The 56,891-nt window shown below is 64.2% G+C and carries 56 protein-coding genes and 1 riboswitch (2 of these 57 cut by a window edge); of the genes, 38 read left to right on the top strand and 18 right to left on the bottom strand.

What is annotated here, in order from left to right; all coding sequences use genetic code 11:
• The 8 genes in view from QQ658_RS08715 to QQ658_RS08680 are tightly spaced (at most 55 nt apart) and all read left to right on the top strand, a layout consistent with a single transcriptional unit that may run on beyond the window.
• On the top strand, positions 1-709 hold the 3' portion of the coding sequence (locus QQ658_RS08715; RefSeq protein WP_286024477.1) for a helix-turn-helix transcriptional regulator. It extends 11 nt beyond the left edge of the window; 709 of the gene's 720 nt are visible here — the last part of the coding sequence; its start codon lies off the left edge, out of view; the stop codon is at positions 707-709.
• A 29-nt stretch (positions 710-738) separates the two neighbouring features.
• The gene (gene sufB / locus QQ658_RS08710; protein WP_286027075.1) at positions 739-2,169 is read left to right on the top strand and encodes a Fe-S cluster assembly protein SufB; all 1,431 of its coding nucleotides are present in this window, start codon (positions 739-741) and stop codon (positions 2,167-2,169) included.
• Between the two features lie 55 nt (positions 2,170-2,224).
• Positions 2,225-3,409 (top strand): Fe-S cluster assembly protein SufD, encoded by a 1,185-nt coding sequence (gene sufD / locus QQ658_RS08705; protein WP_286027074.1) that lies wholly within the window; start codon positions 2,225-2,227, stop codon positions 3,407-3,409.
• On the top strand, positions 3,406-3,750 hold the full coding sequence (locus QQ658_RS08700; protein WP_286024476.1) for a non-heme iron oxygenase ferredoxin subunit: 345 nt from the start codon (positions 3,406-3,408) through the stop codon (positions 3,748-3,750). Before sufD ends, QQ658_RS08700 begins: the two co-directional genes overlap by 4 nt.
• A 7-nt stretch (positions 3,751-3,757) precedes the next feature.
• Entirely contained in the window at positions 3,758-4,519 is a 762-nt protein-coding gene (gene sufC / locus QQ658_RS08695) for a Fe-S cluster assembly ATPase SufC (RefSeq protein ID WP_286024475.1), read from the top strand.
• Positions 4,516-5,772: a cysteine desulfurase gene (locus QQ658_RS08690; RefSeq protein ID WP_502928958.1), complete on the top strand. Its 1,257-nt coding sequence runs from the start codon at positions 4,516-4,518 to the stop codon at positions 5,770-5,772. The genes sufC and QQ658_RS08690 overlap by 4 nt, the downstream gene beginning before the upstream one ends.
• Positions 5,762-6,226, top strand: coding sequence for a Fe-S cluster assembly sulfur transfer protein SufU (gene sufU / locus QQ658_RS08685; RefSeq protein WP_286024473.1), 465 nt, complete (start codon positions 5,762-5,764; stop codon positions 6,224-6,226). Before QQ658_RS08690 ends, sufU begins: the two co-directional genes overlap by 11 nt.
• A gap of 2 nt (positions 6,227-6,228) precedes the next feature.
• Complete coding sequence (locus QQ658_RS08680; RefSeq protein ID WP_286024472.1) at positions 6,229-6,624, top strand: metal-sulfur cluster assembly factor; 396 nt, start codon at positions 6,229-6,231, stop codon at positions 6,622-6,624.
• Between the two features lie 8 nt (positions 6,625-6,632).
• Here the strand turns inward: QQ658_RS08680 and thpR are convergent, their stop codons facing one another.
• Entirely contained in the window at positions 6,633-7,232 is a 600-nt protein-coding gene (thpR, locus tag QQ658_RS08675) for an RNA 2',3'-cyclic phosphodiesterase (RefSeq protein ID WP_286024471.1), read from the bottom strand.
• A gap of 91 nt (positions 7,233-7,323) precedes the next feature.
• On the opposite strand from thpR, the gene QQ658_RS08670 reads away from it, so the two are divergent.
• Both QQ658_RS08670 and QQ658_RS08665 read left to right on the top strand, forming a co-directional pair.
• Complete coding sequence (locus tag QQ658_RS08670) at positions 7,324-8,922, top strand: ABC-F family ATP-binding cassette domain-containing protein (protein ID WP_286024470.1); 1,599 nt, start codon at positions 7,324-7,326, stop codon at positions 8,920-8,922.
• A 253-nt stretch (positions 8,923-9,175) separates the two neighbouring features.
• Positions 9,176-9,412, top strand: a complete 237-nt coding sequence (locus QQ658_RS08665) for a helix-turn-helix domain-containing protein (protein ID WP_502928906.1) — start codon at positions 9,176-9,178, stop codon at positions 9,410-9,412.
• Positions 9,413-9,417: 5 nt separating this feature from the next.
• Here the strand turns inward: QQ658_RS08665 and QQ658_RS08660 are convergent, their stop codons facing one another.
• Positions 9,418-10,233, bottom strand: coding sequence for a putative RNA methyltransferase (locus tag QQ658_RS08660; protein ID WP_286024469.1), 816 nt, complete (start codon positions 10,231-10,233; stop codon positions 9,418-9,420).
• A gap of 103 nt (positions 10,234-10,336) precedes the next feature.
• On the opposite strand from QQ658_RS08660, the gene QQ658_RS08655 reads away from it, so the two are divergent.
• From QQ658_RS08655 to QQ658_RS08640, 4 genes are all read left to right on the top strand, one after another.
• A complete protein-coding gene (locus QQ658_RS08655) occupies positions 10,337-11,065 on the top strand; it encodes a beta-ketoacyl-ACP reductase (protein WP_286024468.1) in 729 nt (242 codons plus the stop codon).
• 1 nt (position 11,066) lies between these two features.
• Positions 11,067-11,840 (top strand): enoyl-ACP reductase FabI, encoded by a 774-nt coding sequence (gene fabI / locus QQ658_RS08650; RefSeq protein WP_286027073.1) that lies wholly within the window; start codon positions 11,067-11,069, stop codon positions 11,838-11,840.
• A gap of 238 nt (positions 11,841-12,078) precedes the next feature.
• On the top strand, positions 12,079-12,564 hold the full coding sequence (locus QQ658_RS08645) for a DUF456 domain-containing protein (RefSeq protein WP_286024467.1): 486 nt from the start codon (positions 12,079-12,081) through the stop codon (positions 12,562-12,564).
• Between the two features lie 263 nt (positions 12,565-12,827).
• Positions 12,828-13,610: an ABC transporter ATP-binding protein gene (locus QQ658_RS08640; protein ID WP_286024466.1), complete on the top strand. Its 783-nt coding sequence runs from the start codon at positions 12,828-12,830 to the stop codon at positions 13,608-13,610.
• A 214-nt stretch (positions 13,611-13,824) separates the two neighbouring features.
• On the opposite strand, the gene QQ658_RS08635 is transcribed toward QQ658_RS08640, so the two are convergent.
• Both QQ658_RS08635 and QQ658_RS08630 read right to left on the bottom strand, forming a co-directional pair.
• Positions 13,825-14,250 carry a type II toxin-antitoxin system VapC family toxin gene (locus QQ658_RS08635; RefSeq protein ID WP_286024465.1) on the bottom strand — a complete coding sequence of 142 codons (426 nt, stop codon included), beginning with the start codon at positions 14,248-14,250 and terminating at the stop codon, positions 13,825-13,827.
• Positions 14,240-14,509, bottom strand: coding sequence for a type II toxin-antitoxin system Phd/YefM family antitoxin (locus tag QQ658_RS08630; protein ID WP_286024464.1), 270 nt, complete (start codon positions 14,507-14,509; stop codon positions 14,240-14,242). The genes QQ658_RS08635 and QQ658_RS08630 overlap by 11 nt, the downstream gene beginning before the upstream one ends.
• Positions 14,510-14,512: 3 nt before the next feature.
• Here QQ658_RS08630 and QQ658_RS08625 point away from each other — a divergent pair, with 3 nt between their 5' ends.
• Entirely contained in the window at positions 14,513-14,689 is a 177-nt protein-coding gene (locus QQ658_RS08625) for a hypothetical protein (protein ID WP_286024463.1), read from the top strand.
• Positions 14,690-14,715: 26 nt separating this feature from the next.
• On the opposite strand, the gene QQ658_RS08620 is transcribed toward QQ658_RS08625, so the two are convergent.
• A complete protein-coding gene (locus QQ658_RS08620) occupies positions 14,716-15,666 on the bottom strand; it encodes a bile acid:sodium symporter family protein (protein ID WP_286027072.1) in 951 nt (316 codons plus the stop codon).
• Between the two features lie 257 nt (positions 15,667-15,923).
• Here QQ658_RS08620 and QQ658_RS08615 point away from each other — a divergent pair, with 257 nt between their 5' ends.
• Positions 15,924-16,751, top strand: coding sequence for a TrmH family RNA methyltransferase (locus QQ658_RS08615; RefSeq protein ID WP_286024462.1), 828 nt, complete (start codon positions 15,924-15,926; stop codon positions 16,749-16,751).
• An 89-nt stretch (positions 16,752-16,840) separates the two neighbouring features.
• Here the strand turns inward: QQ658_RS08615 and QQ658_RS08610 are convergent, their stop codons facing one another.
• Both QQ658_RS08610 and def read right to left on the bottom strand, forming a co-directional pair.
• Complete coding sequence (locus QQ658_RS08610) at positions 16,841-18,547, bottom strand: NAD-dependent malic enzyme (protein WP_286024461.1); 1,707 nt, start codon at positions 18,545-18,547, stop codon at positions 16,841-16,843.
• A 31-nt stretch (positions 18,548-18,578) separates the two neighbouring features.
• Positions 18,579-19,172, bottom strand: a complete 594-nt coding sequence (def, locus tag QQ658_RS08605) for a peptide deformylase (RefSeq protein ID WP_286024460.1) — start codon at positions 19,170-19,172, stop codon at positions 18,579-18,581.
• Between the two features lie 245 nt (positions 19,173-19,417).
• Here def and QQ658_RS08600 point away from each other — a divergent pair, with 245 nt between their 5' ends.
• Positions 19,418-20,422 (top strand): tyrosine recombinase XerC, encoded by a 1,005-nt coding sequence (locus QQ658_RS08600; RefSeq protein ID WP_286024459.1) that lies wholly within the window; start codon positions 19,418-19,420, stop codon positions 20,420-20,422.
• 134 nt (positions 20,423-20,556) lie between these two features.
• Here QQ658_RS08600 and QQ658_RS08595 read toward each other — a convergent pair whose 3' ends face one another.
• Positions 20,557-21,573: a peptidoglycan DD-metalloendopeptidase family protein gene (locus QQ658_RS08595; RefSeq protein WP_286024458.1), complete on the bottom strand. Its 1,017-nt coding sequence runs from the start codon at positions 21,571-21,573 to the stop codon at positions 20,557-20,559.
• 801 nt (positions 21,574-22,374) lie between these two features.
• Here QQ658_RS08595 and rpsB point away from each other — a divergent pair.
• The 7 genes from rpsB to QQ658_RS08560 all read left to right on the top strand — a co-directional run bounded on the left by rpsB (position 22,375) and on the right by QQ658_RS08560 (position 28,518).
• Entirely contained in the window at positions 22,375-23,337 is a 963-nt protein-coding gene (rpsB, locus tag QQ658_RS08590; protein ID WP_286024457.1) for a 30S ribosomal protein S2, read from the top strand.
• A 32-nt stretch (positions 23,338-23,369) separates the two neighbouring features.
• Complete coding sequence (gene tsf, locus QQ658_RS08585; protein ID WP_286024456.1) at positions 23,370-24,179, top strand: translation elongation factor Ts; 810 nt, start codon at positions 23,370-23,372, stop codon at positions 24,177-24,179.
• Positions 24,180-24,345: 166 nt separating this feature from the next.
• The gene (gene pyrH / locus QQ658_RS08580) at positions 24,346-25,062 is read left to right on the top strand and encodes a UMP kinase (RefSeq protein ID WP_286027071.1); all 717 of its coding nucleotides are present in this window, start codon (positions 24,346-24,348) and stop codon (positions 25,060-25,062) included.
• 63 nt (positions 25,063-25,125) lie between these two features.
• Positions 25,126-25,680 (top strand): ribosome recycling factor, encoded by a 555-nt coding sequence (gene frr / locus QQ658_RS08575; RefSeq protein ID WP_286027070.1) that lies wholly within the window; start codon positions 25,126-25,128, stop codon positions 25,678-25,680.
• A 2-nt stretch (positions 25,681-25,682) separates the two neighbouring features.
• The gene (locus QQ658_RS08570) at positions 25,683-26,582 is read left to right on the top strand and encodes a phosphatidate cytidylyltransferase (RefSeq protein WP_286024455.1); all 900 of its coding nucleotides are present in this window, start codon (positions 25,683-25,685) and stop codon (positions 26,580-26,582) included.
• A gap of 69 nt (positions 26,583-26,651) precedes the next feature.
• On the top strand, positions 26,652-27,800 hold the full coding sequence (gene rlmN, locus QQ658_RS08565; protein WP_286024454.1) for a dual-specificity RNA methyltransferase RlmN: 1,149 nt from the start codon (positions 26,652-26,654) through the stop codon (positions 27,798-27,800).
• An 82-nt stretch (positions 27,801-27,882) separates the two neighbouring features.
• Complete coding sequence (locus tag QQ658_RS08560) at positions 27,883-28,518, top strand: NAD(P)-dependent oxidoreductase (RefSeq protein WP_286024453.1); 636 nt, start codon at positions 27,883-27,885, stop codon at positions 28,516-28,518.
• Positions 28,519-28,635: 117 nt separating this feature from the next.
• Here the strand turns inward: QQ658_RS08560 and QQ658_RS08555 are convergent, their stop codons facing one another.
• Positions 28,636-29,781 carry an LOG family protein gene (locus tag QQ658_RS08555; protein WP_286024452.1) on the bottom strand — a complete coding sequence of 382 codons (1,146 nt, stop codon included), beginning with the start codon at positions 29,779-29,781 and terminating at the stop codon, positions 28,636-28,638.
• Between the two features lie 234 nt (positions 29,782-30,015).
• Here QQ658_RS08555 and ispG point away from each other — a divergent pair, with 234 nt between their 5' ends.
• Both ispG and QQ658_RS08545 read left to right on the top strand, forming a co-directional pair.
• The gene (ispG, locus tag QQ658_RS08550; RefSeq protein WP_286024451.1) at positions 30,016-31,158 is read left to right on the top strand and encodes a flavodoxin-dependent (E)-4-hydroxy-3-methylbut-2-enyl-diphosphate synthase; all 1,143 of its coding nucleotides are present in this window, start codon (positions 30,016-30,018) and stop codon (positions 31,156-31,158) included.
• Between the two features lie 13 nt (positions 31,159-31,171).
• Positions 31,172-32,032, top strand: coding sequence for a GNAT family N-acetyltransferase (locus QQ658_RS08545; protein ID WP_286024450.1), 861 nt, complete (start codon positions 31,172-31,174; stop codon positions 32,030-32,032).
• Between the two features lie 142 nt (positions 32,033-32,174).
• Here QQ658_RS08545 and cydC read toward each other — a convergent pair whose 3' ends face one another.
• Together cydC and QQ658_RS08535 are read right to left on the bottom strand one after the other, a co-directional pair.
• Entirely contained in the window at positions 32,175-33,890 is a 1,716-nt protein-coding gene (gene cydC, locus QQ658_RS08540; RefSeq protein ID WP_286024449.1) for a thiol reductant ABC exporter subunit CydC, read from the bottom strand.
• Positions 33,877-35,715, bottom strand: a complete 1,839-nt coding sequence (locus QQ658_RS08535; protein WP_286024448.1) for an ATP-binding cassette domain-containing protein — start codon at positions 35,713-35,715, stop codon at positions 33,877-33,879. Before QQ658_RS08535 ends, cydC begins: the two co-directional genes overlap by 14 nt.
• Positions 35,716-35,935: 220 nt before the next feature.
• Here QQ658_RS08535 and QQ658_RS08530 point away from each other — a divergent pair, with 220 nt between their 5' ends.
• On the top strand, positions 35,936-37,672 hold the full coding sequence (locus QQ658_RS08530; protein WP_286027069.1) for a proline--tRNA ligase: 1,737 nt from the start codon (positions 35,936-35,938) through the stop codon (positions 37,670-37,672).
• Between the two features lie 171 nt (positions 37,673-37,843).
• Here QQ658_RS08530 and QQ658_RS08525 read toward each other — a convergent pair whose 3' ends face one another.
• Positions 37,844-38,875 (bottom strand): DUF4439 domain-containing protein, encoded by a 1,032-nt coding sequence (locus QQ658_RS08525; RefSeq protein WP_286024447.1) that lies wholly within the window; start codon positions 38,873-38,875, stop codon positions 37,844-37,846.
• A 111-nt stretch (positions 38,876-38,986) separates the two neighbouring features.
• Here QQ658_RS08525 and rimP point away from each other — a divergent pair, with 111 nt between their 5' ends.
• From rimP to truB, 6 genes are all read left to right on the top strand, one after another.
• Positions 38,987-39,475: a ribosome maturation factor RimP gene (rimP, locus tag QQ658_RS08520; RefSeq protein ID WP_286024446.1), complete on the top strand. Its 489-nt coding sequence runs from the start codon at positions 38,987-38,989 to the stop codon at positions 39,473-39,475.
• 7 nt (positions 39,476-39,482) lie between these two features.
• Entirely contained in the window at positions 39,483-40,460 is a 978-nt protein-coding gene (gene nusA, locus QQ658_RS08515; RefSeq protein WP_286024445.1) for a transcription termination factor NusA, read from the top strand.
• Positions 40,453-40,680 carry a YlxR family protein gene (locus QQ658_RS08510; RefSeq protein ID WP_286024444.1) on the top strand — a complete coding sequence of 76 codons (228 nt, stop codon included), beginning with the start codon at positions 40,453-40,455 and terminating at the stop codon, positions 40,678-40,680. The genes nusA and QQ658_RS08510 overlap by 8 nt, the downstream gene beginning before the upstream one ends.
• Before the next feature lie 277 nt (positions 40,681-40,957).
• Positions 40,958-43,855, top strand: coding sequence for a translation initiation factor IF-2 (gene infB / locus QQ658_RS08505; protein ID WP_286024443.1), 2,898 nt, complete (start codon positions 40,958-40,960; stop codon positions 43,853-43,855).
• An 86-nt stretch (positions 43,856-43,941) separates the two neighbouring features.
• The gene (rbfA, locus tag QQ658_RS08500; RefSeq protein WP_286024442.1) at positions 43,942-44,403 is read left to right on the top strand and encodes a 30S ribosome-binding factor RbfA; all 462 of its coding nucleotides are present in this window, start codon (positions 43,942-43,944) and stop codon (positions 44,401-44,403) included.
• Positions 44,404-44,410: 7 nt separating this feature from the next.
• A complete protein-coding gene (gene truB, locus QQ658_RS08495; protein WP_286024441.1) occupies positions 44,411-45,286 on the top strand; it encodes a tRNA pseudouridine(55) synthase TruB in 876 nt (291 codons plus the stop codon).
• Positions 45,287-45,372: 86 nt separating this feature from the next.
• Here the strand turns inward: truB and QQ658_RS08490 are convergent, their stop codons facing one another.
• The gene (locus QQ658_RS08490; RefSeq protein WP_286024440.1) at positions 45,373-45,972 is read right to left on the bottom strand and encodes a MarC family protein; all 600 of its coding nucleotides are present in this window, start codon (positions 45,970-45,972) and stop codon (positions 45,373-45,375) included.
• A gap of 327 nt (positions 45,973-46,299) precedes the next feature.
• On the opposite strand from QQ658_RS08490, the gene QQ658_RS08485 reads away from it, so the two are divergent.
• The 5 genes from QQ658_RS08485 to QQ658_RS08465 all read left to right on the top strand — a co-directional run bounded on the left by QQ658_RS08485 (position 46,300) and on the right by QQ658_RS08465 (position 51,866).
• Positions 46,300-47,214, top strand: a complete 915-nt coding sequence (locus QQ658_RS08485) for a bifunctional riboflavin kinase/FAD synthetase (RefSeq protein WP_286024439.1) — start codon at positions 46,300-46,302, stop codon at positions 47,212-47,214.
• A 162-nt stretch (positions 47,215-47,376) separates the two neighbouring features.
• On the top strand, positions 47,377-47,640 hold the full coding sequence (rpsO, locus tag QQ658_RS08480; protein ID WP_286024438.1) for a 30S ribosomal protein S15: 264 nt from the start codon (positions 47,377-47,379) through the stop codon (positions 47,638-47,640).
• 316 nt (positions 47,641-47,956) lie between these two features.
• Entirely contained in the window at positions 47,957-50,173 is a 2,217-nt protein-coding gene (locus QQ658_RS08475; RefSeq protein ID WP_286024437.1) for a polyribonucleotide nucleotidyltransferase, read from the top strand.
• A gap of 244 nt (positions 50,174-50,417) precedes the next feature.
• Positions 50,418-51,158 (top strand): 4-hydroxy-tetrahydrodipicolinate reductase, encoded by a 741-nt coding sequence (gene dapB / locus QQ658_RS08470; protein ID WP_286024436.1) that lies wholly within the window; start codon positions 50,418-50,420, stop codon positions 51,156-51,158.
• A gap of 9 nt (positions 51,159-51,167) precedes the next feature.
• Positions 51,168-51,866 (top strand): LmeA family phospholipid-binding protein, encoded by a 699-nt coding sequence (locus QQ658_RS08465; protein ID WP_286024435.1) that lies wholly within the window; start codon positions 51,168-51,170, stop codon positions 51,864-51,866.
• Positions 51,867-52,005: 139 nt separating this feature from the next.
• Here the strand turns inward: QQ658_RS08465 and QQ658_RS08460 are convergent, their stop codons facing one another.
• The 5 genes from QQ658_RS08460 to QQ658_RS08440 all read right to left on the bottom strand — a co-directional run.
• Positions 52,006-52,545 (bottom strand): GNAT family N-acetyltransferase, encoded by a 540-nt coding sequence (locus QQ658_RS08460; RefSeq protein ID WP_286024434.1) that lies wholly within the window; start codon positions 52,543-52,545, stop codon positions 52,006-52,008.
• Between the two features lie 150 nt (positions 52,546-52,695).
• Complete coding sequence (locus QQ658_RS08455) at positions 52,696-53,475, bottom strand: ABC transporter ATP-binding protein (protein ID WP_286024433.1); 780 nt, start codon at positions 53,473-53,475, stop codon at positions 52,696-52,698.
• Positions 53,472-54,569, bottom strand: a complete 1,098-nt coding sequence (locus tag QQ658_RS08450) for a FecCD family ABC transporter permease (RefSeq protein WP_286024432.1) — start codon at positions 54,567-54,569, stop codon at positions 53,472-53,474. The genes QQ658_RS08455 and QQ658_RS08450 overlap by 4 nt, the downstream gene beginning before the upstream one ends.
• The gene (locus QQ658_RS08445) at positions 54,566-55,528 is read right to left on the bottom strand and encodes an ABC transporter substrate-binding protein (protein ID WP_286024431.1); all 963 of its coding nucleotides are present in this window, start codon (positions 55,526-55,528) and stop codon (positions 54,566-54,568) included. Before QQ658_RS08445 ends, QQ658_RS08450 begins: the two co-directional genes overlap by 4 nt.
• An 87-nt stretch (positions 55,529-55,615) precedes the next feature.
• A riboswitch (cobalamin riboswitch) is annotated at positions 55,616-55,732 on the bottom strand.
• A gap of 211 nt (positions 55,733-55,943) precedes the next feature.
• On the bottom strand, positions 55,944-56,891 hold the 3' portion of the coding sequence (locus QQ658_RS08440; RefSeq protein ID WP_286024430.1) for an ABC transporter substrate-binding protein. The gene runs 6 nt beyond the window's last position; only the last 948 of its 954 coding nucleotides appear in the window; the start codon falls outside the window, past its right edge; its stop codon occupies positions 55,944-55,946.

Below are 56,891 nucleotides of genomic sequence, written 5' to 3'. Positions count from 1 at the left end.
AAACCGTGCCGAGATGACCAGTTCAGCTGGAGACCAGGCAGCGGCCACTGATGCCTCCACTCGCCAGCGGGTGCTGGACCTGCTGCTTGAGCGCGGGACCATGACCGCCGCCGAACTAGCCGATGCCTTGGAGTTGACGCCGGCCGGAGTGCGCCGTCATCTTATTGGGCTCGTCGATGGCGGCCAGATCACCACCATCGAGCAGACGGGGCCTCGCGGCCGCGGTCGTCCGGCAAGTGTTTACCAGTTGACCGCTACCGGACGCAAGGGTTTCGGTCAGGCCTACGACGACCTCGCGTTGAGCGCACTCGCCGAACTCGTGGCTATTGCCGGTCCGGACGCGATCGACCGTTTTGCCGAGCGCAGGCTCACCGACCTGGAGGACGACTACCGTCGCCGCCGTACCACCGATCCCGAGAAGGACCCGATGGAGGTGCTCGCCGAGGCGTTGAGCGCCGCCGGCTACTTCGCGGAGACCGAAGGCAGCGCCGAGTTGTGCCAGCACCATTGCCCGGTGGTCGACGTGGCCACCGAATATCCCCAACTGTGTGACGCCGAGACGAGCGTGTTTGCGCGGCTGCTCGGCACCGACGTTTCCCGGTCGGCCACCATCGCCCATGGCGCGTTGGCCTGCCGGCTTCACGTAGGCGGTCCAACACCGCTACCCAATCCGGTTTCTGCATCCGCAGATCGAAAGGTGATTGCATGACGACCGATATCCAGCCTCGAACCGACCGCATGGCGACGAAGGCGGAAGTAGCCGAACAAGAAGTTGAACAGTTCAACTCCTTGGCCACCTATAAATACGGCTGGCACGACTCCGACGCCGCTGGAGCGATCGCTCAGCGGGGATTGAACGCAGACGTCGTCCGCGGCATCTCCGCTATCAAGAACGAGCCGGAGTGGATGCTCAAGCGCCGCCTCAAGGGTCTGCGGCTTTTCGATCGCAAACCGCTGCCAAAGTGGGGCGCCGACCTGTCGACGATCGACTTCGACTCGATCAAGTACTACGTGCGGTCCACCGAGAAGCAGGCACAGTCCTGGGAGGATCTGCCCGACGACATCAAGAACACCTACGACAAGCTCGGCATCCCGGAGGCCGAGAAGGCTCGCCTGGTTGCCGGTGTTGCGGCCCAGTACGAGTCCGAGGTGGTCTATCACAAGATCAATGAGGAGCTCGCCAAGCAGGGCGTGGTCTTCCTCGACACCGACACCGGCTTGAAGGAATACCCGGAGTTGTTCGAGGAGTACTTCGGCTCGGTGATCCCGGCCGGCGACAACAAATTCGCGGCGTTGAACACCGCGGTGTGGTCGGGCGGATCGTTCATCTACGTGCCCAAGGGCGTCAACGTGACGATCCCGTTGCAGGCCTACTTCCGGATGAACACCGAGAACCTCGGTCAGTTCGAGCGGACGCTGATCATCGCCGACGAGGGCTCGTACGTGCACTACGTTGAAGGCTGCACGGCCCCGATTTACAAGTCGGATTCGTTGCATGCGGCCATTGTCGAGATCGTGGTGAAGAAGGACGCGCGCGTCCGCTACACCACCATCCAGAACTGGTCGGGCAATGTGTACAACCTGGTGACCCAGCGCGCGACCGTCGAAGAGGGCGGCACCATGGAATGGATCGACGGCAACATCGGCTCCAAGACCAACATGAAGTACCCGGCCTGCTACCTGATGGGCCCGAATGCCAAGGGTGAGGCGCTGTCGATCGCTTTCGCCGGCAACGGGCAGCACCAGGACACCGGGGCGAAGATGGTGCATTGTGCGCCGAGCACCTCCAGCACGATCGTCTCGAAGTCGATCAGCCGTGATGGTGGACGCTCCTCCTACCGAGGCCTGGTCGAAGTGCAGCCCGGCGCCAGGCATTCGGCGTCCAATGTGAAATGTGACGCCCTGCTCGTCGATTCCATCTCGCGTACCGACACCTACCCCTACGTCGACGTGCGCGAGGAAGACGTCACGATGGCCCATGAGGCGACGGTCTCGAAGATCAGTCAGGACCAGCTGTTCTACCTGATGCAGCGCGGCCTGTCAGAAGACGAGTCGGCCGCAATGGTGGTGCGTGGGTTCGTCGAGCCGATCGCCCGCGAGCTCCCGATGGAATACGCGCTCGAACTGAACCGGCTCATCGAATTGCAGATGGAAGGGTCGGTGGGCTGAGCAGGGCTCGCCGCCAACCTTCACCATCACCTGACAGGAGAAATTATCCGTGACCATGACAACAAGCACGTCTGCCCCGGCGCGGGAGACCATCAAGTCGCATCTGCACCCGACGCCATCCTGGAACGTCGCAGATCATCCGCTGCCCACCGGGCTGGAGGAGACCTGGCGGTTCACGCCGGTCGAGCGCTTCAACTCGCTATTGCAGGCGGGCAGCGTCGATCATGCGCAGTGGCAGCTGAAGCTGCCCGGCGAGGTGACCACCCGGAAGGTGTCGCTTAACGAGGCCATGGCGTTCTCGTTCGATGCGCCGGTCGACCTGGTGGGCGCGCTCGCGGCCAAAGACGCGGGCGACGACGTGACGCTGATCTCGGTGCCGCCGGAGGCCGAACTGGCCGACCCGCTGGTGATCGACCTCGATGCCGAAGGCAAGGATCTTGCCGGGCATCTGCTGATCGACATCGGGCACCACGCGGTTGCCACCGTATTGCTGCGGCACACCGGAAAGGGCCGCTTCGCCGGCAAGGCCGAATTGCACGCCGGTGACGGCTCGCACGTCGACTTCGTCAGCGTCCAGGACTGGGACGAGGGCTCGGTACACGGCGGGCAGGTCTCGGTGCTGGTCGGACGCGACGCCAACGTGCGCACCATCCAGGCGACCGTCGGCAAGGGCGATGTGCGGCTGAACGAACGAGCCGAGTTCAACGGCACCGGAGGCAATCTGCAGCAGCTCGGCCTCTACTTCTCGCAGGCCAGCCAGCATGTGGAGCACCGCATGTTCATCGACCACAACGCCCCGAGCACCGAGAGCCATGTCGACTACCGCGGTGCGCTGCAGGGCAAGGGCTCACACTCGGTGTGGATCGGCGACGTGCTGATCAGGTCGAACGCTCTCGACATCGAGACCTACGAGACCAACAAGAATCTGATGCTCACCGAGGGCTGCCAGGCCGACTCCGTGCCGAACCTCGAGATCGAGACCGGCGAGATCCGTGGCGCCGGCCACGCGAGCTCGACCGGGCGTTTCGATGAGGAGCAGCTGTTCTATCTGCGCAGCCGTGGCATTCCCGAGCCGGACGCCCGCCGCTTGGTCGTCGAGGGGTTCTTCCTCGACATCATCCACCGCATCGGCATCGCCGATGTCGAGGAGCGGCTCGCAGCCGCGCTCAGCGTCCAGCTGTCCGCGATCGAAGGCATGTCGTCCGAATCCGTGCTGGCCAAGGCCGAGGCGGACGAATGAGCTTCGTGCCCGTCGCGGATGTCGACGACCTCGATGACCTGCCGCTCGGGGTCGAGGTTCCCGACAGCGACCTCGAGGTCGCACTGGTGCGTGTCGGAGACGAGATCTTCGCCATCCGGGACGAATGCAGCCACGGACATGTCCGCCTGTCAGAAGGCGACGTGGACGAAGACGACTGCAGCATCGAGTGCTATCTTCACGGTTCGATGTTCAGCCTTCGTACCGGCGCTGCACTGAATTTGCCGGCCACCCAGCCGGTGCCCGTTTATCCATGTTCTATCGAGGGCGATCAGATCGTCGTCGATGTCGACAATCCGATCCAACCTCATACGGAGGCCTGAAACACCCATGGCAGAACTAGTCATCAAAGATCTGTACGCAGACGTCGAGACCGAGTCCGGTCCCAAGCAGATCCTCAAGGGCGTCAACCTCACGATCCGCTCGGGCGAGATCCACGCGATCATGGGCCCCAACGGCTCGGGAAAGTCGACGCTGGCCTACTCGCTGGCCGGTCATCCGAAGTACACCATCACCTCCGGTTCGGCGACCCTGGACGGCGAGGAGCTGACCGAGTTGAGCGTTGACAAGCGCGCCAAGGCCGGCCTCTTCCTCGCCATGCAGTACCCGATCGAGGTTCCGGGCGTGTCGACCGCGAACTTCCTGCGTACCGCGAAGACCGCGCTGGATGGTGTGGCACCCAAGGTGCGCACCTGGCCGAAAGAGGTGACCGCGGCGCTCGAGCGGATGGACATGGATCCGAGTTTCTCGGGCCGCTCCATCAACGAGGGCTTCTCCGGTGGTGAGAAGAAGCGCGGTGAAATCGTCCAGCTCGACCTGCTGGACCCGAAGATCGCGATTCTCGACGAGATCGACTCCGGCCTCGACATCGACGCGGTGCGCACGGTCGCGGAGGGCATCAACCGGTATTCCGACCGGGGCGAGCACGGCGTGATGCTGATCACCCATTACCAGCGCATCCTGCGCTACGTCGAGCCCACCCACGTGCACGTCTTCGTGGACGGCCGGATCGTCGCCGAGGGCGGCAAGGAGCTGGCCGCCGAGCTCGAGGTCGAAGGCTACGACAAGTACCTGAAAGCCGTGCACGCCTGATGTGGGATTCCGCTGCTATCCGGGCCGACTTCCCGATCCTCGACCGGGAAGTCGATGGCCACCGGCTGGTCTACCTCGACTCGGCGAACACCTCGCAGAAACCTCGCGAGGTCGTCGAGGCGGTTGAGGCGCACTACCTGCGCCACAATGCGAACGTCGCCCGCGCCATGCACACCCTGGGTGCCGAAGCGACCGCAGCATTCGAGGGCGCCCGGGCGAAGGTAGCGGAGTTCATTCACGCGGCCCGGCCCGAAGAGGTCGTCTTCACCAAGAACGCCTCGGAGGCGCTGAACCTGGCGGCCTACACCCTGGGCAGCAGGCTGAAGCCCGGCGACGAGGTCGTCATCTCGGTGCTGGAACATCACTCGAACCTGGTGCCCTGGCAGTTGGCCTGCGAAGCGTCCGGGGCGACGCTTCGCTGGTTCGACGTGACCGATGAGGGCCGGCTGGATCTGGACAAGGCTCAGCGCGACGGGCTGATCAATGAGCACACCAAGGTCGTCTCGGTTGCCTGGGTGAGCAATGTGCTGGGCTCCATCACTCCGGTCCGCCAGATCGCCGATTGGGCGCATTCGGTCGGCGCCATCATGGTCGCCGATGGGTCGCAGGGCGTGCCGCAGCGTGCCACTGACGTGAATGCGCTGGGTGTCGACCTGATGGCGTTCACCGGGCACAAGCTGTGTGGGCCGACCGGCATCGGTGTGCTGTGGGGGCGCTTTGATCTGCTCGACTCGCTTCCGCCGTTCCTCGGCGGGGGCGAGATGATCGAGGTGGTGCGGATGGAGCGTTCGACCTATGCGCCGCCGCCGCATCGCTTCGAGGCCGGCACTCCGCCGATCGCGCAGGCGGTCGGTCTGGGTGCCGCTATCGACTACCTGAGCCGCATCGGTATGGAGGCCATTGCCGACCACGAAAACGAGATCACCGCCAAGATGCTGGCCGGGCTCGGTTCGCTGGAAGGCGTGCGCATCCTGGGGCCCACTGAGGCCGTCGACCGCGGCGGAGCCGTCTCGTTCACCGTGGAGGGCGTGCACCCGCACGATCTGATGCAGCTGCTTGACAGTCGCGGGGTCGCCGTCCGGGGCGGGCATCATTGCGCGGCGCCGCTGCATCAGCGGCTGGGTGTGCAGAGCTCGTCTCGGGCGTCCGGATACCTGTACACCACGCCCGAGGAAGTGGACGCGTTGATCGATGCCGTGGCGTGGGCCTATGACTTCTTCAACTCGCGCACCGGGAGAAGACATGAGCGTTGAACAGCTGTATCAAGACATCATCCTCGACCACTACCGCGAGAAGCACAATGCCGGCTTGCGGACCCCGTTCGGAGCCGAGGTTCATCATGTGAACCCCAGCTGTGGCGATGAGGTGACGCTTCGCGTCGCGGTCGACGGCGACACGATCGCCGACATCTCGTACGACGCCGAAGGCTGCTCGATCTCCCAGGCGTCCATCTCGATAATGACCGACCTGCTGATCGGACGAAACCTCGCCGACTCGATTGCTCTGTTCGAAGAGTTCCGTGAGCTGATGGAAGGCCAGGGCAAGATCGAACCGAACGAGGACCGGCTGGAGGACGCCATCGCGTTCGCCGGCGTCGCCCAATTTCCGGGCAGGGTGAAGTGCGCCATGCTCGGCTGGACCTCGTTGGAGGACGCCTTGATTCGCTCAGGTGTTGATGTTTCCGCACTCACACCGGGTAAGGAGTGACCATGACCAATCCATCTGACCTCGTCAAGGACGAATTGCCGGATACCACACCGAACCCGGGTGGTGGCACCTGGGGCGACGCGACTCCCGAGCAGAAGAAGTACGTCATTCTCGAAGCCCTCAAAGAGGTCGTCGACCCCGAGCTGATGGTCAACGTCGTCGATCTCGGCCTCGTCTACGACGTGGAAATCGACGACGACCTCAACGTCACCCTCGAGATGACGTTGACCAGCCCCGCCTGCCCCCTGACCGACCAGATCGAATGGGAGGCGCAGGCGGTACTCGGTCAGCTGGCACGCTCGGTGACCATCACCTGGGTGTGGATGCCGCCGTGGTCCCTCGAGATGATCACCGACGACGGACGTGAGCAACTGCAAGCCCTGGGCTTCATGATCTGAGCTGTGCTTCAGTGTGCGGCCAGCGGAAATCGCTCCCGGACGACGTAGCGGGCGCGTCCACCCTCGCCTTGACCGAGCAGTGACTCGATCAGGGCGAGTTGGGTGACCGCCCAGGGGCCGACCTGGGTGCCGGCGAGCGCCTCGATCTGCGGCCTGACGTCGGTCGGCTGCGCAAACCTTGCGATGGTGAGATGGCCCTGAAAGGGCTCGTCCGTGACATAGATGCCCGCCCGGCGACAGGCCTTGCGGCAGCCGAGAGCGAGAGCCTCAAGATCGCCGAGCGGATCGTCTGCGGGCAGCATAAGGATCTTTGCCGCACCCGGAGCGGGAAATGCGCCCGCACCGGTGATCGCCAGGCCGAATCGTGCGGTCGCTGCGGCAAGATCGGTGAGCAGGCCGGAGAGCTTGCCGAGCTGGCCCGGTTCGACCCGGCCCATGAAGGCGCAGGTGAAATGCCAGCCCGCCGGTATCGTCCACCGGATCTCGGGCCAGCGGATCTTGTGTGGTTCGAGGAGGTCGTGCAATTCGGCAGAGATCTCGGGCGGGGGAGTGACGGCGACGAACATCCGCCTCGCCGGGTGTGCTGGTGATGTGTAATGAGTTGCCATTGGCGCCTGAGTATAGGTGGCACCTGAATAGGCAACAAGACCGGCGATTGTTTGCTCGTCCCGACAACGCGAGACACAATAGGGCTCGACTATGTTGCAAGCTACTGATCTCGAGGTCCGTGCGGGGGCACGGCTACTGCTCGAACCCACGACCTTCCGGGTGAATCCCGGTGACAAGATCGGTCTGGTGGGGCGCAATGGCGCAGGCAAAACCACCATGATGCGCATTCTCGCCGGGGAGGGCCTGCCCGCGGCAGGGACCGTCACCCGGCGCGGTGAGATCGGGTACCTTCCCCAAGATCCTCGCGAAACGGATACCGGAATGCTCGCCCGCAACCGGATACTCTCCGCCCGCGGACTCGATTCTGTGCTGGTGCGGCTGCGCAAGTACGAAAAGCTGATGGCTTCGACCACCGGCGATGAGCAGGAAGACGCCATGGCGTCCTATGCCCGCGCTGAGGCTCAGCTGATGGCGGCCGGCGGATATGGAGCCGAGGCCGAGGCGGCCCGGATCGCCGCCAACCTCGGCCTACCGGACCGCGCACTGGGTCAACCGCTGCACGAACTGTCAGGCGGCCAGCGCCGGCGGATCGAACTGGCCCGGATCCTGTTCAGCGGGGCCGACACGCTGCTGCTCGATGAGCCGACCAACCACTTGGACGCGGATTCGATCGTTTGGCTGCGTGAATTCGTCAAGAATTACGACGGTGGCGTGATGATGATCAGCCACGATGTCGAACTGCTGGGCGAGACCGTTACGAAGGTTTTCCATCTGGACGCGAACCGCACCATGCTCGATCAGTATTCGATGAACTGGGCGAAGTATCTGGAGCAGCGGGCCGTCGATGAGAAGCGCCGTAAGCGGGAGCGGCAGAGCGCCGAGCGTAAGGCAGCTCAGCTGCGGCTGCAGGCCGAGAAGCTGGGTGCCAAGGCCACCAAGGCCACTGCTGCGCAGAACATGGCTCGGCGTGCCGAGAAGCTGCTGGCGTCCACCGAGGGTGTGCGCGCTCAGGATAAGGTCGCCAAGATCGCCTTCCCGAGCCCTGCCTCCTGCGGCAAGACCCCGTTGATGGCGAAGGACCTCACCAAGACCTACGGGTCGCTTGAGGTTTTCACCGGCGTCGATTTGGCCGTTGACAAGGGATCCCGGGTGGTCATCCTGGGGCTCAACGGCGCCGGCAAGACGACTTTGCTGCGGCTGTTGACCGGCATCGAAAACCCCGACACCGGTGAAGTGGTGCCCGGGCACGGTCTCAAGCTCGGTTACTTCGCTCAGGAACATGACCTGCTCGAACCCGAGAAGAGCGTCTTGCAGAACATGATGGACGCAGCTCCCGACCTCAACGAGACCGAGGCCCGCCGGGTGCTGGGTGGGTTCCTGTTCACCGGCGACGATGACTATAAGCCCGCCGGAGTGCTGTCCGGCGGCGAGAAGACCCGCCTGGCGCTGGCCACCTTGGTGGTGTCGTCGGCCAATGTGCTGCTGCTCGACGAGCCGACCAACAACCTCGACCCGGCGTCCCGCAAAGAGGTGCTCGATGCGATCCGCCGCTACGAGGGGGCTATCGTCCTGGTCACCCACGACGAGGGAGCTGTCGAAGCCTTGGAGCCGGATCGGGTGATCGTGCTGCCCGACGGCACCGAAGATCTGTGGAGCGAGGACTACGCCGAATTGATCTCGCTGGCCTGACTCCCCAACCGACAGATCCAAACAGTCCGCGCGGCGTGTCTTTCGGGCAAGGATCTGACTCGGCCGTGGAAAGGCTGCAATCAAGACATTATCGTATGGCACTCTATCAGAGTGGTTTAGCACCTGGCAGGCCGGCTGATTTCTCAAAAATTGATAGAAAGCCCGGCCGATCTCGGCCTCATTAGTCGGTTCCCTCAAGCGATTGTGCCCGCTATTCTGAAAATCAGAGTTGCTTGAGAAGGAGGCGGGCAAAATGATTCGTCTGGCCAAGGGTAAGCGCGTCACCGGTGAATTGCGCGACCAGCTACAGCAATCTTTTGTCGAACGCTATGAAGCGGGAGAGTCGATACGGGCGTTGGCCGCCGACTGTGGGCGCTCCTACGGATTCGTCCAGGGCCTACTGAAGGACGGAGGTGTGCGCTTCCGCCCTCGGGGAGGATTCCAGGTGACGAGGATGGACGATGCTCGTGAAGCGGCGATCGACAATTGAGCGTCCTATTCACGATGCCTTTTACGGTAAGTGCTGACCGCTACCGCTATGCGCGTAGATAACGATTCCGAATAGTTTTGGTCGTGTTGATGAAAGGCATTAGGTCCCATGCTAATCAGGTCTGTGGTCGCGGCTGGATCGAGGGTAATTGAGAAACGTAATTCTTCGCGTGAAGACAGCTCTAGTCCGGTAGCATCGAAGGATTCGTCCAGCCGGGCCAGCTTGTTATCCTCGACCCCCAGCAATTCAAATCGATTCCGCAACTCACGCAGATGATCGGACAACGGCGTCACCACGATGACCCGTCCCCCGTCGGCGAGCACGCGATGAAATTCGGCCGGGTTCCGCGGTGCGAAGATGCACAACAGCCGGTCAAGACAACCCTCGGCGATGGGCAGCCGCTGCCAGGTATCGGCCACCACACATGCCAGGCCCCGTCTGGCGGCCCGTTTCATGGCAGCGACCGAGATATCCATCGCAAGGTGGCTGCCCGGCGAAAGCTCAGAGACGACTGCGCCGAGGTAGTAGCCCGTTCCCGCACCGACCTCGGCGATTGCGGCCTCGGCACCGGCGGACGCTCGTACCACCGCATCGCAGATCGGCTCGTAGTATCCGGCGGACAAGAATCGGTCACGGGCATCGGCCATCCGGGCGCTGTCGGCGTTGGCTGGTGCGGCACGATTGAGAAGATTCACATACCCTTGCTTGGCAAGATCGAAGCTGTGTTGTGCCGGGCAATGTAGCCGCCGCTCGACGCGCGACATCGGCTGGCTACAAATCGGGCAGATCAGCAATCCGAGGGCTGCATCAATGGCTGGCACTCGTCCATTCTGGCGGTGCCGGTGCGAACCAGACAACGATGAGTGCCGGTTTTTGTGCCCCATCCACCATCGGGCATCGGACCCGGACGATAGATTCACTAGGGTGAGCCAAACTGCCAATACTTCAGACGGCCGCGTAGCCGTCATCACCGGAGCCGGACGAGGAATCGGCGCAGCGATTGCCGAACTGTTGCGTGACGCCGGCTATCGGGTCGCAAGCTTTGATATTTCGGACGCAGCCCCCGACGGTGTTCTGGGGGTGGCCTGCGACGTCACCGACACCGCTTCTGTCGACGAGGCCTTCAAGAAGGTCGAATCCGAACTCGGCCCGGTCGAGATCCTGGTCGCCAACGCCGGCATCACCCGCGACACGCTGCTGATGCGGATGAGCGACGAGGACTGGGAGAAAGTTCTCGACGTCAACCTGACGGGTGCCTACCGGGTCGTCCGCCGGGCGGTGCGCGGCATGGTCAAGCAGCGCTTCGGACGCATCGTCGCCACCAGCTCGGTGGTGGCCCTGCTGGGTTCTGCCGGGCAGGTGAACTATGCGTCCACCAAGGCCGGCCTGATCGGCATGGCCCGCAGCGTCGCCCGCGAGGTCGGCAGCCGCGGCATCACCTTCAACGTCGTCGCACCCGGATTCATCCAGACCGCGATGACCGACGTGCTCGACGACGCCACCCAGAAGTCGTACGCGGAGCGCATTCCGGTGGGCCGGATGGGCACCATCGCCGACGTTGCGCACGCCGTGAAGTTCCTGGTCGAAGACGAGTCGGGCTACATCACCGGGGCAGTGATCCCGGTCGATGGCGGCCTGGGAATGGGGCACTGAGATGGGCATTCTCGAAGGCAAGAAGATCCTGGTCACCGGTGTCACGCTGAACACCTCCATCGCGTACGCGGTGGCCCAGATCGCGCAGCGAGAGGGCGCCGAGATCGTGGTGTCGAACTTCGGACGCGGCATGAGCCTGACACGTCGCGTGGTCAAGAAGCTTGATCCGGTGCCCGAGGTGCTCGATCTCAACGTGACCGATGCCGAGCAGCTCGCGGCGCTGCCCGGTCAGCTGCGTGACCTCGGATTCGACCACCTCGACGGTGTCGTCCACTCGATCGCCTACGCTCACCCGGAACGTGCGCTCGGTGGTGCCTTTCTGAGCACCGAATGGGACGATGTCGCGATGGCCGTGCAGACCTCGGCGTATTCGATGAAGAGCCTGACGATGGCGGTCCGCGACCTGCTCGGTGCTGGATCGTCGATCGTCGGCCTGACCTTCGACGCGACCATCAGCTGGCCGTCCTACGACTGGATGGGCGTGGCGAAGGCGGCACTCGAGTCGACCAACCGGTATCTGGCCCGCTACCTCGGCCCCGACGGCATCCGCTCGAATCTGGTCGCGGCCGGACCGGTCGACACCATCGCCAAGAAGGCGATCCCCGGTTCCACGTCGTTCAACGATATCTGGGACGAGCGCGCGCCGCTCGGCTGGACCGCCTCGGACGCCACCCCGGTTGGCAAGGCCGTCGTCGCCCTGTTGAGCGACTGGTTCCCGGCCACCACCGGCACCATGATCTACGTGGACGGCGGCCTGCACTCCACCGGAGCGTAGCGTCGATCCACTGAATCCGAGAGCTCATTGTGAGGACGGCGACCTGCCCTTGAACGGGCGGGTCGTCGTCCTTGTTGCATTGCGAACTGCGATCGGATCACGCTGTCGCCGCCTCGCGGCCGCTCTTTGCAAGAGTTGGCCAGTTCTGCCTTCGATCCCTCGCCATGCTGTTGCCGGTGCGCCCCGGTCGAGACCGAAATCCCGCGATCTGCAGGTTGTAATCGGTACCCTTCAATGCATGGACATTGCCATCACCGTCATCACCGGCGCCCTCGTGCTGGTGGGCGCGCTCGGGACCATCTTCCCGATCCTGCCCGGCAGCATCTTGGTGATCATCGGCCTTCTGGTCTGGGCGATCGCTATCGGTGGCCCGGTCGGGTGGACCGTCTTCGCGCTCGGGCTGGTGTCATGCGGGATAGGGATGGCCTCGTCCTATTTCCTGACCGGCAAGCGCTTGAAAGCACGGAGCATTCCCAACCGGTCCATCCTGATCGGTGCCGTGGTCGGCGTGATCGGTGCCTTCGTGATCCCGGTGATCGGCCTGTTCGTGGGTTTCGTGGCAGGTCTGTTCGGCAGCGAATGGTATCGGCTGCGCGAACCGAAGCAGGCCTGGGACGCCTCGGTGGTCGCCATGAAATCTGTGGGCCTGGGCATGCTGATCGAATTCGGTTGTGCCGGGCTGGCGATCGCCTGCTGGGTCGTCGGGATCTTCCTGCATTTTTGAGGTGAAACTCGCCTCGCTTCGCGCGGTCGATGCGATTTCTTCGGACTGCAGCGACTGGGCTTCGTGGAGCCTTCGCGCCGGAGCCGGTACCCGGCCACGGGCGCAGAAGTGGTTTCCCCGGCCCATGCCGCGACGCCAATCGTGTCCTCCTGGGTTGCTGCAGGCCCCGCGGGAGTTCACCGTTTGCGAATCGCATGATCAGGCGACCCGAATGGCGTCGTGCGTCCGGCGGGAGCCAAGGTCTCTAGGGTAAGGTCGGACGCATGGTTGCAGTAGCCGAATTGGCCGGAGTCAGCGTGCGGCGCGGGACCGCTCTTCTGCTACAAGATGTGAACTTCAAGGTTGAAGAAGGCGACCGGTGGGTGGTGATCGGACCGAACGGTGCCGGCAAGACCACCATGTTGTCGCTACTCAGCACACAGATGCATCCCACCACCGGCGTCGTCGAAATCCTCGGCGAATACATGGGCGCGGTCGACGTGTTCGAGTTGCGTCCGCGCATCGGCGTTGCGTCCTCGTCGATCGCCCACCGCATCCCCAACCGCGAGAAGGTCACCGACGTGGTGGTTTCCGCGTCCTATGGCGTGATGGGACGCTGGCGCGAGGCCTACGAGCAGATGGACTACGCCCGGGCGAAGCAGCTCATGCAGATCATGCACGTGGACGACCTGGGCGATCGCACCTATGGAACGCTGTCTGAGGGCGAGCGCAAACGCGTCGAGATCGCCCGTGCGCTGATGACCGATCCGGAACTCTTGCTGCTCGATGAGCCCGGTGGTGGTCTCGACCTGCGCGGACGCGAGATACTGGTCAAGATTCTCTCCGAGTTGTGCCACGATCCAGATGCCCCGACCATGGTGTTGGTCACGCACCACGTCGAGGAGATCCCCGACGGCATCACTCATGCGATGCTGATGGCTCACGGCGGCGTGGTGGCTGCGGGCCCGATCGACGACGTTCTCACCGATGACCTGCTGACCCGGACATTCGATATGCCGCTGCACATCACCAAGACCGATGGACGCTGGACCGCCCGCGCCGCCTAGCTTCTAACTCCCGTTCAGGACCTACCCGACCTGCACTCAAAGGGGGAGAGCAGGTTCGACTCCGGGGCGAGGTCAAATCGAAAGCCTAGTTTGTGCGTTTCAGACCCCAGCGCGGGGTGAAAGGTGCCTGCGTAGAGGCGGGGTAGCCACTTTGTGGGGGGCGAGTTATTTCGATGGCTTCTTTGTGGATGGCGCGGACTATTTAGCCAGCAACTCATTTTGGACGCTCAACCGCCACGACCGTGATGATTCTCTCCAACCCCAGAAAGTCGGCTGCATTGGTCGTGAACAGCGGCAGATCATGGCTGGCAGCCACCGCAGCAATCATCTGATCCGCCACGCGGGCGCGGGGCGAGCGTCCCGCGGCGCGGACGGCCGCCGTGACGCGGCCGTAGGCTCGGGCAGCCGGTGCATCGAACGGCAAGGGATCGAAGATGCTCTCGGCCCGTTGCAAAACGTCCAGGCGCTTGGCGCGTTCGTTCAACGTTAGATCCGCATGAATGGCCGCCGCCAATTCCGCCAGGGTGACAGCCGAAATCGCAGTCGACAACGGTAGCTGGTCCGGTGACAGCCGACTCCAATGAATAAGGATGTTGGTGTCCAGCAGGCCCTGAGGCAAGCGAGCGGGCTTATCGCTCATAAGGGTCATCCTGGTAAGGGTCGGTCACGTCGTCCAAGCTCTCGCGAAAATCATCTTCGTCGATGGTCCCTAAATTGTGCCCCAGCGCCAGAAACTCGCCGGTAGGCACGAAGCGCCGACGGTTGCGCAAGGGAATCAGCTCTGCGATTTTTCTGCCATCGCGTGTCACCGTAAAGGCTTCACCCTGCTCGACAGCATCCATTATTTCACGCGAGTGCATCCTCAAGTCGCGCTGACTAATATCGCCTGGCAAGCTCATATAATGAGCGTAGCACCTGGTGCCACATCTCTTGTCGACCACCAGAAGCCAGCTAGGTCGCTGGTCTTCGACGGATTCATCGGTTTCTGGATCGAGGAGTTGCGTGTCCAGATCTGGGACCAGCGTTTGGGCACCGCGCGCGCCGTCAACCCCAAACGTATCCGTGTGATGGTGGGGTAGTGGCGCTTAAGCTGCTCTGATCGAGGCTAGCGGTTCGTCTCGTCCAACCACTCTTCGGGCTTGCGGGAGTATTTGCTGGCCAGCGAACTGCACACCATGAGTTGGGCCTGATGAAAGATCATCAACGGCAGCACGATCATGCCGACCTGGGCGGCGGGGAACATCACGGAGGCCATCGGCACACCGGTCGCGAGCGATTTCTTGGTGCCGCAGAACTGGATGGCGATCTGGTCGCGGCGATCGAAATGGAGCCAGCCCGCCACCTTCCACGTCAGCCAAAGCATCAGCGGCAAGATCACCGCGACCGCCAGCAGGATCACCGCGATATCACCGATGCCGGTACGCTGCCACAGTCCGTCGCGTACGCCCTGGCCGAACGCCCGGTATACGACCAGCACGATGGAGATCTGGTCGAAGTACTTCAGCTTCGGGTGCGAAGTGACGAAGTCGGCGGTCCACCTCCGGGAAAGCTGCCCGAGAACGAACGGCAGCAGAATCTGGATCGCGATATCGAGAATCGACGCCGGGTCCAGATGCAATCCTGTGGTGCTCATCAGCGCGATGGCTAGCAGCGGAGTGATGAAGACACCCAGCAGGTTCGACATCGAAGCACTGATGATCGCCGCCGCCACATTGCCCTTGGCGATCGACGTGAAGTTGATCGAGGACTGCACCGTCGACGGCAGCAGACAGATGTAAAGCAGACCGCGGTAGATATCCTCGCTGATCACCCCGGGCACCAGCACCCGCAACGCCATCCCGATGATGGGGAAAGCAATGAAGGTGAAGGTCAGAATCACCGTGTGCAACCGCCAGTGCTTGAGCCCGGTGATGGTTTCACTCGGCTTCAGCCGTACGCCGTAGAGGAAGAACAGAATCGCGATGGTGATCTTGGACGCCCAGTCCACCACCTCGACGCCGGCTCCGCGGGCCGGCAGCACGGTTGCGATCACTGCAGCGGCGATGATGGCGACCATGAAGTAGTCGATGCGCCGCCACCAGGGCTTGCGGGGCTTGGCTGTCGGGGTCACGATGCTCACCCTACGACCGCGGCCGGATGTGGCATACGCGTGCTCATCAGCAGGGACGACCTGATCGGGCGAAAAGATCGTGCTCCTTCGTGTATGGAGGGCGAAGGCCGGGCAGTGAGAATGGGTCGGCGGGCCACGATCCAACGTGGTCACCGATGGGTCCCCGACGGACGGCCACACGCTCGCGACTACGATCGGCACTCGTGGCCAACCTCATTTCGATCACCGACCCCGGCGACCACCGTCTCGACGATTATGTCCGGCTACGTGAGACGAGCTTGCGCAAGAAGCTGGAGACCGAGGGTGGCCTGTTCATCGCCGAAGGCGCCAAGATCATCCGCCGCGCCGTCGAGGCAGGCTTCCGGCCACGATCTTTCATGCTTGCCGAACGCTGGCTCGAAGGGCTGTCCGACCTGTTGGACGCCACGGATGCGCCGGTATACGTGGTGACCGAAGAGTTGGCCGAGCAGGTGACCGGGTTTCATGTGCACCGCGGGGCGTTGGCGTCCATGCATCGCAATGTCGCCCTGCAGATGGACGATCTGCTGGGCGCCGACCGGCTCGTGGTGTGCGAGGACATCGTCGATCACACCAACGTCGGTGCGATCATCCGTAGCGCTGCGGGCCTGGGATGGGACGGCGTGCTGCTCGCCCCACGGGCGGCCGATCCGCTCTATCGACGCGCCATCAAGACGTCAATGGGGACCGTTTTCGACCTGCCCTGGGCGCGGATGACCAACTGGGCGTCCGGCTTGGAAGAACTACAGCGGGCAGGTTTCGAGATCGTGGCCATGGCGTTGGGCGACGATACCGTCAGCCTGCGCGACTACTCGGCAGCCCTTCGGGCAAGCCCGCGCAAGATCGCGCTGCTGATGGGTACCGAGGGTGACGGGCTCAGCGCCCACTGGCTACGACAGGCGGACGCCGTGGTGCGCATCGAGATGCACCACGGCGTCGACTCGCTCAATGTTGCGGCAGCTGCGGCGGTCGCCTGCTACGAACTCGCGGCCGGGCGCGGAGACCAACGGTGACCGAGTGAGTGACCGGAACCTCGTACGCAACTGAGGCCTCGGTGAAAGGTTTCACAGTCGCCACTAGCAAGCCGGGCTGATCGGGTTTCTCAGACGACCTCGATCTCGGGATAGACGGGCTGCCACATCGCCTCATAAACCTGCTGGATCGGGTTATCCAGCTCCCGCTGGGCCAAACCTTCACGCTGAGCCTGCTCCACGACGGCTACCGCCACCTGTGCAGAAATGCTGCGCAGCTGGGTCATCGTCGGCAACAGGGAGGCTCCGAGGCTGCGATCGGACACCGCCGATGCCACCGCCTGCGAGGCGGCCGCGATGACGGTGTCGGTGATTCTCGAGGCGCGGCAGCAGATCACGCCCAGGCCGATGCCCGGAAAGATCAGCGCGTTGTTCGCCTGGGCGATGTGGTAGGTCGTCTCACCCAACTCGACCGGCTTGAACGGTGAGCCGGTGGCGATCAACGCCGCACCGTTCGTCCATGCCAGAAGATCGCTGGGCACGGCCTCGGCGCGGGAGGTCGGGTTCGACAACGGCATGATGATCGGCCGCTCGACGTGCTTGGCCATCTCGCGGACGATGGGCTCGGTGAACGCGCCGGATTGTGCGGAGGTGCCGATCAGGATGGTGGGTTGCACATTGCGCACCACATCGGCCAACTCGTAGCGTCCGTTGCGGTCGAGCTTCCAGCCCTTCACATCTTCTTTGGAACGCGCGAACGGCGCCTGGAAATCACGAACCTTGCCGCCCTCGAGCAGCAGACCTCGGCTCGACAGACCCCAGAACTGTTTCATCGCCTGATCGCGGTCGATACCCTGCGAAACCATGATGTCGAGAAGCAGATGCGCGATCCCGACGCCCGCGGTGCCCGCCCCATGGATCACGATGCGCTGATCGGCCAACCTGGTGTGGGAATTGCGGATCGCGGCCAGCACGGCGGCAACGACCACTCCTGCGGTGCCTTGGATGTCGTCGTTGAAGGTGCAGATGTCTTCGCGGTAGCGGGAGAGGATCCTGGTTGCGTTTCCGGCGGCAAAATCCTCCCAATGCAGCATCGCCTGCGGGAAGTGCCCGGTGATCTCCGACACGAAACGTTCGATGAAGGCGTCGTAGCGTTCTCCTCGAACCCGGGCGTGGCGCACGCCCAGATAGGCCGGATCGTTCAGCAGATCCAGATTGTCGGTTCCGGTATCGAGCACGATCGGCAGAACCCGGTCGGGGTGAATGCCGGCCGCAGCGACGTAGACCGACAACTTGCCGACCGTGATCGCCACGCCGCCCACTCCCTGATCACCGATACCGAGGATGCCCTCCGAGTCGGTGACGACGATCAGGTCGACATCGTCGGCTCCCTTACCGGACGCTTCCAGCGCGGCCTGGATGCCGTCGGGATTGTCGATGTCGAGATAGATGCCGCGGGGCTTGTGGAACCAATGGCTGTATTGCTGGATGGCCAGGCCGATCGTCGGCGTATAGATGACCGGCAGCATCTCCTCGATGTTCTCGGTGACCACCCGATAGAACAGCGTCTCGTTGCGATCTTGCATCGCGGTCAGATAGTTGTACTTCGCCAGATCGGATGGTTCATGGCTGTACTGCTGGTAGATCCGGCGTACCTGCGCCTCCAGAGTCATGACGTGCTCGGGCAGCATGCCGGTGAGACCCAAGGCTTCGCGCTGTTCAGTGGTGAACGCGGTGCCTTGGTTGATCATCGGGCTGTTGAGGACGTCACGCCCGCGGCAGGCTATGCGTGCAATATCCCGCCCATCGCGGCGGACAATTTCAAAATCCTTGGACACGGCAAAAGCCTAGCGTTCGCGTGCGGATCTGTTACAGATCGGCGGGCGACAGCTTGTGGCTGACGGGCCAGTCGTCGGGGTAGAGCGCCGCCATCGAATCGTGCTGTTCATTGAGCAGCTTGCGGGAACGCTTCGACAACCGGTCGCCGAACACGGTGCCGGACAGGTGATCGGTCTCATGTTGCAGGCAGCGCGCCAATAGCCCGGTGCCCTCGATGCGGATCGGCTCGCCGTTCTCATCCTGGCCCTCGCATATCGCGAAATCCGGTCGTGCCAGCGGCTGGTAGGCGCCGGGCCACGACAGGCAGCCCTCTTCTGTGGAGTCGAGACGGCGCTTCTTGCCCTCCGGAAGCGTGACCACCGGGTTGCAGACAACACCCCAGTGCAGATGGTCGTCCTCATCGGGACAGTAGAAGACGAACATCGCCAGATCGACGTCGACCTGCGGTGCCGCGAGGCCGACACCGTCGGCGGCCGCCATGGTGGTGAACATGTCGGCGGCGAGCTGACGCAGCTCGTCATTGAATTCGGTCACCGGCCGGGTCGGGTTTCTCATCACCGGTTCGGTCCAACGAGTCACGCGTAAGACCTTGCCTTTGGCAGCCCATTCCCGGGGAGTCGGCATTTCGCCCGTCCTTTTCTTTGTGCAGATGTCTCTCGCCGGGGCGATAAGTCCGAATTCGCTGCTGCTCGCCGAGCATCCTTGACTGAGGACGCCCGCTGCGGAACATTCGGCGAAGCCCGACCAAGCCCGTACAACCCCTCAAACTTATACGACTCGCGGCAGCGAATCGGACACGGTCTGGTCGTTGTGCGCAATGCTGGTCGCTGAAGCGGCCGGAGAGGAACAGTAAAGGAGAGGAACAGTAAATGGGCGCCGAGACGCGGGTTGACATGCATCAGGCGGGTCAGCGTTCGCTTGCTGCCGCCTCGGATGACCCTTCGAAGCGCACTGCGCCCGAGATTCCACCCGCCCTACAGGATGGGTTCGATGCGTTCGCCGATCATCTACGGCTGCAGTTGAACCGCTCGGATCACACCGTCCGGGCCTACCACGGCGACTTGGAGCAGCTGGGGCATTGGCTCGCCGAGGCCGGAATCGACAGGTTCGATCAGGTGCAGCTTCCCGATCTGCGTTCCTGGCTTGCCGACCAGCAAAGCCATGGGCTGGCAGCGGCCAGTCTGCAGCGCCGAAGCGGCGCGGCACGGGTCTTCTTCCGCTGGGCCAGGCGCCAGGGTCTCGTCGATGAGGATCCTGCCTCCGGTCTGAAATCACCGAAAGTACCCAAACGTCTGCCGGAGACATTGACTCAGGCCGACGTGCGCGAACTGATGGACGCCATCGTTGCTGCTGCCGCAGACGATGCGTCCCCGGCCGGCGTCCGCAACGTGGCGATTCTCGAGGTGCTCTACGGATCGGGAATCCGGGTTTCGGAGCTGTGCGGTCTCGACCTGGGCGATTTCGATCGTGCTCGCAGCGTGATTCGCGTGCTCGGCAAGGGCAACAAACAGCGCAGTGTGCCGCTCGGCGATCCCGCCGACAGGGCAGTGGACGCCTGGCTAGGCCGTCGTGCCGAATGGGCGACCGCTGATTCAGGGCAGGCAGCCTTTCTCGGCCGCCAGGGCGGACGCCTCGATCCCCGAGTGGCCCGCCGGATCGTCCATCAGGCGATGCATGCCATTCCGCAGGCCCCCGACATCGGACCCCACGGGCTTCGGCACGCGATGGCCACTCATCTGCTCGAGGGCGGGGCGGACCTGCGGAGCGTCCAGGAAATGCTCGGCCACGCTTCGCTGGCGACCACCCAGATCTATACCCATGTCAGCAACGAGAGGCTGCGGCAAGCCTTCCGGCAGGCCCATCCGCGCGCCTGAGTGCCCACCCCCGCATTACGCTTCCGTAGGCTGGCGTGCTGGGCACCCATCCGCCTGCCTGAGCGCGCACCGTGGCGGCGACCGGACGCGAGATGCCTCGGGCTTAGCCGCGCGGATGAGTGTCTGCCGCACCATCAGCCTCCGATCGTTCGAGGGTCGACGAGAGCGCCGTTGATGACGCCGGAATAATGCAGATGACACCCCGTCGAGTAGCCGGTAGTGCCCACCTGGCCCACGACCGCACCGGCATCGACGTGTTGCCCCATAGCGACACCGATCGCGGACAGATGTGAATACGAGGTCTGCACGCTGACACCTCCGATTACCCCATGATCGATCTCGATGCGATTGCCGTAGCCGCCCGCGACGCCGGCGAAGATCACGGTTCCCGGACGCTGTACCTGCACGGGAGTGCCGCAGGCCGCGCCGATGTCGATCCCGTCGTGGTATTCGACCAGGCCGCTGATCGGATTCACCCGTGACCCGAACTCCGAAGTCAGAGGACCCGGCACCGGCATGTCACCGGTCAACGGCAGAACCTCGGCTGCTTCGAACGCCCCGGGCGGCGGCTGCTGCCGAGGAACCGCCGAGCGGGGGAGCAACCTGATCTCGGCATCGCTGCCGCTACCCAGCCACACCAAGGGGTCCAGATAGCTGTCGCCGTCACGCACCCCCCAGTGCAGGCAGGCCTGGTCGGCGCAGTGACCATCCGACAACACCCCGATTTGCTGGCCGACCGCCACCTGCTGCCCGGTCTGCACCGTCGCCTCTACCGGCTGGTAGGTAGTACGCAACCCGTCGGGGTGCTGAACGGTCAGCATCGGAACGCCGTCGATCACGCCCACCCAGCTGACCGCTCCGGTTGCCGCTGCCTTGACCGGATCACCGGCCTGGCCCGCCAGATCGACTCCGCGATGGCCGGGCAGCCAGTTCTGTTCTCCCACCTGAAACTCCCGCAGCACCTCACCCGGTAGCGGTTTGACGCGGTCGGAGCCCTCGGCGACAGCGAGCATCACGCCCGGCCCGACCACCAGCCAGCCGGCCAGCGTGAGCATCAGGACGATGAGCGGTGAGCGTCCGGTCGAAGACTTACCTGCCGTGTATCCGATTGCGGGCACGCCTGCTGGGCGTCCGGTTGCAGGGGCACGCACCGGTGCATTACGGTCAGCCCCGGTGTGCCCATAGGCATACCGCGTCCCGGCACCATCCGGCCCGGGATCCGGGCTATCGACTGTGACCGTACGGCCCGATCCGTGCCCGGCACCATCCGGCCCGCGATCCGAAGACTGCTTCTCGGCTGACCGACCCGTTCTTCGGCCCATCCATCGACAAAACATGCCGTAATGATTGGCAAATGGGCGCGCAGTCGTTCAAAATTCTTTCCTGCTGTGGACAGATCCACGACCCTGAGTCCGTTTTGGAGTGCGCCTCGGATTGATGACCCTCCGGAGGGCTCTTGCTATGCGAGGAACAGAAGGTGAACAGACGGCGCCGACCGGGATATAGCGGGTCCTTTCGCCGCGTGCGTGGAACAGAAGATCGCGTGCGTGGAACAGAAGATGGGGAGAAACCGCCGACCGGGTCGCAGCCGGGCTCTCCTGTTGCGTTGAGAGGAACAGCACCCCCAACCGGCCACCGGCCGCGTTGGATTCTTCGTCGTGTTCGACCAACGAAGCGGGCAATTGGCGCAACCTGGGATGCGCAACGTATGATGAACGCCGCAGCCTGCGTGAGCAGGTTGACAACGCATGCGCATTACCGGGCTGGTCCCCGGTTCTGAGCCCGAGGTCCTCGATCAGACGATAGTCGGTCGAGGTGGGTTCAGAAAACGCATCAGGCGGCGGCAAGAACCCTTGCCGCCGGGCAACCAAGTGATCTGCAGAACAAGGTCACGCACGATCAGGACGCCACGTAGGCCCCGAGGCCCGCGCGTCCATATGAAAGGACCGATCATGGCCGTCGTTACCACGCGCCAGCTGCTGGAGAGCGGTGTGCACTTCGGACACCAGACTCGCCGCTGGAATCCGAAGATGAAGCGCTTCATCTTCAACGAGCGCAACGGCATCTACATCATTGACCTTCGCCAGTCGCTGACCTACATCGACAAGGCGTACGGCTTTATCTCGGGAATCGTCTCCCGCGGTGGCCAGGTGCTGTTCGTCGGCACCAAGAAGCAGGCTCAGGAGACCATCGCCGAGCAGGCCACCCGCGTCGGCATGCCCTATGTCAACCAGCGTTGGCTCGGCGGCATGCTCACCAATTTCCAGACCATCAACAAGCGGATCATCCGCCTGAAGGAACTGGAATCCATGGATCTCGAGAACGTCGTTCCCGGTGGCCGCCCCAAGAAGGAGCTGCTGGGTCTGCGCCGCGAGAAGGACAAGCTGAACAAGTCGCTCGGTGGTATCCGTGACATGGGACGCCTGCCCCAGGCGGTCTGGATCGTCGACACCAAGAAAGAGCACCTGGCCATCGACGAGGCCCGCAAGCTGCACATCCCGGTGGTCGCGATTCTCGACACCAACTGTGATCCGGACGAGGTCGACTACCCGATCCCGGGCAACGACGACGCCATCCGTTCGGTTTCGCTGCTCACCCGGGTCATCGCCGACGCCGTCGCCGATGGACTGATGAAGCGGTCGAATGCCGACTCCGAGCAGACCACCGAGGCCGAGCCGATGCCCGACTGGGAGCGCGAGTTGCTCGCCGGTGGCGAGGCTCCTGCCGCCGAAGGTGCTGAAAAGGCCGCCGAAGGGGCTGAGAAGGCCGAGGATGCGGGCAAGACCGATGCCGCCGAACAGGCCGCCCAGGCCGAAGGCTCCATCGAGGCCGGCGCCCCCGAAGCGGACAAGCCCGCCGAGGCCGTCGCCGCTGATCAGAACCTCGAGGCCGCTCCCGCCGAGTCTGCCAACTGACCAACCGCGTCAAGAAGTTAAAGGATCATTTCATGGCTATTACTGCCGCTGACGTAAAGAAGCTGCGCGACCTCACGGGCGCCGGCATGATGGACGCCAAGAAGGCCCTGACCGAGGCCGAGGGTGATTTCGAGCGCGCCACCGAACTGCTGCGTGTCTCGGGTGCCGCCAAGGTTGCCAAGCGCAGCGACCGCTCCGCCAACAACGGCCTGGTCGCCGCCAAGGGCTCCTCGCTGATTCAGCTGGGCTCGGAGACCGACTTCGTGGCCAAGAACCAGGAATTCGTGTCGCTGGCCTCCTCGATCGTGGACGCGGTCGAGGCCGGCAAGGCCACCGATGCCGAGGCGGCCAAGGTGCTGCCCCTGAACGGTGGCACCGTCGCCGAGGCGATCAGCAATCTCGAGGCGACCATCGGCGAGAAGCTCGAACTGGCTCACGTTGCCCACTTCGACGGTGAGGTACACACCTACCTGCACCGCCGCAGCCAGGATCTGCCGCCTCAGGTCGGCGTCCTGGTCGAATACGAGGGCGATGACACGCAGTTCGTGCACGAGGTCGCTTTGCAGATCGCGTCGATGCGTCCGGACTACGTCTCGATCGAGGACGTGCCGGACGAGGTTGTGGAGCGTGAGAAGCGCATCGCGACCGAGACCGCCCTCGACGAGGGCAAGCCCGAGAAGATCATCCCGAAGATCGTCGAGGGCCGGGTGCACGCTTTCTATAAGGAGGCCTGTCTGCTGGAGCAGCCTTCCATCACCGATGACAAGAAGACCGTCGGCCAGCTGGCCAAGGCCGCCAATGTGACCATCAAGCGCTTCGTGCGTTTCGTGGTCGGCGCCTGAGGGCCGGGCCACCGGTCCGGTAGCCGGCTTCAAGATCCGGACCTCGGTCAAGCAGCGCGGGTGGTAGCTCTTCGGAGCCGCCACCCGCGCTGCTTTGCGTCCACGTGGCTCAAAACCGGGCCAACCATTAGAGTGGACGAGAACGTGCCTGCGCCTGGAGGAAAATCTGATGACCGAGCCTTACCATCGTGTACTACTCAAACTGTCCGGGGAGGCTTTCGGTGGCGGAAAACTCGGCGTCGACCCGCTGATCGTCCGCTCGGTCGCTCGGCAGATCGCCGATCTGGTGCGCAATGGCACTCAGATTTCGGTCGTCGTCGGCGGTGGCAACTACTTCCGCGGCGTCGAGCTTCAGGCAGGCGGCATGGACCGCGATCGCGCGGACTACATGGGCATGCTCGGCACCGTGATGAATTCGCTCGCTCTGCAAGACTTCCTGGAAAAAGAAGGTGTGCCGACCCGCGTCCAATCGGCCATCACGATGGGACAGGTCGCGGAATCGTACATTCCGCGCCGGGCCGAGCGCCATATGGAGAAGGGCAGGGTCGTCATCTTCGGTGCCGGCTCGGGTATGCCGTACTTCTCGACCGATACCGTTGCCGCGCAGCGGGCCCTCGAAGTCAAGGCCGAGATATTGCTGATGGGCAAGAACGGCGTGGACGCCGTCTACGATTCCGACCCCAAGTCCAATCCCAACGCGCAGCGTTATGCCGAGCTCACCTACGACGAGTTCTTGGCGAAGGGCCTCAAAGTCGCCGATGCGACCGCGATCAGCCTGGCCCGCGACAACGACCTCGATATGCTGTTCTTCGGCCTCGACGACGAGTCCAACATCGCCAGGGCGGTGGCGGGGGAACGCATCGGCACCTGGGTGCACGCCTGAAAGCACATCTGACATCGTTAGTCTCTACTACCTAGCCAGTTACCTTCGGAAGGATCAGCCATGATCGACGAACTCATCAAGGACACCGCCAAGAAGATGGAGCAGGCGATGGAATTCGCCCGCCAGGATTTCGCAACCGTGCGAACCGGGCGCGCCAACCCCGCGATGTTCAACAAGCTGGAGGCGGACTACTATGGCGCACCGACCCCGCTCCAGCAACTGGCCACCTTTCAATCTCCCGAACCTCGAGTCATGTTGATCAACCCGTTCGATGCCAGCGCACTGAATGCCATCGAGAAGGCCATTCGCGACTCGGATCTGGGCGTCAACCCGGCCAGCGACGGAAAGTCGATCAGGATCGTGCTGCCCGAACTGACCGAGGAGCGCCGCAAGGAATACATCAAGATCGTCCGCGGCAAGTCCGAAGAGGCCCGGGTCGCGGTGCGCAACATCCGCCGCCACGCCGTCGACGAGGTCAAGAAGGCCGAAAAGAACAAGGAGATCGGCGAGGACGAGGCCAAGCGCGGCGAGAAAAGGCTCGATGATGAGACCAAGAAGTGGGTCGAGTCCATTGACCAGCTGCTGAAGGCCAAAGAAGCCGAACTGATGGCGGTCTAGGAGTGAGTGAATCCGGTCCGGATAAGAGCTCACCGGCTGAGCAGACCACCCGAACCAAGCAGTCAGCCGCGTCCAAACGCAGCACGGGCCGCAATCTTCCCGTGGCCATCGCCTCTGCGGTCGTGCTCTACGCCTGGATCGTGGGCTCGCTGTTGTGGTGGGATTGGGGCTTCATCGCTTTCCTGATCGTCTGCGCCGTGGTCGGATCATTCGAACTATGGCGCGCTTTCACCGGCCGTGGCCTGCACGTGGTCTTGACCCCGATAGCCGCCGGAGCGACACTGACGTTTGTCGCGACACACTATGTGGCCCAGCATCACTCCCAGTTCACCGGGGCCGGAGTACTGCTCGCCGGCCTGGCACTGATGGTGCTGGCCTGCCTGATCGGACGCTTGCGCGGCCCGGTGCGCGGCTTCATCAACGATGCTGCCGCCAGCGTCTTTACGGTCGGGTATGTGCCGTTGCTGCTGGGCACATTGATCTTGCTGCTCGCACAACCGGACGGCAATGTACGCGCCATCTACTACTTCATCTTGGTGCCGTGCGCCGACACCGGCGCCTACGCCGTCGGATCGCTGCTCGGCAAACATAAGCTGGCGCCGCACATCAGCCCCGGAAAGACCTGGGAGGGGTTGGCCGGAGCGGTCGGCGTGACCTGCATCGTCGGTGCTGTTCTCGGTCCGTTGATGATCGGCGCACACTGGTGGGCCGGTGCGATCATCGGAATCCTGCTGTCGCTGGCAGGCACCGTCGGAGACCTGATCGAGTCGATGCTCAAACGCGACGCCGGCATCAAGGACATGGGCCGGATCATTCCGGGCCACGGCGGAGCCATGGACCGGATGGATTCACTGCTGGGTGCCGCCCCCATCGCCTGGCTGGCGATGCTGCTGCTGGTGTGACCCGGAGCGGTTGCCACCGGGCGTCCAGGTTTCTCCCGGATTTCGCGAGGTTGCGGCAGACTCGTAGCTATGACAACTATCGTCGGGCATCTCGATCTCACCGGAAAGTTCCGGCCGACCCGGCGTAAGCCCCCGATCCACTGGATGGACCTCAGCCCCACCGATCGCGTCGATGCGGTGAAGCAGGCGGGATTGCCCGGTTTCCGGGCGAAGCAGATCTCCCATCAGTGGTTCGCCAGCCTGAACGCCGACCCCGCCCAGTGGACAGATCTTCCTGCGGGTATCCGCGACCAGGTCGCCGAGACCTGGTTCCCCACGATGCTGGATCGTGCGGGGGAGCAGACCGCTGATCATGGCACCACCATCAAGACCGCCTGGCGGGCGTTCGATGGCGCGATCATCGAATCGGTGATCATGCGTTACCGCGACCGCACGACGATCTGCATCTCGTCCGAGGCAGGCTGCGGCATGGCCTGCCCGTTCTGTGCCACCGGGCAAGGCGGACTGCAGCGCAATCTGACCGCGTCCGAAATCGTCTGGCAAGTTCACGATGCAGCCCGCAGGCTTGCGGCAGGGGAGTTCAAGGGCGGGCCCGGCCACATCAACAACATCGTCTTCATGGGCATGGGCGAGCCGATGGCCAATTACAAACAGGTGATGGCTGCCGTCCGCCAGATTCACGCGCCCAACCCGGACGGGCTGGGCATCGGGGCGCGCGGCATCACGATTTCGACCGTCGGCATGGTGCCCAGGATGCGTCAACTCGCGGACGAGGGTTTGCCGGTCACCCTGGCGTTGTCGCTGCATGCCCCGGACGACCAGTTGCGCGACGAGATCGTGCCGTTGAACAAGCATTTCAACGTGGACGCAGTACTCGACGCGGCGTGGGACTACGCAAACGTCACCAAGCGGCGGGTAAGCATCGAATACATCCTGATCAAAGACATCAACGACCAGTCCTGGCGGGCCGACCTGCTGGCCAGAAGACTGAAGGCTCGCGGCGACTGGGGCTGGTTCCACGTGAACCTGATTCCGCTGAATCCGACACCCGGCAGCAAATGGACGGCGTCCAGGCCCACCGACGAGCGGGCCTTCGTCGAGCACTTGGAGCACGCCGGAGTTCCGGTGACGGTCCGCGACACCCGAGGCAGCGACATCGATGGGGCCTGTGGTCAGCTGGCGGCGAATCTGGACTCCAGGGCGAGCGAGCGATCCTAACCTGGGTTTGGGGCGTGCCGAAGAACTGCCCGTCGATGGTTCTTTGTAGCCCCCTCGATCGATCACACGTGAGGAGAGCAGCATGAACACCATCACCGTTTACGGGGCTACCGGCATGGTCGGCAGCGCCATAGCCGCCGAAGCCGTCCGCCGCGGGCACCGGGTTGTCGGCGTATCCCGAGGCGGAACCCCGGACAATCCCATTGATGGGGTCGATTACGTCACGGGACAGATCGGTGACGCGGCCGACGTCGTCGCCAAGGCCGAGAAGACCGACGCCATCGTCTTCGCGGTGCCCGGGCCGAGAGACGGTAGCCCGGTGCAGCCCATCATCGATGCGCATGCGGCGATCGTGCCGGCGTTGGCCGCGGCCGGTGTCGCAGCCCGGGTTTTCGTGGTCGGTGGTGCGGGAGCGACCCTGGCCGATGACGGCACCCGGCTGGTTGACGCCCCGGACTTCCCCGATGCCGCCAAGCCCGAATCCTTGAGCTTCGCCGAGATCCTGGAGATCTACCGCAAGGCCCCCGAATCGGTCGGCTGGGTGATGCTGGCACCGGCTCCCACGATCGCCCCAGGTGAGCCTGCCGCAGGCTACCAGCTCGGCGACGACCATCCGGCCGGCAGCTTCGTAACCTCGGGCACCTTCGCCAAGGCCGCCCTCGACGAACTGGAGAATCCGGCCCACCGCCGCGTCCGTTTCACGGTGGCGGAGCGCTGATCGAACTGGCCTGAGGGGTAGAACCCGTCAGAGAATTCTCGCTGCGTGCCGCATCCCGGGCTTGGGCCCGTGACTGGACGGTTGGCCCGCGCGGTAACCGTTATCCGACATGTCGGGTCAGGCGTTTTGCCGCCGGGCCGCCGCCTCGAGCAGTCCAGCGAGATGATCGGCGGCGGCGTCCACATCGTCGACGAGCAGCAGGTGGTCGGCCATCTCGCGTCCGGACGCTAGTGCGCTGATCAGCGGCCAAACGGGCAGAGTATCGGTCCAGTATTCGTGGCCGACGAAGATCATCGGGCTGATCAGTTCGGGACTTGCGGCGTAGTAGTTGCCGGTCGCCGCCTGGAAGACCTCTTGTATTGTGCCTGCGGCGCCCGGCAGGTAGATCAAACCGCCGCGGCAATGCTGCAGCAAGATGTCTTCGCGCAGAGCATTGCTGAAGTATTTGGCGATCTGTGAGGCGAACACGTTCGGCAGTTCATGGCCGTAGAACCAGGTCGGAATGCCGACCGAGCGTCCGCTCGGATGCGTTTGCGCACGGACCTCCATCGCGGTGGCCGCCCACAGCGTCTCATTGTCCTTGTAATCGGGCGCTGACGACAGATGGCCGATGGCGTGGACGAGGGCCGCCGGCTGCCCGGCGAGATAGGCTCCCAGGTTCGCGGCCTCCATGGCGCCCGGCCCGCCGCCGGTCAATACCGTGAATCCGGCCTTGGTGAGTTGGGATGCCAGCCTGGCGGCGCCGACGTAGTCGTCCGAGCCGCGCGACATCGCATGCCCGCCGAGGATCCCGACCGTGCATTCGGGAGCGATACCGTCGAGCAGGTCTTCCAGAGCGTCGGTTATCGAATGGTCGTGCAGCGTCATGGCCAACGATGCGGCCAGGTCGTCCGGCCCGGGCAGCGAATTCGTCCAAGAATAGATGCGGGCATCGGTGGTCTGCGCATAAAGCTCGCCGCCAGCGACAGCGTCATAAAGCTCGAACGCGCTGTAAAGGCTGGATCGGTAGGGCTCGAACGGCACGTGCGGCAGCGGCGGAAAGATGAGTGCTCCGCGCTCGCGCAGTTCCTCGACCAAATCGGCCGGCAGCGTGCAGCCCAGAAATGATGCCCCGCGTGGATCGACACGCTGAAGGTCATCTGCCCGCTCGCTCAGGTCGACCGCCTGCATGACCCAGCCGGCGATGGAGTCCACGGTTGTGATCCGGGCATCCCACTCGCCCAACGAGTCGATCTCCAAGGTAGGCACATGCGCGGTATTCATCTGATCCCTTCCACGTACGCGGTTACCGCCGATGTTAGCGACCCGAATCACTGGCGATCGCCCAGGAGCTCGTGTCAACCGATGAAGCGAGCTTCGGCTCTGATCGAATTCGCGGTTGCGTTGCTGGCGGGGAATCGGGCAACGGTGCAATCGGCGCTCGCCGAGACCGGCTGAGCCGCACTATTCCGGCACGCGGTTAGGATGGTGCACAGACGATTTCGAGAAAGCTGGTCAATGTCCATCAATCTGGGAACTCCGTCGGCCACGCCGATGGTGCTCGCGCCCCGGCGTAAGACTCGCAAGATCAAGGTCGGCACCACATCTATCGGGGGAGACGCCCCGATCGCGGTGCAATCGATGACCACCACGCTGACGGCCAACATCAACGCGACCTTGCAGCAGATCGCGGAATTGACCGCGGCCGGCTGCGACATCGTGCGGGTTGCGGTGCCGAGCCAGGACGACGCGGACGCGCTGCCGGCCATCGCGGCGAAATCGAAGATCCCGGTGGTCGCCGACATCCACTTCCAGCCGCGCTACGTGTTCGCGGCGATCGAAGCCGGCTGCGCGAAGGTCCGCGTCAACCCCGGCAACATCAAAGCCTTCGACGACAAGATTGCCGACATCGCCAAGGCTGCGACCGACCACGGAACCTCGATTCGTATCGGGGTCAACGCCGGCTCTCTCGACAAGCGGCTGCGCGCCATGTACGAGACCGACCCGGCAGGTGCGCTCGTGCAATCCGCGCTCAATGAGGCGGCGCTGTTCGAAGAGGTCGGATTCTTTGATTTCGCGATCTCCGTGAAGCATCACGACCCGGTGATCATGGTGGACGCCTACCGCAGGCTCTCGCAGGCCTGCGACTACCCGCTGCACCTCGGCGTGACCGAGGCTGGGCCCGCCTTCCAGGGCACCATCAAGTCGGCGACCGCCTTCGGTGCGCTGTTGGCCGAGGGTATCGGCGACACCATCCGGGTGTCGCTGTCGGCTCCGCCGGTCGAAGAGGTCAAGGTCGGCATCAAGATCCTCGAATCGCTGAACCTGCGCCCCCGCCAGTTCGAAATCGTCAGCTGCCCCAGCTGTGGCCGGGCCCAGGTCGACGTCTACAAGCTGGCCAACGACGTGACCGAGGGCCTGAAGCAGATAACCGCGCCGATCCGCGTCGCCGTGATGGGCTGTGTGGTGAATGGTCCCGGCGAGGCCCGCGAGGCCGATCTGGGTGTGGCGTCGGGTAACGGACGCGGACAGATCTTCGTCCGCGGCGAGGTCATCGCGACCGTCCCCGAAGACGAGATCGTGCGCACCTTGATCTCGGAGGCCAACCGGATCGCGTCCGAGATGGACGAGTCGGGCAGCCCCGAGGTCCTGGTCAGCTAAGAGGCGCAGTCCGTTGAGCGGTTCGATACGGGTTCTGGACGACGAGGATCTCCCGGAGTTTCTCTCGCTGCTGGCCTGCGACCCGCTCAGCAACCTCTTCGTGGCCTCCCGAGTCTCGACCTTCGGGCTGGCGCCGCAATCGCTCGGCTGTGCCGTCTACGGCTACTACGCAGGTGGTGAGCTTGTCGCAGCGTGCCACGTCGGCTCCAATCTGGTACCGATCGGAGCCTCGACCGAGGCGATGGAGGCGTTCGCCGACGCTATCGGGCCACGCAGACAGGTCGCCTCGATGGTTGGCAAGGCCGCGGCGATCAGCCATTTGCATGCCAGGTTGTGCGACCGCTGGGGAACCAGCTGGAAGTACCCGCGCGAGGTGCGGGCCCACCAGCCGCTGATGGTGATCCGCCGGTCACCGCTGATCCCGGGCGATGCCAGGATCAGGCGGGTCGACACGACTCATGCCGAGGCCTACACGAAGGCGGCGGTGGCGATGTACACCGAAGAGGTCGGCGTCAGCCCAGTGGATTCGTCCGGCAGCTATTCGCGCTATGTGCGCGTGCTGATGCAGATGGGCCGCGCGATGGGTGGCATCGTGCCCGCCGACGAAGTCAGGCACCCGCAGGAGAGAGTCTGGTTCAAGTCCGATATCGGCTCGGCCTGGCGGCAGTACTGCCAGGTGCAAGGCGTCTGGCTCGACCCGGTGCTGCGCGGCAGGCGGATGTCGGTGCCTGCCATGGCCCAGGTCGTGAACTTGTGCCAGCAGCAATTCTCCGAGGTGTCGCTGTATGTCAACGACTTCAACACCCCGGCCCGTCGGTTGTACTCGGAGATCGGTTTCGTCACCGTGGACGAGCTCGCAACAGTTCTGTATTGAAGATCCTTCAGGCAACGTCGGTTGCGTGTTGCTCTCCGGATCGGGCGTTTTGTCGTGCGCTCACTACCAGGCGAGCGGGATTACCGACGAACGAGAGTAGAAGTCACTCGACGCGTCCATTCGTCACGCTCGAAGACTCGTTTCAGCTACCCAACAATCGTCCGGCATCCAAGCGGACGATTTGATCCGCGTCGACGGTGTCGAATAGATGCGCCGATTCGATGATCGTTGCATCCGGACGCGCAGCCCGCAGCGCCTGCCGCACTCGCGCGGCAAGTTCGGTGTCGAGATGCGAGGTGAACTCGTCGAGCAGGAGGATGTCGGCACCGATCAGCAAGGCACGGGCCAGCGCCAGACGCTGCTGCTGCCCGCCCGACAACCGCTGGCCTCGCTCGCCGACCTGGGTGCCAAGCCCGTCGGGCATCTGGTGGATCTCATCGTCGAGTTGGGCTACATGCAGTGCCTCGCGTAGTTGCTCATCGGTGGCTTCCGGGGCGGCGATCCGTAGATTGTCGGCGATGCTGCCGTGGAACAGGAATGGCGTTTGGTCGATCAACGCGACCCGAGAACGCAACTGGTCACCGGGGATCTGTCGGGCGTCCACACCGCCGATCAGCACCCTGCCGGAGGTCGGATCGTCGTAGCGCAGCACGAGATGCAGCAGCGTCGACTTGCCGCAGCCCGAGTGGCCGGTGAGCAGCAGATGAGTACCGGCCGGGGCGGTGATGCTCACGTCCTGCAGAGCCGGTTCCCGATCATTGGCCTCACTGGGGTAGCGGTAGCCGAGATGCTCCCAGCTGATGGCCAGCGGTCCCGGCGGCAGGTCGACAGCAGAATCGGGACCGGCGATCAGCGGCGGGGCGGTGGCGATCCGATGGACGCGTTCCGCCGCCGCCATCGAGGTATCCAAACTGGCCATGAAGTCCTTGACGGCCGAGGTCGAATCGAACAGCCGCCAGGTCAGGGCGACGGCGATGGCAGCCGAGACCAGATCAACGCCCAGCCCGATTGCCAACACGGCAACCGCCAGCGTGGTCAACCCGACGATCACCACCTGCAGACCATCGCGGGTGGCCTGAACATGTCCACGGGTCTGCTGTGCGCGGGCAACTTGTTCGTCAAGCTCGGCAAGTTCGTCGAGCCGGCGGGTGACGTGCCCGTATCCGGTGACCTCGGCCATGCCCTGCATCGAATCGGTGATGTGCTGGCTGATCGTCCCTCTCGCCGCGGCTACCTGCTGGGCGGCCGCCTGGTTCGTGGACGCACCGAGCAGCGGCACCAGCAGGCTGAGCGCCAGGCCGATCGCGGCGGCCAGTGCCAGCGGCCACGACCCGACACCTGCGATCACGAGAACTCCCACCACCGGAACGGTGACCGCGGTCACCGCAGGTGGAAATGTGTGCGCGAAGAAAACCTCGATACGGTCGATGTCCTTGGTGGCCCGCACCAGCAGATCGCCAGAGGTCGAGCGCTGCATCAATGCCGGGGTCTGCGGCACCAGGGCGCGGAACAGCCTGACGCGCAGCAATTCGAGGGCCTTGAACGCGACCAGATGCCCGAAGAAATGCTCCAGGTAGCGCGTTAGCCCCTTGACAAGCGAGATCACGATCAGAGTGAGGGCGAGCATGGCCGCGCTGCTCGGTAACCAGGCAGGTCCGGCCTCTGGAGAACCGGTAAGGTCACTCGCCAATCGGGCAATCGATCCGGCACCGATGGCCAGCAGCCCGAGTCCGGCAAACTGGTCGACATGCCGGAAGGCGACGGACGCGCCCAGCGGCTTCAACACAGGCCGGGCCACATCGAGCAGCCAGTTGCGCACCTGTTTTGAATCGCTTCGTCTGGAATCAGTCGTTCGCATGGTCCTGCTCGTCTGCTGAAGGTTGCCTGGAGGGGTTCGGTGGTGGCGAGGACGCTGCGGCGTCCGGGCGAAAAGATGGGTTATGAGGCGGCGCCGGTGTCCTCTGAGCAGGGGACAAGACAGCCCCATGGGATTCCGGTGTTGCCGCGGCAGATAGCGGCTCATCTGCACGAACCGCTACCTCCACGACCTGGTCGGCGTGGCTGATTGCGGACAGCCGGTGGGAGACCATCACGATGGTGTGGTCGCGGGCGAGTGCGTCGATGGCGCCGAGAATGATCCGCTCGGATTCCTGGTCGACCTGGGAGGTGGGCTCGTCCAACAGCAGCAGGTCGCGTCCCGAGACGATGGCCCGGGCCAGTGCGATGCGTTGTGCTTGGCCGCCGGAGACCGCCAGGCCCTGTTCCCCGAGCTGGGTACCGAGGCCATCGGGCAGCCGGGACGCCCAGTCGGCCAGCGCCACATCATCCAGCGCCTGCCACAATTCATCGTCGCGGGCCTGCGGATTGCCGATTCGCAGATTCTCGGCGAGCGTCCCATAGAACAGCCAGCTGCGCTGGCGCACCATGGCCGACGCCTGCCGCACCTGATCACGGGTGGCTGCGGTCAACGCGACGCCGCCGATCTGTGTCACGCCGGCGCTCGGCAGCAGGTCTCCGGCGAGCACCGACATCAGGGTCGACTTGCCCGACCCCGACGGGCCGAGAATTACGGTGGTCGAATGCGGCTCGACGCTCAGATCAAAGTCGATGAGTACCGGACGATCGGGGGAGTAGCCGAAGCTCGCGCCACGCATCTCGATGGCCGAGGCGCTGCCGGATGAAGTCGCCTCGCACTGTACCGGGGTTTCGCGTCCCAGGAAGGCCTGAATCTGGCGTTGGGCCGCCTTGCCCGCCATGCCGATATAGAAGAAGCTGCCGATCTGCTCCATCGGGGCGCACAGCAGCGCGGAAACCAGCACCAGCCCGAGCGCCTGGCCCGCGTCCATGGCGCCGGAACGAAGCCGCCACCAGGCCAGCAAGCCGGCAGCGGTCAGCATGAACAACGAGAAGGCGGCGTCGGTGACCAGCAGAATCAGCTGGTTGCGGGCCAGCAGCGCCATGGTGGCCCGGCGATTCTGCTCGCCGGTGTGGGCCAACGCGTCGCCGACGCGGTCGGCCGCGCGCAGACCCTTGAGCGTGGTGAGGCCCTGAATGGCCTCCAAGAACTGGCTCGCCAGTTTGCCTCTGGCCTCCCGTGAGCTGGCGGAAACCTTGCGGAAGGCACGTTGAAAACCGCCGACCGCCAGCGGAATGAACGGCACCGCGGCCAGCAGAATGACCGCGGCGATCGGGTCGATAGCGATCGCCACGCTGATCAGAATCAGCATGGGGCTGACGACCGACCCGATCATCGGCCCGATGAAGGTCTGCCGGTAGCCGGCCACGCGCTCGGTCTGGTCGGTGAGCATGCCGGTCATCGCGCCGGTCTGGCGTCCGGTGAACATGGCGGGACCCAGATCGAAGGCGTGCTGCAGCACCCGGCGATGCAACCCGGCTTCGGACGCCGGCGCACTGCGCGACCCGACGACACTGCTCGCCGCGGCCGACATACCTGCCACGAACACGAGGAAAGCGGCCAAACTCACCAACCCACCCGATAGCCCACGCCCGGCAAGTCGATCCGCCAACAACCGCGCGACGATGATCAAGAACCACGCCTGCGCCTGGCTGCCGACCACGGCCAGCAGAATCTGGCGTCTGACGGTTCGCCTGGAATCGCTGGTTTCCAGCCGGGGGAGGGCCCGGGCGGCTGGTTCTTCGGCACGACCAGATGCAGTAGTCATAACGGAGCACCATTGTTGCCTATTAGGTACCTTGCCGAAAATTTGCCGTTGCCGAACGAAGCCGGGAATCAACCCCGCCATTCGACAAATTTGAATGTTCGTAGGCCAATTGCCTTCAGGCCCCAGACGGATGGGCGAAGCCAGGCCATGGGCCAGCCATCGGTCGATCTCGGATACTCTTATGCAGGCAAGTATGTGAGGAGCAGCCGTGATCACCCGAATGAGCCATCTTTTTGTGCGGACCCTGCGCGAGGACCCCGCCGACGCCGAGGTGCCGAGCCATCGTTGGCTGGTGCGCGCCGGATATGTGCGCCGGGTGGCACCGGGTATCTACTCCTGGCTGCCGCTGGGGCTCGCCGTACTGCAGAAGGTCGAGCAGATCGTCCGCGAAGAGATGAATGCCATCGGCGCCCAAGAGGTGCTGTTCCCGGCGCTGCTGCCCGCGGACCCCTACAAGGAGACCAACCGCTGGATCGAATACGGCGACAACCTCTTCCGGCTGGTCGACCGCAAGGGCGCCGACATGCTGCTCGGCCCCACCCATGAAGAGATGTTCACCCTGATGGCGAAGGATCAGTGCACCTCCTACAAGGATCTGCCGCTGGCCCTCTACCAGATCCAGACCAAGTACCGCGACGAGGCGCGTCCGAGGGCGGGCATCCTGCGGGGCCGAGAGTTCGTGATGAAGGACTCCTACTCCTTCGATATCGACAAATCCGGCCTGGACGCTTCCTACCAGCTGCATCGCGGCGCCTACATCAACATCTTCGACCGGCTCGGTTTCGACTACGTGATCGTGCAGGCCAATTCGGGAGCCATGGGCGGTTCGGCGTCCGAGGAGTTCTTGGCGATCTCGCCCAACGGCGAGGACACGTTCGTCCGGTCTCCCGGCGGGTACGCCGCCAATGTCGAGGCCGTCGTGCGGCCGCTCGCCGCCGAGCAGGACGCGTCTGGGCTGCCCGCCGCCGAGGCTCATCCGACGCCCGAGTCGCCGACCATCGACACCTTGGTGGCTCAGGCCAACGCGCTCTTCCCGCGGGACGATCGGCCCTGGGCGGCGCACGACACCTTGAAGAACGTGCTGTTCAACCTGCGCCAGCCGGACGGGGAGGCCGAGCCGCTGGCCATCGGTCTGCCCGGTGATCGCGACGTGGACGACGCCCGGTTGGAGGCCGCGATCTCACCCGCCGAACTGGAGGCATTCTCCGACGAGGACTTCGAGAAGTATCCGCAGCTGGCGAAGGGATACATCGGCCCGGCCGGGTTGAAGGCCGCCGGTATCCGCTACCTGCTTGACCCTGAGGTTGTCGGCGGGACAGCCTGGCTGACCGGCGCCGACAAGCCCGGCCATCACGTGGCGAATCTGGTTGCCGGACGCGATTTCGAGATCGACGGTCATCTAGATGTCGCCGTGCTGCGCGAGGGTGACCAGGCTCCCGACGGCTCCGGCCCGCTGTCACTTGCGCGTGGTATCGAGATGGGCCACATCTTCCAGCTCGGCACCAAGTACGCGGAGGCTTTGGGTCTCAAGGTGCTCGATCAGAATGGCAAGCTGCAAACCGTCACGATGGGTTCCTATGGCATCGGTGTATCGCGTGCCGTCGGTGCGGTAGCCGAGGCCACCTGCGACGACAAGGGCCTGTGCTGGCCGCGCGAGCTGGCGCCCTTTGAAGTGATGGTGCTGGCCACCGGCAAGGGCGATGAGATCTTCGGCACGGCCGAGAAGATCGCTGCCGAGCTGGACGCTGCCGGTGTGTCGGTGCTGCTGGACGACCGGAAGGCGTCCCCGGGCGTGAAGTTCAAGGATTCAGAGGTGCTCGGCATGCCGACCTCGGTGGTGGTCGGCCGCGCGCTCGCCGACGGCAATGTCGAGATCCGCGACCGCAAATCCGGTTCGGCCCGGGTGGTGCCGGTTGGTGACGCCGTGGCAGAGGTGTTGACCGAGATCGGGCGTTGAGGACGATCTTAGATGTACCCAGCCGGGCCGCGGAAGCGGTCTTGGCCGCCGCCGCTCGCGCAAAGGATAAGCTCGCTTTCCGGCCGGCCAAGACCGCAACTGATCCTGCGAGTTAGACCCATCCGGGGCAGTAAGACAGCACCGCGTAGCGCCTGTGCCGTACACGAGGGGTTAGACCCATCCGGGCCAATACGACAATGCGATCCCCAGGTCGCGGGCGCGTCCGGCCTGGGCGAGAGCTTGCTGGCTGGCTTCGGTGCGCTCGCCTGCGTCCACCGCGGCGATGCGGGCCCAGCCCGCCATCACGGCGGCCTCCAACGATCCCCAGATCTGATTCGTCTGACTGGCATCGGTGATGTCGCCGGGCAGGGTGTATTCGGGCAGCGGAGCATCCGGCGTGACTCCGGACGCAGTGAGTTCGGCGGCCGTCGCGTCGCGCTCTTTCATGGCGTCCCCGAGCCGTTGATAGAGCTTGTCGGCGGTCGGATCGGCGTAATCGACGCGTCCGTACAGCCCCTGCAACCCGAAGACCAGTGCGCGTTGACGGCTGAGCAGCACCTGCCGGGATGCGGCAAGATCACCCATCTCGGCTCGGGCCGGCACCGCATCGCCGGCCACCGGAGCCGCGCCTAACGAACCCGAGTCGCCGCTGCCGAGTACGCTGCCCGCGATGTTGGCGGCGAGCCACTGCGAGACCCACAGCAGGGCCATGCTCGATGCCTCATCCGGATCGCTGTCCTGACCGGCGGCAGTGGCCGGCAGGGTGGAGATCATCGTGGCGAATGAGCCTTCCTGTTCGGCGAGCATCGTCATCGCCTCGGCCTGATCGGCCGGCTCGGCAAGGTCGCCTGCCTGAACCTGCTCGACCGGCGTGGGATCGGCCAGAACTCCACCGAGCGGATCTGCCTGGCAGAGCAACGTCAGGTGGGTGTGATGCTGGGCGGCCAACGCCTGGCACCAGGACGCGAAGTCGGCGTCCGCGTCGCCCAGCGCTGCACTGGCCAGCGCCGATGCCTCAAGATCGGCTGCCGCCTGAGCGGCCTGCCGCCGGGCGTCATCGAGCACCGGAGTCTCGGTGGCTCTCGGTGCAGATTCGATCAGCGGGCTCGGCGCGCACGCCGCCAGCACCGATGCCCCGGCCCCGGCCATCGCGATGCGCAAGAAGTCGCGTCGTCGCAGACTCGTGTGCACCCGGGAAACCATGAGCTTAGGGTAGCCCGAAACCACCGGTCACTGCGTTGGGCTAAACTAGGTGACTCAACTCAAGCCGCGGCTTGGTTGATACAACTGGTTCACCTCACAAAAGGATCGTCCATGAAGCACACCGGACTCGAAGAGGAGTTGGCGGGCGTGCTCGCCGATCACCAACTCGAACTCGATGATCTCGATATCCAGCCCGCCGGAAAACGACGGGTCGTCCGGGTAACCGTGGACGGCGACGGAACGAAAGGACGCGGACCCGATCTCGACCAGATCGCCGAAGCCACCCGCGCCATCTCACAGGCTCTCGACGATACCGACGCGCTCGGCAACGCCCCTTACACGCTTGAGGTGAGCAGCCGCGGCGTTTCGCGTCCGCTCACCAAGCCCGCTCACTACCGGCGCAACAAAACTCGGCTGGTTGCGCTCACCCTGAGTGACGACAGCCAGCTCACCGGGCGCATCGGCGACGCGGACGACTCCTCGGTCACCATCGACGTCGATGGCGTGGCCCGCACACTCGGGTTCGACGAGATCTCCAAGGCCGTGGTTCAGGTCGAAATGAACCGTCGGCTGAACGACGAATCAGAAGCAGGGGAGTGAGTCCGAGATGGATATCGATCTGTCAGCACTGAGGGCCATCGAACGGGACAAGGAGATTCCGCTCGAATACCTACTCAAGGCCCTCGAAGATGCCTTGCTGAACGCCTACGAGAAGACCGATGGCGCCAAGCCGGGTGCTCGTATTCTGCTCGACCGCAAGTCGGGCAAGGTAGCGGTGATGGTGCCCGATGTCGACGAGAACGGCGAGCAGGCGGGCGAATACGATGACACCCCTGCCGACTTCGGCCGGGTCGCTGCGTCCACCGCCCGCCAAGTGATCTTCCAGCGCCTGCGCGAGCATGAGGACGAGCAGAAGTACGGGCACTTCGTCGCCTCCGAGGGCGACATCCTGACCGGCATCATCCAGCAGGACCGCGACACCCGCTCGGTGCGGGTCGATCTCGGCGAGATCGAGGCGATCATGCCACTGGCCGAACAGGCGCCCGGCGAGGAATACACGCACGGCAAGCGCATCCGCGTCTACGTCGTGAGCGTGCGCAAAGAACTGCGTGGCCCGCAGGTGATCGTCAGCCGCACCCATCCGAATCTGGTCAAGAAGCTTTTCGCCCTCGAGGTGCCCGAGATCGAACAGGGCATCGTCGAGATCAAGGAGATCGCCCGCGAGGCGGGTCACCGCTCGAAAATCGCCGTCTGGTCGAACAACCCCGAGGTCAACGCCAAGGGATCATGCATCGGCCCGATGGGCCAGCGGGTGCGCGCGGTCATGCACGAACTCAACGAGGAGAAGATCGACATCGTCGACTGGTCTCCCGATCCGGCGGCGTTCGTCGCGAGCGCGCTGAGCCCGGCGAAGGTGAACCAGGTGACGGTAGTGGATCAAGCCGCCCGCACCGCTCAGGTCATCGTCCCCGACTACCAGCTCAGCCTGGCGATCGGACGCGAGGGCCAGAACGCCCGGCTGGCGGCTCGGCTGACGGGCTGGCGCATCGATATCCGCCCGGACACCCAGGTCGAAGGTGCCTGAGCGCACCTGCGTGGCCTGCCATAAGGTTTGCGACCAATCAGAACTCGTCCGATTCGTTCTCGTCGGCTCGGTCGTGACCATCGACGCCAACCGTCGGCTGCCCGGACGCGGCGCCTGGCTGCATGCGGACGCCGACTGCGTTTCCTTGGCGAAACGCCGGGGCGCCTTCGCGCGCAGCTTTCGCCGCAAGGTGGACGACTCGGTCCTCGACAGCTGGTGACGGCTCGCGGTTGCTGCGTGGTTGGTCATCGGGCGGCCCGGCGCGTTACACTGGCTAGCGCGTGTCTTCGGGGAAGGATCCGAAGAACTCGGCAAAGCCCCCGTCAATGATGGCGCCTTCAAGGTGCGGTCAGGTGCGGGCCGGGGCCGGGTATCGCAGTGATCACGCAGAGCCAGAAGGTGGGCGACAGCTCATGACGACTCGATGAGTACTCACCAATGAGCACCGAAACCAACTAGGTGGTTCTGGCCTGGGGCCTGGACCACGAAGGAGATCAGTGGCCAAGGTCCGCGTTTACGAGCTTGCTAAAGAGCTCGGAATGGAAAGCAAACAGCTTCTCAGCACCTTGAACGATATGGGCGAGTTCGTCCGTTCGGCGTCTTCGACGATCGAAGCGCCGGTGGTTCGCCGGGTGACCGAGAGAGTGAAGGGCGCCCACAAGGACGCCGCAGCACCCGGGGCAAGCGAAAAAGCCCCGGCAAACAAGAAGAGCAGCGCACCGGCCCCCAAGCCGAAGGCTGCCACACCCAAGACTTCGAAGCCCGCAGCCCCGCAGGCTGCCGCCGGTGCCAAGGTCGGTCCGAGGGCGACACCCGGCCCGCACCCGGTTCCCGGCCCGCGTGCTACCCCGGGTGCTCGTCCGCATCCGGCACCTGCGCCCAAGGCGACTCCGGGAGCACGTACCGGCAGCGGGCAATCGAACCAGTCCAAGCCAGGCCAGGGCACGCAGCGTCCGAAGCCGGGCAACGCGCCGCAGCAGCGCCAGGGCTCTGCGGCTCCGCATCACGGCCAAGGCGGTCAGGGCCGGCCGGCACCGACCCCCGGTCCGCGCCGCACTCCCGCCCAGAGCGGTGGCAAGGCGGCGTCCGGACCGCGTCCGACTCCGGGAAATGTGCGGCGTCCGGGCACACCTCGTCCGGGCAACAACCCGTTCTCGTCTTCACAGGGCATGGGGCAGTCGCGCCGCGGTTCCGGACAGCGCACCGGTGCCCGCGAGGGCGCAGCACCTCGTCAAGGCGGCGGCGACAACCGGATGCCGCGTCCCGGCGGTTCGGGAGGGATGCCCCGCCCGAATCCCGCGATGATGCCCAAGCACGTCAATCCCTCGCTGGGTAACCAGCACGGCGGCGGTGGCGGCGGCGGACGTGGACGCCCCGGTGGTGGCGGACGTGGCCGCGGTGGCAGCGGTCCTTCGATGGGCGGCGGCTTCGGCGGTGGGCCCGGACGCGGTCGTGGCGGCCGTGGCGGAACTCAGGGCGCCTTCGGGCGCGCCGGCGGGTCCCGGCGCGGACGCAAGTCGAAGAAGCAGCGCAGGCAAGAGTTCGACGAGATGCAGGCGCCGTCGGTTGGCGGCGTGCGCATCCGTAGCGGCAACGGCCAGACCATCAGGCTGCGCCGTGGCTCCTCGCTGACCGACCTGGCCGAGAAGATCAATGCCGAGCCGGCACAGCTGGTGCAGGTGCTGTTCAATCTCGGTGAGATGATCACCGCGACCCAGTCGGTGCCCGACGAAACCCTCGAGATCTTGGGTAACGAGCTGAATTACAAGATTCAGGTCGTCAGCCCCGAGGACGAGGATCGCGAGCTGTTGGAGAGCTTCGATCTGGAGTTCGGTGAGAACGAGGGCGACGAGCAGGATCTGCGTCCGCGTCCCCCGGTAGTCACCGTGATGGGCCACGTCGACCACGGCAAGACCAAGCTGTTGGATGCCCTGCGGCATACCAATGTGCAGGCCAAGGAGGCCGGCGGCATCACCCAGTCGATCGGCGCCTACCAGATCGACACCGAGGTGGACGGCGACGAGCGCGCGATCACCTTCATCGATACCCCTGGCCACGAAGCCTTCACGGCCATGCGAGCACGGGGTGCGAAGTCGACCGATATCGCGGTGCTGGTGGTGGCTGCCGATGACGGAGTGATGCCGCAGACGATCGAGGCCTTGAACCACGCGCTTGCGGCCGAGGTGCCGATCGTGGTGGCGGTCAACAAGATCGACAAGCCAGGCGCCGATCCGTCGAAGGTGCGCGGCCAGCTGATGGAATTCGGGCTGGTGCCCGAAGAGTACGGTGGCCAGACCATGTTCGTCGACGTGTCGGCGGTCACCCATGAGGGTCTCGACAATCTGCTCGAGGCCATCGTCCTGACTGCGGACGCGGCCCTCGACCTGCGGGCCAATCCCGACATGGACGCTCAGGGTGTCGCCATCGAGGCCCACCTCGATCAGGGACGTGGCCCGGTGGCCACCGTGCTGATTCAGCGCGGCACCCTGCATCGCGGCGACTCGATTGTTGCCGGTGCCGCTCACGGCCGTGTACGTGCCATGATCAACGACCACGGTGACACGATCGAAGAAGCGCCGCCGTCGATGCCGGTCCAGGTGCTCGGCCTGACCAGCGTGCCCGGTGCAGGCGACAACTTCTTGGTTGTCGAGGACGATCGGATGGCCCGGCAGATCGCGGCCAAGCGTGACGCCAACCGTCGTGCCGCATTGCAGGCTCAGTCCTCGCGTCGCAAGACTCTGGAGGAGCTGTTCGAGCAGCTCGAGAAGGGCGAGACGAGCGAACTCACGCTGATCCTGAAGGGCGACGGTGCAGGCTCGGTCGAGGCCCTGGAGGATGCTTTGTCGAAGATCGAGATCTCCGACGAGGTCGGCCTGCGGGTGATCGACCGCGGTGTCGGTGCCATCACCGAGACCAATGTCTCGCTGGCGGCCGCGTCCATGCCGCATGCGGTCATCATCGGCTTCAATGTTCGCCCGACCGTGCAGGCAGCACGGCTGGCCGATCAGGAGAACGTCGACATCCGCTACTACTCGGTCATCTACGATGCGATCGACGAGATCGAGGCAGCGCTCAAGGGCATGCTCAAGCCGATCTACGAGGAGAAGACGCAAGGTACCGCAGAAATCCGCGAGATATTCCGCAGCTCCAAGTTCGGCAACATCGCAGGCTGTATGGTCACCGACGGTCACATCAGGCGCAATGCCAAGGCCCGTTTGCTCAGGGACGGCGTTGTCGTCACCGAGACCTCGATTGCTTCGCTGCGGCGTGAGAAGGACGACGTCACCGAGGTTCGCGAGGGCTTCGAATGTGGCCTGACCTTGCAGAATTACTCCGACATTCAGACCGGTGATGTCATCGAGACCTACGAGATGATCGAGAAAGCTCGCGACTGACCTGCTGATGACCATCAGCGGATGACGGGCGGGGACGACCACCATCGTCCTCACCTGTCATCCGCATCATCTTTCCGGGAGGGAAAATGGCCAATCCCAGGATTGCCAAGCTGGAGGACCAGATTCAGCGGATCATCGCCCAGATGCTGGAGCGCCGGGTGAAGGATCCGAGGCTCGGTTTCGTGACGATCACCGAGGTCCGGTTGACCGGGGACGCCCGCGAGGCGACCGTCTTCTTCACCGATCTCGGCCGTTCGCTGGATGGCCGGGAGGCCGACGCCGAAGGCGGAAAGGTCGACACGGCGGCCGCCCTGGAGTCGGCGAAGGGGTTGTTGCGCAGCACGATCGGCCAGCGGCTCGGGCTGAAGTTCACCCCGACGCTGACCTTCGTGCGCGATGCCAGCGAGCAGACCGCCCAAGACATGGAAGATCTGCTTGCCAGGGTGCAGGCCAGCGATGCCGAACTGGCCGGCCGGCGGGCCGGTGCCGCGTTCGCGGGCGAGGCCGACCCCTACCGCAAGCCCGCCGAACCCGCCGACGAGGCATGAGCGCCAGGTGACCAATAGCACCGATCCCGGGCTTCTCATCATCGACAAGCCCGCCGGGCTCACCTCCCATCAGGTGGTGGCTCGCGTGCGCCGCGTCTTCGGGACGAAGAAGGTCGGGCATGCGGGCACCTTGGATCCGATGGCCACCGGCGTGCTGATCGTCGGGTTGAATCGGGCCACGCGGCTGCTGGGGCACCTGGCGTTGCACGACAAGGCCTACTCGGCCACCATCAGGCTCGGAGCGTCCACCACCACCGATGATGCGGAGGGGGAGACCCTCGCCACGGCCGATGCATCTGGGCTCGGCACGGCCGCGATAACCGATGCCATCGTGCCGCTACGTGGAGTGATCCGGCAGCGGCCGAGCGCGGTGTCGGCGATCAAAGTGGACGGCAAACGCGCCTACGCCAGGGTGCGTGCCGGTGAGGATGTGCAGTTGCCCGCCCGCGAGGTGACGGTCAGCCGCTTCGATGTGCTCGCCACCCGCGTCGTCGCAGGCTTCACCGATGTCGACGTCGCAGTCGAATGCTCGTCGGGCACCTACGTGCGGGCGCTCGCTCGTGACCTCGGCATCGCCTTGGGAGTGGGCGGACACCTCACAGCGCTGCGGCGTACCCGAATCGGCCGCTATACCCTGGATCAGGCTACTGAGCTCTGCTCACTAACCTCGGCGTCGCCCCTGATGACCATGGCGGAAGCAGCCAGGCTGAGTTTTCCCGTGGTGGAAGTGGACGCCGCGGCCGCCAAGGACGTCAGCTTCGGGCGGGCGCTGGCGATTGAGGTACCGGCTGAGGTGACCGGCATCGTCGGGCCATCCGGTGATCTGCTCGCGCTCTATCGTCCGGACGCCGAGGGCGCGCGTCCGATAGCAGTGCTGATCTAACCGGGTTGCCGGGGTTGGGACGCTCCGAAGAATTAACGCTGAGTGTCGCCCCTCCTGGCTCGGGCGCCTGGCTGTGTTGCCAGGCTCTAACGCAGCACACCGAAGAATTCGGCGGTCCCCTGGAGCGCCATCTGAGTGGCCACGATGACCAGCACCATACCCATCAGACGTTCCACGGCGATCAAGGTCTTGTTGCCCAGCACCCGGTGCAGGCCCTGGCTGAAATAGAGCACGACCGCGGTGACGAACCACGAAGCCACCAGGGCGACCAGATAGCTCGGTATCGCATCCGGGTCGCCGGACACCAGCACGATCTCCATCGCCAACAGGGACGGTCCGGCAAGATACGGAATGGCGAGCGGGACGATGAAGGGTTCGTCCTCGGGAGACTTCTCACGCAGGTTCCGCTCGGGGGTGGGGAAGACCATCCGCAAGGCGATCAACATCAAGATCACACCGCCGGCAACGGTGAGCGCCGGAGAGTCGATGTGGAAGACCTGCATGAAGGCCTGGCCGCCGAAGAGAAACAGCAACATGATCACCAGAGCGATGAGCAGCTCGCGGACGATGACGCGCTTGCGGCGCTCGGGGTCGGTATTGGCCAGCGCGGTGAGAAAGAGCGGCACGTTGCCGAAGGGATCCATGATCAGGATGAAGATCATGGCTGACGAGACGATCAATTCCACATTCAGTCACTCTATCGACGCCCAAAGAGCCGAGCAAAGCTATCGCTGACACCGGAGAACGGGCGTAGATTCTGTGGTTGATGGCGAGGGACACGAGCAATGCTCTCGCAACACCATCATTCGGTGCGGCAGTCAACTCACATTGCAAATGCGTTCGCACCGGTGCGCCACACTGCGTGCGGTGTTCTGGCCAGGTTGCCGACGTCTCATGGGTCATTCCGCAGGTGAGTGCGGTAGCCGAGGTGAGTTCTGCTGTCTATCGTCCAGGCATTAGGCTGGATCGCGGCCCGGGCGCCCGCCTGGGCCGAACGACGAGCGGGAGCCAGAATGCAGCAAAGTGTGGTAGCCATCGGGAATTTCGATGGTGTGCATACCGGACATCAAAAGCTTCTGGAGACCGCTCGGCGCCACGCCCGCGAGCTGGGCACCGAGCGCGAGCCGCTGCCGGTGATCGTGGTGACGTTCTGGCCTCATCCGCTCCGCGTGCTGACTCCGGGGAAGGCGCCGAAGCTGCTGACCCCACTCGCGGATCGGATCAACCTGTTGCGCAACTACGGCGCCGACGAGGTACGGGTGGTGCAATTCAACCGGGATGTGGCCTCGTGGTCGCCAGAGAGATTTGTCGATACGATCCTTGGCCCACTGAACCCGGCGGTCGTCGTGGTCGGCAAGAACTTCACCTTCGGTGCCCGCGCCGCCGGCACGCCCGAAATGATGCGTGAGATCGCGGGCGACCGCTTCGATGTGGACGTCATTCATTTGGTCGGCGTCGACTCGGAGCGAACCTGCTCGTCGTTCGTGCGTCAGGCATTGGCGGACGGCAGAGTCGACGTCGCGGCGCGGCATCTCGGTCGTCTCTTCCGGGTGAGCGGGGTTGTGGTCGTGGGGGATCAGCGCGGCCGGGAGCTCGGATTCCCGACCGCGAACCTTCCGATCGCTGCCGACCTGGCGACCCCTGCGGACGGCGTCTATGCGGGCTGGTTGCGCAGGCTCGATGAGCCGTCGGCATTGCGTCTGCCGGCGGCCATCAGCGTCGGCACGAATCCCACCTTTGACGGGCTGGAGCGCAGGGTCGAATCATATGTGCTCGACCGCACCGATCTGGAGCTGTACGGCATCGAGATCAGTGTCGAGTTCGTGAAGCAGTTGCGTGGACAGGTGCGTTTCTTGTCGGTCGATGAGTTGATCGAGCAGATGAGCAAGGACGTCGCCGCCACCCGAAACATCCTCGGTGCCGACTAGCGCGTCCGCGCTCGTGATCCCCGGTGAGCCGCGACGGATTCGGATTCCTGAGACGGCCATGTTATCCTTGCCAGGTTGCCGTTAGATCGGCCGCGGATGTCCAAGAGCCCCCACTCGCAACCTGCATCGGGGGCGCCGCGCAACGAGCTGGAGAGGCTGACAGTGGACGCTGAGACCAAGAAGAAGATTATCGAAGAGTACGCGACCCACCCTGGTGATACGGGCTCTCCGGACGTTCAGATTGCGTTGCTATCCGCGCGTATCTCCCATCTGACCGAGCACCTCAAGGTCCACAAGGGTGATCACCACAGCCGCCGTGGCCTGATGCTGATGGTTGGTCAGCGTCGTCGGCTGCTGAATTACGTGGCCAAGGAAGATATCGACCATTACCGTGCACTCATTGCTCGTCTCGGCCTTCGCCGGTGACGCTGCGTTGACTTACGGGGAGGAGCCCACGTCGGCTGCTCCCCGTTTTGGCATGTTCAGCACGACACTTGTTCTTGGGTCGTCTGGGCATCATTGAACCTGGAGAAAACTTCATCACCGCTGTTTGCGAGTGTCGCAAGTGGCAATACGACGCGAGGACAACCAGCTGCAGGCCAAGGGTTGTTGGTCCTCGGTAGTGGTCATCGGGCAGCCGGATGGGTATCCCGATGACCTCGATCGAAGACCGGCATTTTATGACCCGGCTCCTGCGCCGGCACTCGTGTCTCTTCTGAGAAACGAGAGAGGATAAATATTCATGGAGGGTGAGAACCTCAAATTCGCTGAGGCGATCATCGACAACGGAACCTTCGGCAAGCATGTCGTCCGTTTCGAGGCCGGTGTTCTGGCTCAGCAGGCCGACGGCGCTGCCGCCGTCTATCTCGACGGCGACACTATGTTGCTGTCTGCGACCGCCGCGCAGAAGACCCCGCGCGAGTCGATCGACTTCTTCCCGCTGACGGTCGACGTCGAAGAGAAGATGTATGCGGTCGGACGCATCCCCGGTTCGTTCTTCCGCCGCGAGGGACGCCCCAGCGAGAACGCGATTCTGGCCTGCCGCCTGATCGATCGTCCGCTGCGCCCGGCGTTCGTCAAGGGTTTGCGCAACGAGGTGCAGGTTGTGGTGACCGTGCTGGCGCTCAACCCGCAGGTCGAGTACGACGTAGTGGCGATCAACGCCGCGTCCATGTCGACTCAGATCGCCGGGCTCCCGTTCCACGGCCCCATCGGAGGCGTGCGTGTCGCGCTGATCGGCGACCAGTGGGTGTGCTTCCCGACGTTTGAGCAGGAGCAGAGCGCCACTTTCTCGATGGTGGTTGCCGGCCGGGTGCTCGCTGACGGCGACGTGGCCATCATGATGGTTGAGGCCGGAGGTACCGAGGCCACCTGGAATCTGGTGCGTTCGGGCAAGACCGCCCCGACCGAAGACGTCGTGGCCACTGGCCTCGAGGCCGCCAAGCCGTTCATCAAGGCGCTGTGCGATGCGCAGGTCGAGTTGGCCCAGCAGATCAGCAAGGAGACCTACCCCTACCCGGTCTTCAAGGAATACGAGGACGACGTCTACGCGAAGGTCTCGGAGCTGGGCCTGTCGGAACTCGATCGCATCGAGCAGATCGCCGACAAGCTGGACCGCCAGGAGGCGGAGAAGAATCTCAAGCATTCGATTCTCGACCAGTTGGGAGCCGATGCGGCGTTCGACGGACGCGAGGGTGAGATCTCGGGTGCGTTCAAGGCCCTGCAGAAGAAGGTCGTCCGTGGCCGGGTGCTGCGCGACGGCAAGCGCATCGACGGCCGTGGCCCCAAGGACATCCGTCCGCTGTCGGCCGAGGTCGGCATCGTGCCCCGGGTGCACGGCAGTTCGCTGTTCCAGCGCGGCGAGACCCAGGTGATGGGCATCACCACGCTGAACATGCTCGACATGGAGCAGAAGCTCGACACCTTGAGCGCCGTCACCTCGAAGCGCTACATGCACCAGTACGAGATGCCGCCGTACTCCACCGGTGAGACCGGCAGGGTCGGTTCACCGAAGCGCCGCGAGGTCGGCCACGGTGCGCTGGCCGAGCGGGCCATCGTCCCGGTGCTGCCCAGCCGCGAAGAGTTCCCCTACGCCATCCGCGAGGTTTCGGAGGCCATCGGCTCGAACGGCTCTACCTCGATGGGCTCGGTCTGTGCGTCCACTCTGTCCCTGCTGAACGCCGGCGTGCCGCTGCGCGCACCGGTTGCCGGCATCGCCATGGGCCTGATGAGCGAGACCGACGATCAGGGCGAGACCAAGTACCTGGCGCTGACCGACATTCTGGGCGCCGAGGACGCGCTGGGTGACATGGACTTCAAGGTCGCCGGCACCAGCGAGTTCATCACCGCTCTGCAATTGGACACCAAGCTCGACGGCATTCCTTCCGACGTGCTGGCTCAGGCGCTGTTGCAGGCCAAGGATGCTCGCACCACGATTCTCGGTGTGATGAACGAGGCCATCGACACTCCCGATGAGATGAGCGAGAACGCCCCGCGCATCATCACCGTGCACATTCCGGTAGAGAAGATCGGCGAGGTGATCGGGCCCAAGGGCAAGGTCATCAACCAGATGCAGGACGATACCGGCGCCAACATCTCCATCGAGGAGGACGGCACGATCTACATCGGTGCCGCCGGTGGCGAGGCCGCCGAGATGGCGCGTCAGATGATCAATGCGATCGCCAACCCGACCATGCCGGAGAAGGGCGAACGCTACCTCGGTACCGTCGTCAAGCTGACAAGCTTCGGCGCGTTCGTGTCGTTGCTGCCCGGCAAGGATGGCCTGCTGCACATCTCCAAGATGCGGGTGCTGAACGGTGGACAGCGCGTCGAGAGCGTCGATGACGTGGTGAGCGTCGGCCAGAAGATCCAGGTCGAGATCAGCGACATCGATGACCGCGGCAAGCTGTCGCTCGTCCCGGTGATCGAAGAATCCGAGGACAAGTCCGAAGAGAAGTAACTCTTCGTAGCTTGAAGGGGAGGCCTCGCGAGCATTGCGCTTGCGGGGCCTCCCTTTTTGCCTAATGCCAGTCGTCGCTACCAAGGCCATCGGTCGTCGCGGGTTACACCGCGCAGCTGCCACCCGAACCGGTCAGGCCCGCCTTCGGTTCGGTCATCTCCGCAGATGCAGCATTGGGCCTCCGGAGATGGTCAGAGCTACCGGGATAGTCTGGTGTTCTACGGATACGAGAGGTGGGCAACAGATGATCAAGGTGGCGGTCTTCGGATCCAAAGGACGCATGGGGCAGGAGATCTGCAAGGCTGTCGATGAGACATCCGACACGCAACTGATCGCCGCCGTTGATGCGGGCGAGGACCGCAGCGATGTCGAGACGGCTGACGTGGTCATCGATTTCACCCACCCGGATGCGGTGATGGACAACATCAAATGGTGCATTGATCACGGCATCAACGCGGTGGTCGGCACCACCGGTTTCACCCCAGCGAAGTACGACGAGGTACGCGGCTGGCTTGCCGCCAAGCCGACGGCCAACGTGCTGATTGCGTCCAATTTCTCGATCGCTGCCGTGCTGCTGATGCACTTCGCCGCAAAGGCCGCGCCCTTCTTCGAATCGGTCGAGGTCGTCGAGCTTCACCACCCGGGCAAGGCGGACGCACCATCGGGCACGGCCATCACCACCGCGAATAAGGTCGCTGAGGCGCGCGCCGACGCAGACTGTGCGCCGATGCCCGACGCGACCATCAAGGAGATGGATGGTGCTCGGGGCACGGTGGTCGACGGCGTCCATGTGCATTCGGTGCGGCTACAAGGCTTGTTCGCGCACGAAGAGGTCGTCTTCGGCAATCCAGGTGAGATGCTGACCATTCGTGATGACTCCTTCCAGCGCAACAGCTACATGCCGGGCATCTTGACCGCAGTACGCGCTGTAGCTGATCGTCCGGGGTTGACCATCGGTATCGAAGACCTGCTCGGCATCGCCTGAGGAGAATACGTGCGCAAGAAGACGTTGATGATCATCGCCGTGGTGGCGGTGCTCGTGATCTCGGCGGTCGGCGTCGACAACCAGATGCGCGGATTTTCGCAGAACCACATGGCGCAGGCCATCGAGGAACGGTATGGCGGCCAGGCCGAGGTCAAGTTGGGCGGATGGCCTTTCATGCTGATCACCCTCACGCATCGGCTGGCGGATGCGCAGCTGAATCTTCAGGGGATCGAGGTGGCCGATGAAGACAGGAAGGCCACCATCGACAGCGTTCAGATTGATGCCGCCGGCGTGCAACCATTCGATGACTTGGAGAACGCGACGGTCGAGCAGCTGGATGCAACCGCCTCCATCAACTGGAATCAACTCAGTGTGCTGCTCGGATTTCCGGTCAACTATGTGGACGGCAACAGGATTTCGGTCGGCACCTCGGTGGAGGTCGGGGGACGAGTCGTTCCGATCCAACTTGAGGCAGATCTTGCCCTGGAGCAGGACGGCACGCTGGAGCTGAACGATCCGGGTTTGGCAGTCGCGGACACGGACGTTCCGTTGCCCGAAAGCGTGCTTCAGCTAGCCCTCGACCAAGTGAGTCCTGATCTGAAGCTTCCCAATCCTGGCGGTATCAGCTATCAGAGCCTTGCGATCGGCGCAGATGCGGCGACGATCACGGTCACCGGCCAGAATGTCGCCCTGTCCGAATTCCAGTAGCAGCCCGAATCCCTCGGCTTTCGGCTACGGCAAATTTCGACCATTTTGACGCAGACTGCCTCTGGCTCATGCAATGGGAGAATCCGAGACAGTATCGATGCAGAGTGGGTTCGCGATGCTGCGAGAGATGGCGGCTGGCTCAATCCACCAAGGCGGTATGCAGCCGGACCAGTTTGACGCGCAGGTGATCGTCCTCATCGCCGACCTCTTGGTGAGCACCATCGGGCGCCCAACCGGACGCGTCGAGCAGAGCGCGGGTCTGGTCGTCGTCCGAGGTCACCCACCAGGTGGCGCGTTCGAAGCCGTCGGCGCGCAGCGTGTCGGCGACCGCATGCATGAGGCGGTCCTCGTGGCCTGATCCCATCGCGGCAGGGTGCACGCAGAACTCGGCCACCAGCGCGTCGGTCGGCTCGGCATCGGGGTCATCGCTCGGCCCGACGGCAGCGAAGCCGACGACGTGATTCAGTTGATCGACGGCAACGAGAACCCGGTAGGTCGCCAGCGGCGGACGCACGATCGCGTCGTGCCAAGCCTGCACCATCTCGTCGTGGTCCAGTTGTTTTGCCACGTCGGCCAGTCTCGGCCAGGTGGCAAGCCGTGCCTGCTGCACATCGACGATATCGATCGCTTCAGCGGGCATTGCCAATCGGACGCTATCGGGATGCAATTCGTTGGTCACTGCGCCAGTTTAGGTTTCGAGCCAGAAATGTCAGGCCCGGCTCGCATAAGTCTTCTCGAAACCGCAGCTATTGCAACGGAGAGTCGGAATCTCGGATGCCGATTGGGGGCACACGCACCTCAAGCAGAGGACTCCGACTGTTGCGGCCGATCAGACTGAACCGGGTCGCACCGGAACCACCGCCGGACCCGACGCCCGGGGCAGTACCTCGACATGGGCGTTATACGTACGATCCAGACGCACAGGTTGCAGCACATCGGCCGGCGGGCCGGCCTGAACGAGGCGTCCGTGCTCCAATAGGAGCAAGTGGTCAGAATATTGCGCGGCCAAGGTGAGATCGTGCATGGCGGCCAAGACCGTGATGCCGAGTTCACGGCGCAATTGATCGACGAGTTCCAGAACCGATTGCTGGTGCCCGATGTCGAGTGCACTGGTGGGCTCGTCCAATAGCAGGATCCGGGGTTGCTGGCACAATGCGCGAGCCAGGATCACCCGCTGCAACTCGCCGCCCGACAGCTGGCCGGCCAAACGGTCCTCGAAGGGCCCCAACCCCAGGCGCGCGATCTCGCAGTCGACCGCGTCCCGGTCGGCGGCAGATTCGGTCGCAAAGCGCCCGAGATAAGGGGTGCGGCCCAGAGCGATCAATTCGCGTACCGTCATACCGGCCGGTATGGCCGGCTGTTGCGGCATCAGCGCAACCAACTGGGCATACTGCTTACGTGACAGGCTGCGGGCGTCGCGTCCGTCGATCCAGATGTCGCCGGACGACGGGATCAACCCGGCCGCCGCATGCAGGAACGATGTCTTTCCCGCGCCGTTGGGCCCGACCAAGGCCAGCCATTGCCCCTTCTCGACGCTGACGCTCAGGTCGATGACGACATGGTTGTCACCACGGGTCACATTGAAGTAGCGGCACTCAAGGATGTTCATGAACTCACCCGGCCTCTGCGCAGGACGACGAGGAAGAACGGTGCGCCAACGATCGCGGTGACCACACCGATCGGCAATTCGGCGGGTGCCATCAGGCTTCGCGCCGCCACGTCTGTCAGGACGAGAAATGCCGCGCCGAAAATCATCGACAGTGGCAGCAGAATGCGGTGTGAGGCGCCGAAGATGAGCCGCACGGCGTGCGGGACGATGATGCCGACGAAGCCGATCAACCCGCTCACCGAGACCGCCGCCGTGGTCCCCAAGGTGGAAGTGAGCACGAGAATCAGCCGCACCCGTGCCGGATCGATACCAAGGCTCGCGGTCTCCACATCACCCACGGCCAACACATCGAGCGTGCGGCGATACAGCAGGAGCACAACCCAGCTGAACAGGACATACGGCAGGATCATCCAGATGTCGCTCCAGCCGTTGGTCGACAGCCTCCCCAGCAGCCAGGAGTAGACGGCCTGCAGCGAGTCGTCGAAACGCTGCTGAACAAAGGTCTGGATGGCGCTGAAGAACGCGGCGACCGCGACTCCCGCCAGCACGATGACGGTCGAACTATGGCCGCCTCCTACGGTGCTGCCCAGCGCATAGGTCGCGCCGACCGCCAGTAGGCCGCCGAGGAAGGCAAAAACCGGGACGCCGACGTTGCCGATGCTGCCGCCTTGGGTGAGGGCGATGGTGGCGCCGAGCCCCGCCCCGGCAGATACCCCGAGCAGGTAGGGGTCGGCCAATGGGTTACGGAAAACCCCTTGGTAGGACGCGCCGGAGATCGCCAAAGTTGCGCCCACGAGCGCACCGAGGGTGACGCGGGGCAGCCTGATCTGCCACAGGATCGCTCGTTGCTGCGAAGTCAGCCCCGAGTCGACCTGGACGAACGGCAGCGCGTCCACCAGTTCGAGGAGCACACTGCGGGCCGTCAAACCTGCCGGACCCACCATGGCTCCGACCAACAACGCGATCGCCAACACGGCTATCGCGATGAGCCAGCGCCCGAGCCGTCGGCCGCGTTTCCTCCTCGCCCGGGGGGCGGGAGAGGAAGCAGCGGACGGCCGGACGCTGGTTACCGGCGCGGTGGCGGATGCGGTCATGCCTTATCGGGGTTCAGCTCCGCGACGTACTCTCCGACTGCTTCGACGTAGTCGACGATGCGTGGGCCCCAGCGGCTCGCAATGTCGGCGTCGACGACGAAGACATGGTCGTCCTGAACGGCGCTCACCTCACTCCAACCGGCGCGTCCGGCCACCTGGTCGGCGGTCACGCCGCAGCATTGCGCGTCGGCGAGGAAGATCGCGTCAGGGTTGGCCTGGACGACGTACTCCTCCGACAGCTGCGGATAGTCATCGCCATCGGACGCGTCCGCAATGCTCTGCAGACCGAACAGGCCGTAGATCTCGCCGAGGAAGGTGTTGCTGGAAACCGTGAAAAGCGTGGGATCCAATTCATGGAAATAGGTCGCATCGGTCACATCGGGTGCGGCGGCCACCGCGGCCTCGATCTTTGAACGCATGTCTTCGACCAGTGAATCGGCAGCCTCATCGTTGCCGGTTGCCTGACCCAGCCGATCGATCTCGTCGTAGGCCTCATCAAGGTTGGTGGCCGAGGGAAGCACGAGTGTCGGGACGCCGGCGTTCTCCAGGCTGGCAGTGGTGTCGGGATCATCGCTGGAGGTCACAACGAGGTCGGGGGAGTAGTTGAGGATGGCCTCGACATTGGGCTGGTAACCGGAAAGGTCGGTGACCGGAGCCTCTTCGGGGTAGTTCGACTGATCGTCGACGGCGACAACCTGCTCGCCGGCTCCGATGGCGAACAGCGATTCGGTAGCGGTCGGGCTCAACGAAACGATGGCTTCCGGCTGCGAATCGATGGTGACCGTGGTGGTGGAATCAGAGGTCCCACTGGTGACGGTGACCGGGAAGCCTCCGGCGGCATCCGAGGAGCCGCTGGCAGATGTCGCATCGGTCGGTGCGCCACATGCGGCCAACGCCACCGTCAATAGCAGCGCGCCGGCAGCGGCGAGCGGCGATCGTGCAGATGAAGTGCGGAACAAAACAATCCTCCGGTATCTCTCGGAGGACGAAGCAGCCGGGCGAGTGGGCAGACAAGCCCTGACGCACGAACCATCCTTCGTCCGAGGAACAGAACGTGGTCGTGGACAGATGTCCTGGCTCGTCCGAAAGAATCGGCTTCACAGTTGCGGCACAGCACCGGGCTCTCACCGGATTTCACTGCAACCCACGACACTCCCGCCGATGCGAGAGCAACACAGAGTCTATAACAGCCGACCCCTGATGTCCGGGAAAGAGTCTGCTGTCGACGCCTGCTGCCGACGCCGACGATGAACAGCGCCAGTGCCTGAACAGCCATCTGGCAACCGGATCGGTCCCTTGGGCGCAGGTAAGGCGCGAATAGGACGGCACCGGTGGCTTCGGCCATGCTCGTACGCGGTGAGCGGAAACCGGCGGCTACCGGTCCTCGACGGTGGCCAAATATCCGCTGATCATTCCCACATAGTCGACTACTCGCGGGCCCCACCGGTTCGCGATGTCGGTGTCTGCGGTGAAAACCTGGTTTTTCTGAATCGCTTGCAGGCCTTCCCAACCCGGACGCTCGGCCAGTTTGCCGGCGGTCACGTCGCAGCAACCCGCGTCGGCGAGGAAGATGACATCGGGATCGGTTTCGATGATGTATTCATCAGACAGCTGGGGCCGGTCTCCCGGCTGGCCGGAATCATCTGCGATATTGGTGATGCCGAACAGGCCGTAGAGCCGGCCGAGAAAGGTCTGCGTGGAGGTGGTGGTCAGATCCGGGTCGAGCTCGAGAAAATAGCTGGTTCCGTCGAGGTCGGGAGAAGTCTCCAGGTAAGAGGTGATGGCGGACTTCATGGTGGAGATCAGACCGGACGCCGAACGGTGCCGGCCGGTGGCCCAGCCGAGCCGTTCGATCTGGTCATAGACATCGGAAAGCTCCTCGGCCGGCGGCAACACCAAAGTCGGGACGCCTTCGTGGGCAAGTTCAGCGATGACCTCGGAATCCTCCTGCGCCATCACGACCAGATCAGGTCGATAGCTCGCGATCGCCTGAGCATCAGGCTGGGCGCCCGACAGCCCGGTGATCGGAACGCCATCGGGATAATCGGACTGGCTGTCAACGGCGACAACCTCGTCCTCCGCGCCGATCGCGAACAGCGTCTCGGTGGCGCTGGGGCTCAACGAGACGATGCGGGTGGGCCGCGATTCGATCGTCACGGTTGTTACCGAATCGGAGCCACCGGTCATTACCGCGATGGGGAAGCCCCGTGCCGCGCTGGCCGATGCCGACGCCGCGTCGCTCGGCGAGCCGCATGCGGCCAACATCACGCTCAGCACGATGAGACCGATGATGGCGCTGACAGATCGGGTAGAAATTGAGTG

Origin of the sequence: Propionimicrobium sp. PCR01-08-3 (assembly GCF_030286045.1) — a bacterium.
Lineage (GTDB): Bacteria > Actinomycetota > Actinomycetes > Propionibacteriales > Propionibacteriaceae > Brooklawnia.
This window is presented reverse-complemented; position numbering and strand designations above follow the sequence as displayed.

Bases quoted from the DNA above. Each gene is read 5' to 3' on its own strand.
- sufB (WP_286027075.1), top strand. From the start codon at position 739: ATGGCGACGAAGGCGGAAGTAGCCGAACAAGAAGTTGAACAGTTCAAC.
- sufD (WP_286027074.1), top strand. From the start codon at position 2,225: ATGACAACAAGCACGTCTGCCCCGGCGCGGGAGACCATCAAGTCGCAT.
- QQ658_RS08700 (WP_286024476.1), top strand. From the start codon at position 3,406: ATGAGCTTCGTGCCCGTCGCGGATGTCGACGACCTCGATGACCTGCCG.
- sufC (WP_286024475.1), top strand. From the start codon at position 3,758: ATGGCAGAACTAGTCATCAAAGATCTGTACGCAGACGTCGAGACCGAG.
- sufU (WP_286024473.1), top strand. From the start codon at position 5,762: ATGAGCGTTGAACAGCTGTATCAAGACATCATCCTCGACCACTACCGC.
- QQ658_RS08680 (WP_286024472.1), top strand. From the start codon at position 6,229: ATGACCAATCCATCTGACCTCGTCAAGGACGAATTGCCGGATACCACA.
- thpR (WP_286024471.1), bottom strand. From the start codon at position 7,232: ATGGCAACTCATTACACATCACCAGCACACCCGGCGAGGCGGATGTTC.
- QQ658_RS08670 (WP_286024470.1), top strand. From the start codon at position 7,324: ATGTTGCAAGCTACTGATCTCGAGGTCCGTGCGGGGGCACGGCTACTG.
- QQ658_RS08665 (WP_502928906.1), top strand. From the start codon at position 9,176: ATGATTCGTCTGGCCAAGGGTAAGCGCGTCACCGGTGAATTGCGCGAC.
- fabI (WP_286027073.1), top strand. From the start codon at position 11,067: ATGGGCATTCTCGAAGGCAAGAAGATCCTGGTCACCGGTGTCACGCTG.
- QQ658_RS08645 (WP_286024467.1), top strand. From the start codon at position 12,079: ATGGACATTGCCATCACCGTCATCACCGGCGCCCTCGTGCTGGTGGGC.
- QQ658_RS08640 (WP_286024466.1), top strand. From the start codon at position 12,828: ATGGTTGCAGTAGCCGAATTGGCCGGAGTCAGCGTGCGGCGCGGGACC.
- QQ658_RS08635 (WP_286024465.1), bottom strand. From the start codon at position 14,250: ATGAGCGATAAGCCCGCTCGCTTGCCTCAGGGCCTGCTGGACACCAAC.
- QQ658_RS08630 (WP_286024464.1), bottom strand. From the start codon at position 14,509: ATGAGCTTGCCAGGCGATATTAGTCAGCGCGACTTGAGGATGCACTCG.
- QQ658_RS08625 (WP_286024463.1), top strand. From the start codon at position 14,513: ATGAGCGTAGCACCTGGTGCCACATCTCTTGTCGACCACCAGAAGCCA.
- QQ658_RS08620 (WP_286027072.1), bottom strand. From the start codon at position 15,666: ATGGTCGCCATCATCGCCGCTGCAGTGATCGCAACCGTGCTGCCGGCC.
- def (WP_286024460.1), bottom strand. From the start codon at position 19,172: ATGCCGACTCCCCGGGAATGGGCTGCCAAAGGCAAGGTCTTACGCGTG.
- QQ658_RS08600 (WP_286024459.1), top strand. From the start codon at position 19,418: ATGGGCGCCGAGACGCGGGTTGACATGCATCAGGCGGGTCAGCGTTCG.
- rpsB (WP_286024457.1), top strand. From the start codon at position 22,375: ATGGCCGTCGTTACCACGCGCCAGCTGCTGGAGAGCGGTGTGCACTTC.
- tsf (WP_286024456.1), top strand. From the start codon at position 23,370: ATGGCTATTACTGCCGCTGACGTAAAGAAGCTGCGCGACCTCACGGGC.
- rlmN (WP_286024454.1), top strand. From the start codon at position 26,652: ATGACAACTATCGTCGGGCATCTCGATCTCACCGGAAAGTTCCGGCCG.
- QQ658_RS08560 (WP_286024453.1), top strand. From the start codon at position 27,883: ATGAACACCATCACCGTTTACGGGGCTACCGGCATGGTCGGCAGCGCC.
- QQ658_RS08555 (WP_286024452.1), bottom strand. From the start codon at position 29,781: ATGAATACCGCGCATGTGCCTACCTTGGAGATCGACTCGTTGGGCGAG.
- ispG (WP_286024451.1), top strand. From the start codon at position 30,016: ATGTCCATCAATCTGGGAACTCCGTCGGCCACGCCGATGGTGCTCGCG.
- cydC (WP_286024449.1), bottom strand. From the start codon at position 33,890: ATGCGAACGACTGATTCCAGACGAAGCGATTCAAAACAGGTGCGCAAC.
- QQ658_RS08535 (WP_286024448.1), bottom strand. From the start codon at position 35,715: ATGACTACTGCATCTGGTCGTGCCGAAGAACCAGCCGCCCGGGCCCTC.
- QQ658_RS08530 (WP_286027069.1), top strand. From the start codon at position 35,936: ATGAGCCATCTTTTTGTGCGGACCCTGCGCGAGGACCCCGCCGACGCC.
- QQ658_RS08525 (WP_286024447.1), bottom strand. From the start codon at position 38,875: ATGGTTTCCCGGGTGCACACGAGTCTGCGACGACGCGACTTCTTGCGC.
- rimP (WP_286024446.1), top strand. From the start codon at position 38,987: ATGAAGCACACCGGACTCGAAGAGGAGTTGGCGGGCGTGCTCGCCGAT.
- nusA (WP_286024445.1), top strand. From the start codon at position 39,483: ATGGATATCGATCTGTCAGCACTGAGGGCCATCGAACGGGACAAGGAG.
- rbfA (WP_286024442.1), top strand. From the start codon at position 43,942: ATGGCCAATCCCAGGATTGCCAAGCTGGAGGACCAGATTCAGCGGATC.
- QQ658_RS08485 (WP_286024439.1), top strand. From the start codon at position 46,300: ATGCAGCAAAGTGTGGTAGCCATCGGGAATTTCGATGGTGTGCATACC.
- QQ658_RS08475 (WP_286024437.1), top strand. From the start codon at position 47,957: ATGGAGGGTGAGAACCTCAAATTCGCTGAGGCGATCATCGACAACGGA.
- dapB (WP_286024436.1), top strand. From the start codon at position 50,418: ATGATCAAGGTGGCGGTCTTCGGATCCAAAGGACGCATGGGGCAGGAG.
- QQ658_RS08455 (WP_286024433.1), bottom strand. From the start codon at position 53,475: ATGAACATCCTTGAGTGCCGCTACTTCAATGTGACCCGTGGTGACAAC.
- QQ658_RS08450 (WP_286024432.1), bottom strand. From the start codon at position 54,569: ATGACCGCATCCGCCACCGCGCCGGTAACCAGCGTCCGGCCGTCCGCT.